Origin of the sequence: Mesorhizobium sp. M0292 (assembly GCF_040321695.1) — a bacterium.
GTDB lineage: Bacteria > Pseudomonadota > Alphaproteobacteria > Rhizobiales > Rhizobiaceae > Mesorhizobium.
In genome coordinates this window covers 1-57,671 of record NZ_JAMYSB010000026.1, presented here as the reverse complement: position 1 = coordinate 57,671, position 57,671 = coordinate 1, and the positions used below count along the sequence as shown (strand labels likewise).

At 62.8% G+C, this 57,671-nt stretch carries 49 protein-coding genes and 2 tRNA genes; 27 read left to right on the top strand and 24 right to left on the bottom strand.

Annotated elements, in window-relative coordinates; translation table 11 throughout:
• The first annotated feature begins 143 nt into the window (after positions 1-143).
• Positions 144-1,997, top strand: coding sequence for an AsmA family protein (locus tag NKI96_RS27695; protein ID WP_023711774.1), 1,854 nt, complete (start codon positions 144-146; stop codon positions 1,995-1,997).
• 43 nt (positions 1,998-2,040) lie between these two features.
• Here NKI96_RS27695 and NKI96_RS27690 read toward each other — a convergent pair whose 3' ends face one another.
• The 7 genes from NKI96_RS27690 to NKI96_RS27660 form a co-directional block, all read right to left on the bottom strand.
• Positions 2,041-2,859: an ABC transporter permease gene (locus NKI96_RS27690; RefSeq protein WP_352513149.1), complete on the bottom strand. Its 819-nt coding sequence runs from the start codon at positions 2,857-2,859 to the stop codon at positions 2,041-2,043.
• Positions 2,856-3,821, bottom strand: a complete 966-nt coding sequence (locus NKI96_RS27685; RefSeq protein WP_352807141.1) for an ABC transporter permease subunit — start codon at positions 3,819-3,821, stop codon at positions 2,856-2,858. Before NKI96_RS27685 ends, NKI96_RS27690 begins: the two co-directional genes overlap by 4 nt.
• 9 nt (positions 3,822-3,830) lie before the next feature.
• The gene (locus NKI96_RS27680; RefSeq protein ID WP_352807138.1) at positions 3,831-4,970 is read right to left on the bottom strand and encodes an ABC transporter ATP-binding protein; all 1,140 of its coding nucleotides are present in this window, start codon (positions 4,968-4,970) and stop codon (positions 3,831-3,833) included.
• An 82-nt stretch (positions 4,971-5,052) separates the two neighbouring features.
• On the bottom strand, positions 5,053-6,150 hold the full coding sequence (locus NKI96_RS27675; RefSeq protein WP_023681872.1) for a polyamine ABC transporter substrate-binding protein: 1,098 nt from the start codon (positions 6,148-6,150) through the stop codon (positions 5,053-5,055).
• 426 nt (positions 6,151-6,576) lie between these two features.
• Entirely contained in the window at positions 6,577-7,530 is a 954-nt protein-coding gene (locus NKI96_RS27670) for a DMT family transporter (protein ID WP_023704502.1), read from the bottom strand.
• A gap of 161 nt (positions 7,531-7,691) precedes the next feature.
• Positions 7,692-8,591 carry a DUF2167 domain-containing protein gene (locus tag NKI96_RS27665; RefSeq protein WP_352807135.1) on the bottom strand — a complete coding sequence of 300 codons (900 nt, stop codon included), beginning with the start codon at positions 8,589-8,591 and terminating at the stop codon, positions 7,692-7,694.
• A gap of 150 nt (positions 8,592-8,741) precedes the next feature.
• The gene (locus NKI96_RS27660; RefSeq protein ID WP_023681875.1) at positions 8,742-10,169 is read right to left on the bottom strand and encodes a helix-turn-helix domain-containing protein; all 1,428 of its coding nucleotides are present in this window, start codon (positions 10,167-10,169) and stop codon (positions 8,742-8,744) included.
• Positions 10,170-10,418: 249 nt separating this feature from the next.
• On the opposite strand from NKI96_RS27660, the gene aceA reads away from it, so the two are divergent.
• The 3 genes from aceA to NKI96_RS27645 all read left to right on the top strand — a co-directional run bounded on the left by aceA (position 10,419) and on the right by NKI96_RS27645 (position 12,741).
• A complete protein-coding gene (aceA, locus tag NKI96_RS27655) occupies positions 10,419-11,708 on the top strand; it encodes an isocitrate lyase (protein ID WP_023689327.1) in 1,290 nt (429 codons plus the stop codon).
• A gap of 52 nt (positions 11,709-11,760) precedes the next feature.
• Positions 11,761-12,003: an SMc00767 family acetate metabolism repressor gene (locus NKI96_RS27650; protein ID WP_023669318.1), complete on the top strand. Its 243-nt coding sequence runs from the start codon at positions 11,761-11,763 to the stop codon at positions 12,001-12,003.
• 276 nt (positions 12,004-12,279) lie between these two features.
• Positions 12,280-12,741: a response regulator gene (locus NKI96_RS27645; protein WP_023669317.1), complete on the top strand. Its 462-nt coding sequence runs from the start codon at positions 12,280-12,282 to the stop codon at positions 12,739-12,741.
• Positions 12,742-12,771: 30 nt separating this feature from the next.
• On the opposite strand, the gene NKI96_RS27640 is transcribed toward NKI96_RS27645, so the two are convergent.
• Positions 12,772-13,473, bottom strand: coding sequence for an HAD family hydrolase (locus tag NKI96_RS27640; RefSeq protein ID WP_031199286.1), 702 nt, complete (start codon positions 13,471-13,473; stop codon positions 12,772-12,774).
• 88 nt (positions 13,474-13,561) lie between these two features.
• On the opposite strand from NKI96_RS27640, the gene NKI96_RS27635 reads away from it, so the two are divergent.
• The 5 genes from NKI96_RS27635 (at position 13,562) to NKI96_RS27615 (ending at position 19,439) form a co-directional block, all read left to right on the top strand.
• Entirely contained in the window at positions 13,562-14,386 is an 825-nt protein-coding gene (locus tag NKI96_RS27635; RefSeq protein WP_023711778.1) for a class I SAM-dependent methyltransferase, read from the top strand.
• A 29-nt stretch (positions 14,387-14,415) separates the two neighbouring features.
• Positions 14,416-15,357: an ATP-grasp fold amidoligase family protein gene (locus tag NKI96_RS27630; protein ID WP_156937152.1), complete on the top strand. Its 942-nt coding sequence runs from the start codon at positions 14,416-14,418 to the stop codon at positions 15,355-15,357.
• 102 nt (positions 15,358-15,459) lie between these two features.
• A complete protein-coding gene (locus NKI96_RS27625) occupies positions 15,460-16,896 on the top strand; it encodes a glutamine synthetase family protein (protein WP_023669313.1) in 1,437 nt (478 codons plus the stop codon).
• Positions 16,897-17,030: 134 nt separating this feature from the next.
• Complete coding sequence (locus tag NKI96_RS27620) at positions 17,031-18,317, top strand: NAD(P)/FAD-dependent oxidoreductase (protein WP_023746247.1); 1,287 nt, start codon at positions 17,031-17,033, stop codon at positions 18,315-18,317.
• A gap of 276 nt (positions 18,318-18,593) precedes the next feature.
• The gene (locus NKI96_RS27615; protein WP_023732365.1) at positions 18,594-19,439 is read left to right on the top strand and encodes an SH3 domain-containing protein; all 846 of its coding nucleotides are present in this window, start codon (positions 18,594-18,596) and stop codon (positions 19,437-19,439) included.
• Between the two features lie 21 nt (positions 19,440-19,460).
• Here NKI96_RS27615 and NKI96_RS27610 read toward each other — a convergent pair whose 3' ends face one another.
• On the bottom strand, positions 19,461-20,756 hold the full coding sequence (locus tag NKI96_RS27610; RefSeq protein WP_352807173.1) for a Mur ligase family protein: 1,296 nt from the start codon (positions 20,754-20,756) through the stop codon (positions 19,461-19,463).
• Positions 20,757-20,935: 179 nt separating this feature from the next.
• A complete protein-coding gene (locus NKI96_RS27605; protein WP_027049416.1) occupies positions 20,936-21,682 on the bottom strand; it encodes an SDR family oxidoreductase in 747 nt (248 codons plus the stop codon).
• 320 nt (positions 21,683-22,002) lie between these two features.
• Between NKI96_RS27605 and zwf the strand changes: the two genes are divergently transcribed.
• The 3 genes from zwf to edd all read left to right on the top strand — a co-directional run bounded on the left by zwf (position 22,003) and on the right by edd (position 26,058).
• Positions 22,003-23,472: a glucose-6-phosphate dehydrogenase gene (zwf, locus tag NKI96_RS27600; protein ID WP_023669307.1), complete on the top strand. Its 1,470-nt coding sequence runs from the start codon at positions 22,003-22,005 to the stop codon at positions 23,470-23,472.
• Entirely contained in the window at positions 23,454-24,170 is a 717-nt protein-coding gene (gene pgl / locus NKI96_RS27595; protein ID WP_023697310.1) for a 6-phosphogluconolactonase, read from the top strand. Before zwf ends, pgl begins: the two co-directional genes overlap by 19 nt.
• A gap of 64 nt (positions 24,171-24,234) precedes the next feature.
• A complete protein-coding gene (gene edd, locus NKI96_RS27590) occupies positions 24,235-26,058 on the top strand; it encodes a phosphogluconate dehydratase (RefSeq protein ID WP_023711782.1) in 1,824 nt (607 codons plus the stop codon).
• Positions 26,059-26,133: 75 nt separating this feature from the next.
• Here edd and NKI96_RS27585 read toward each other — a convergent pair whose 3' ends face one another.
• The 4 genes from NKI96_RS27585 to NKI96_RS27570 form a co-directional block, all read right to left on the bottom strand.
• Entirely contained in the window at positions 26,134-27,792 is a 1,659-nt protein-coding gene (locus NKI96_RS27585; protein ID WP_352807129.1) for a vWA domain-containing protein, read from the bottom strand.
• Between the two features lie 149 nt (positions 27,793-27,941).
• Positions 27,942-28,934 carry a GlxA family transcriptional regulator gene (locus NKI96_RS27580; RefSeq protein WP_032905230.1) on the bottom strand — a complete coding sequence of 331 codons (993 nt, stop codon included), beginning with the start codon at positions 28,932-28,934 and terminating at the stop codon, positions 27,942-27,944.
• A 17-nt stretch (positions 28,935-28,951) separates the two neighbouring features.
• A complete protein-coding gene (folD, locus tag NKI96_RS27575; protein WP_023669302.1) occupies positions 28,952-29,851 on the bottom strand; it encodes a bifunctional methylenetetrahydrofolate dehydrogenase/methenyltetrahydrofolate cyclohydrolase FolD in 900 nt (299 codons plus the stop codon).
• Between the two features lie 355 nt (positions 29,852-30,206).
• Positions 30,207-32,495 (bottom strand): GumC family protein, encoded by a 2,289-nt coding sequence (locus tag NKI96_RS27570; protein ID WP_023692390.1) that lies wholly within the window; start codon positions 32,493-32,495, stop codon positions 30,207-30,209.
• Positions 32,496-32,693: 198 nt separating this feature from the next.
• Here NKI96_RS27570 and NKI96_RS27565 point away from each other — a divergent pair, with 198 nt between their 5' ends.
• Positions 32,694-33,989 (top strand): lipopolysaccharide biosynthesis protein, encoded by a 1,296-nt coding sequence (locus NKI96_RS27565; RefSeq protein WP_023669300.1) that lies wholly within the window; start codon positions 32,694-32,696, stop codon positions 33,987-33,989.
• Here NKI96_RS27565 and NKI96_RS27560 read toward each other — a convergent pair.
• The 3 genes from NKI96_RS27560 to NKI96_RS27550 are packed head-to-tail and all read right to left on the bottom strand — an operon-like array spanning position 33,986 to position 36,869.
• Positions 33,986-34,909 (bottom strand): DUF6492 family protein, encoded by a 924-nt coding sequence (locus tag NKI96_RS27560; protein WP_023669299.1) that lies wholly within the window; start codon positions 34,907-34,909, stop codon positions 33,986-33,988. The genes NKI96_RS27565 and NKI96_RS27560 overlap by 4 nt on opposite strands.
• Positions 34,906-35,700 carry a WecB/TagA/CpsF family glycosyltransferase gene (locus NKI96_RS27555; RefSeq protein WP_023715617.1) on the bottom strand — a complete coding sequence of 265 codons (795 nt, stop codon included), beginning with the start codon at positions 35,698-35,700 and terminating at the stop codon, positions 34,906-34,908. The genes NKI96_RS27560 and NKI96_RS27555 overlap by 4 nt, the downstream gene beginning before the upstream one ends.
• Positions 35,697-36,869 carry a glycosyltransferase gene (locus NKI96_RS27550; RefSeq protein WP_023825870.1) on the bottom strand — a complete coding sequence of 391 codons (1,173 nt, stop codon included), beginning with the start codon at positions 36,867-36,869 and terminating at the stop codon, positions 35,697-35,699. The genes NKI96_RS27555 and NKI96_RS27550 overlap by 4 nt, the downstream gene beginning before the upstream one ends.
• A gap of 173 nt (positions 36,870-37,042) precedes the next feature.
• On the opposite strand from NKI96_RS27550, the gene NKI96_RS27545 reads away from it, so the two are divergent.
• From NKI96_RS27545 to proC, 3 genes are all read left to right on the top strand, one after another.
• Positions 37,043-38,041, top strand: coding sequence for a glycosyltransferase family 2 protein (locus NKI96_RS27545; protein WP_023692395.1), 999 nt, complete (start codon positions 37,043-37,045; stop codon positions 38,039-38,041).
• Positions 38,010-39,329 carry an O-antigen ligase family protein gene (locus NKI96_RS27540; protein ID WP_352807125.1) on the top strand — a complete coding sequence of 440 codons (1,320 nt, stop codon included), beginning with the start codon at positions 38,010-38,012 and terminating at the stop codon, positions 39,327-39,329. Before NKI96_RS27545 ends, NKI96_RS27540 begins: the two co-directional genes overlap by 32 nt.
• A gap of 87 nt (positions 39,330-39,416) precedes the next feature.
• Complete coding sequence (proC, locus tag NKI96_RS27535; protein WP_023701824.1) at positions 39,417-40,232, top strand: pyrroline-5-carboxylate reductase; 816 nt, start codon at positions 39,417-39,419, stop codon at positions 40,230-40,232.
• A 22-nt stretch (positions 40,233-40,254) separates the two neighbouring features.
• Here proC and NKI96_RS27530 read toward each other — a convergent pair whose 3' ends face one another.
• From NKI96_RS27530 to NKI96_RS27500, 7 genes are all read right to left on the bottom strand, one after another.
• Positions 40,255-41,133, bottom strand: coding sequence for an MBL fold metallo-hydrolase (locus NKI96_RS27530; RefSeq protein WP_352807171.1), 879 nt, complete (start codon positions 41,131-41,133; stop codon positions 40,255-40,257).
• Between the two features lie 283 nt (positions 41,134-41,416).
• The gene (locus NKI96_RS27525) at positions 41,417-41,809 is read right to left on the bottom strand and encodes a type II toxin-antitoxin system VapC family toxin (RefSeq protein ID WP_352807123.1); all 393 of its coding nucleotides are present in this window, start codon (positions 41,807-41,809) and stop codon (positions 41,417-41,419) included.
• Entirely contained in the window at positions 41,809-42,051 is a 243-nt protein-coding gene (locus NKI96_RS27520; protein WP_023689347.1) for a type II toxin-antitoxin system VapB family antitoxin, read from the bottom strand. Before NKI96_RS27520 ends, NKI96_RS27525 begins: the two co-directional genes overlap by 1 nt.
• Before the next feature lie 71 nt (positions 42,052-42,122).
• On the bottom strand, positions 42,123-43,445 hold the full coding sequence (locus tag NKI96_RS27515; RefSeq protein WP_352807120.1) for an NAD(P)H-dependent oxidoreductase: 1,323 nt from the start codon (positions 43,443-43,445) through the stop codon (positions 42,123-42,125).
• A gap of 153 nt (positions 43,446-43,598) precedes the next feature.
• Positions 43,599-44,993, bottom strand: a complete 1,395-nt coding sequence (locus tag NKI96_RS27510) for a multicopper oxidase family protein (RefSeq protein WP_352807119.1) — start codon at positions 44,991-44,993, stop codon at positions 43,599-43,601.
• A 182-nt stretch (positions 44,994-45,175) separates the two neighbouring features.
• A complete protein-coding gene (locus NKI96_RS27505) occupies positions 45,176-49,012 on the bottom strand; it encodes a caspase family protein (RefSeq protein ID WP_352807116.1) in 3,837 nt (1,278 codons plus the stop codon).
• Positions 49,013-49,413: 401 nt separating this feature from the next.
• Positions 49,414-49,488 (bottom strand) — tRNA-Thr (locus tag NKI96_RS27500).
• A 150-nt stretch (positions 49,489-49,638) separates the two neighbouring features.
• Between NKI96_RS27500 and NKI96_RS27495 the strand changes: the two genes are divergently transcribed.
• From NKI96_RS27495 to NKI96_RS27445, 11 genes are all read left to right on the top strand, one after another.
• Positions 49,639-49,833: a hypothetical protein gene (locus NKI96_RS27495; RefSeq protein ID WP_023727781.1), complete on the top strand. Its 195-nt coding sequence runs from the start codon at positions 49,639-49,641 to the stop codon at positions 49,831-49,833.
• A 134-nt stretch (positions 49,834-49,967) separates the two neighbouring features.
• The gene (gene murA, locus NKI96_RS27490; protein ID WP_023753869.1) at positions 49,968-51,260 is read left to right on the top strand and encodes a UDP-N-acetylglucosamine 1-carboxyvinyltransferase; all 1,293 of its coding nucleotides are present in this window, start codon (positions 49,968-49,970) and stop codon (positions 51,258-51,260) included.
• 167 nt (positions 51,261-51,427) lie between these two features.
• Entirely contained in the window at positions 51,428-51,862 is a 435-nt protein-coding gene (locus NKI96_RS27485; RefSeq protein ID WP_023669285.1) for a DUF2948 family protein, read from the top strand.
• A 133-nt stretch (positions 51,863-51,995) separates the two neighbouring features.
• Entirely contained in the window at positions 51,996-53,288 is a 1,293-nt protein-coding gene (gene hisD / locus NKI96_RS27480) for a histidinol dehydrogenase (protein ID WP_023692405.1), read from the top strand.
• Between the two features lie 6 nt (positions 53,289-53,294).
• Positions 53,295-53,780 (top strand): UPF0262 family protein, encoded by a 486-nt coding sequence (locus tag NKI96_RS27475; RefSeq protein ID WP_023669283.1) that lies wholly within the window; start codon positions 53,295-53,297, stop codon positions 53,778-53,780.
• On the top strand, positions 53,768-54,232 hold the full coding sequence (locus tag NKI96_RS27470) for an arsenate-mycothiol transferase ArsC (RefSeq protein ID WP_081725519.1): 465 nt from the start codon (positions 53,768-53,770) through the stop codon (positions 54,230-54,232). Before NKI96_RS27475 ends, NKI96_RS27470 begins: the two co-directional genes overlap by 13 nt.
• 185 nt (positions 54,233-54,417) lie before the next feature.
• Positions 54,418-54,636 carry a translation initiation factor IF-1 gene (gene infA / locus NKI96_RS27465; RefSeq protein ID WP_006200926.1) on the top strand — a complete coding sequence of 73 codons (219 nt, stop codon included), beginning with the start codon at positions 54,418-54,420 and terminating at the stop codon, positions 54,634-54,636.
• A gap of 19 nt (positions 54,637-54,655) precedes the next feature.
• The gene (locus NKI96_RS27460; protein ID WP_023681911.1) at positions 54,656-55,282 is read left to right on the top strand and encodes a Maf-like protein; all 627 of its coding nucleotides are present in this window, start codon (positions 54,656-54,658) and stop codon (positions 55,280-55,282) included.
• Positions 55,279-55,470: a DNA gyrase inhibitor YacG gene (gene yacG, locus NKI96_RS27455; RefSeq protein ID WP_023669280.1), complete on the top strand. Its 192-nt coding sequence runs from the start codon at positions 55,279-55,281 to the stop codon at positions 55,468-55,470. Before NKI96_RS27460 ends, yacG begins: the two co-directional genes overlap by 4 nt.
• A gap of 214 nt (positions 55,471-55,684) precedes the next feature.
• Positions 55,685-55,760, top strand: a tRNA-Phe gene (locus tag NKI96_RS27450).
• Positions 55,761-55,972: 212 nt separating this feature from the next.
• Complete coding sequence (locus tag NKI96_RS27445; protein ID WP_352807113.1) at positions 55,973-57,283, top strand: tyrosine-type recombinase/integrase; 1,311 nt, start codon at positions 55,973-55,975, stop codon at positions 57,281-57,283.
• The last annotated feature ends 388 nt before the right edge of the window (positions 57,284-57,671 follow it).

Here is a 57,671-nt window from a genome sequence, read left to right as displayed (position 1 = left end):
ATCTGTTCGCAATTGCCATCGCCGGGCCATAAAGACTTGAAATGCCTCAGCCCTAAGTCGTAGTGACGACTGGAAGGCGTGGTGACAACTGGCGGTTACACCCGTCAGGCGATTTTTATCGGAATGAAAGCAACCGGGGCAATATGCCATCACCTTTGATCCGGCGCGGAATATGGGCGATCGGCGTTGCCGTGCTCGTCATCGCGCTGGTCGTCGCCGCTCTGCCGCTGTTTGCCTCGACCCGGATCGTGCGCGATCGCATCGCCTGGGAAATGAGCGCGTGGAGCGGTTTCAGGGTCACCATCGCCGGTTCGCCGCGCATCGAGGTGTGGCCGAAGTTCCGCGCCATATTGAGCGACGTCACGCTGTCCCAGTGGACCGAGACCGACGCGCCGCCGGTGATCGAGGCCGAACGGGTCGAGGTCGACCTTTCGGCCATGGCGGCGCTGCAGGGCGATGTGGTGTTTTCGACGGCGCGGCTGGTGAGGCCGACAATCCGGGTCCAGCGCGCCGCAAACGGCATATTCCTGCCCGCCATACCAACGGGCGGACGCATCACCCGCTCCATCGACACGGCGCGCGGCGTGGTCAACGCCGATCCGACGAAGCCGGATCTGAGCAAGCTGCCCGCCGATCCGTTCGGCAACGTGGAATTCAGGGACGGCCGCATGGTCGCCTCCGTCGGCGGCAAGGACGTCGAATTGCTGACCAGCCTGTCCGGCCAGGCGAGCTGGGCAGCGATGAACAGCAACGCGACCTTGTCGGCGACCGGAATCTGGCGCGGCGAGAGCGTCACCGTCGATGCCGCCTCGCCCAAGCCGCTGGTGCTGTTTGCCGGCGGCGCCGCACCGGTCACGTTTTCGTTCAAGGCAGCGCCGGCCAGCTTCTCGTTCGACGGCACGGCCAGCATGTCGCAAAACGCCTATTTCGATGGCCAGGCGAAATTCGCCGCGCCCTCGCTGCGGCGCGTGCTGGAATGGTCGCAGGCCGGCATTGCTCCTGGTACGGCGATCGGTTCGGTCTCGATTTCGAGCAAGATCACGGCGACCGCCGGCCGCGTCAAATTCGAAAACACCGCGGTGACGCTCGACAACAACCCGGGAATGGGGGCGCTGGATTTTTCGTTCGGCGACGCCTTGCCGGTGATATCAGGCACACTCGCCTTCGATACGCTCGACCTCAGGTCGCTGTTTTCGGCCTTCACGCCGCTGGCGCCGACCGGCGAGACCGGTCCCGGTGAAATCGACACCAGCTTCGCCGACCGGATCAATCTCGATCTGAGGCTGTCAGCGGCGCATGCCTCGGCCGGCGCAATCCAGCTTGCCGACGTCGCCGCCACGGCGCAGGTGAAGAACGGGCTTGCCGTCTTCGATATCTCCGATGCGTCGGCCTTTGGCGGCAACGTGCAGAGTAGCCTGCGTTTCGACCGCAAACCGGAGGGCTCGCAGGTCGAGATCCGGCTGCTCGCCTCCGACATTGACGGCGCCGCTTTCGGCACCGCGGCCGGAATGACGCGGCTGGTGCCGGCCAGCACCGGCACTGTCTCGGTCATTCTCAAAGGGCCGGGCAAATCCTGGGACTCGATCTTCGAGAACGCGGACGGCTCGGTCTCTGCGACGTTCGGGCCGGGCGCGCTGAGCGGGCTCAATTTGCCGGCATTTCTGAAGCACACGGAACAGGGCGGCTTCTTCGCGCTCGACGACGTCTCGGACGGGACACTGCCGATGGACGGCGCCGAGCTCAAGGCCACCATCTCGAAGGGTGTGGCAAGGCTGGACAAGGCCGAGGCCAATTCGGCGAAATACAAGGTCTGGCTGTCCGGCATCGCCTCTTACGGCGGACGCGGGCTGGCGCTTTCGGGGGGTGTCACCCAGGCCGACCCGGCAGCGGCACCGGTCAATGGCCAGCAGGGATCCAACCAGTCGTCATTCTTCGTCGGCGGCACCTGGAGCACGCCGTTCATCTCGCCGATCAGCCGCGGCGTCTCAGGCGAATAGGCGGACCCTTACCGGGACCGCCCTATCCCCTCGTTTGACGCAATCAACCGCGCTGCGCGGCCTGTTCGTCGAGCTGGCGTTGCACCTCACGCCGCTTGTTGGCGACCGAAGCGATGATGACGCCTACCGCCACGACGGCGATCAGGATGGTGCAGGCGGCGTTGATTTCCGGCGTCACGCCGAGACGCACCTGGCTGTAGATCTTCATCGGCAGCGTGGTGGCGCCAGGCCCGGAGGTGAAGGAGGCGATCACCAGATCGTCAAGCGACAAGGTGAAGGCCAGCATCCAGCCGGAGACGATGGCCGGCATGATCACCGGCAGCGTGATCTGAAAGAAGGTCTTTACCGGCGTTGCGCCGAGGTCCAAGGCAGCTTCTTCCAGCGAACGATCGAACGACACCAGGCGCGACTGCACGACGACGGCCACGAAGCACATGGTCAAGGTGATGTGAGCAAGCGTCACGGTCAGGAAGCCACGGTCGAGACCGACGGCAACGAACAGCAGCAGCAGCGACAGGCCGGTGATGACTTCCGGCATGACCAGCGGCGCAAACACCATGCCGGAAAACAGGATGCGGCCGCGGAAGCGGGTGTAGCGGGTCAAGGTCAGTGCCGCCAGCGTGCCGAGCACGGTTGCCACAGTGGCGGAGATGACAGCCACACGCGCGGTCACCCAGGTGGCGTCCATCAGCCCCTGATTGTGGAACAGCGAGGCATACCATTTGGTCGAGAAGCCGCCCCAGACGGTGACCAGCTTCGACTCGTTGAAGGAGAAGATGACGAGCAGCACGATGGGCAGATAGAGGAAGGCAAAGCCCAGCACGACCGAGGTGACGTTGAAGCGGCTCCAGCTGGTGTTCATTTGTCTTGCTCCTGGGCGCGCGCCTGGGCTCGCTGGAATAGCATGATCGGCACGATCAGCAGCAATAGCAGGATCACCGCCACCGCCGACGATACTGGCCAGTCGCGGTTGCTGTTGAATTCGTTCCAGAGCGTCTTGCCGATCATCAGCGTCTGCGATCCGCCGAGCAGGTCGGGAATGACGAACTCGCCGACCGCGGGAATGAACACCAACAGGCAGCCGGCAATGACACCGGGCAGCGACAGCGGGAAGGTGATTTTCCAGAAGGCTGATGTCGGCGGGCAGCCGAGATCCTTGGCCGCCTCGATCAGCGAATAATCCATTTTTTCCAGCGAGGAATAGAGCGGCAGCACCATGAATGGCAGGTAGGAATAGACGATGCCGATGAAGATCGCATAGTAGGTGTTGAGAATGATCAAGCGTTCGTCGATGATGCCGGTGGCGAGCAGCAGCTGGTTGAGCAGGCCTTCAGGTTTGAGGATGCCAATCCAGGCGTAGACGCGGATCAGGAACGACGTCCAGAACGGCAGGATCACCAGCATCATCAAGGTTGGGCGGATCGTTGCCGGCGCACGCGCCATGCCATAGGCGATCGGGTAGCCGACGAGCAGCGTAAGGACCGTCGATATCGCGGCGATGATGACGCTGGTCACATAGGCTTTGAAGTAAAGCGCGTCCTGCGCCAGCAAGGTATAATTGTCGTAGTTGAGTTCGCGGAAGCCGGCGAAGAAACCGGACATGCCGTCCCTGAAATCGAGCACGGGCGTGTAGGGAGGCATGGCGATCGCCGTCTGCGACAGCGAGATCTTGAAAACGATGATGAACGGGATGAGGAAGAAGAAAAGCAGCCAGAGATAGGGCACGATGATGACGACCCGGCTGACGAAGCCGGCGCCGAGCCGTGTCAGAAACGGTTTGGCCGCTGTCGATCGGCCGGTGCCGGTGATGGCGATGTTGGACATGCCCGCCCCCTACCGCGTCAGCACGACGCCGGCATCCGGCCGGAAGGAGACCCAGGCGCGGTCGTTCCAGGTCAGCGGGTCGTCGGTGACGCGTGCAGCGTTGAGCGCGCTTGCCCTGATGATCTGGCCGTCATCCAGCCTGATGTGGTAGACGGTCATGTCGCCGAGATAGGCGACGTCGTAGACCTCGCCCTCAAGCGCATTGACGGCGTCGGCCGGTTTCGTCGACGACACCTTGATCTTCTCCGGCCTGATGGCGAAGACGATGTCGGAACCGGCCTTTGTATCGGTGCTGTTTTCGACGACGATCTGGGCCCCTGTCGCGCCGGTGATGCGCGTGGTGTTTGCCGCACGCTCGGCGACCTTGCCCTCGAACATGTTCACATTGCCGACGAAGTGGGCAACGAAGCGCGAACTGGGGGCTTCATAGACTTCCGCCGGCGTCGCCACCTGCATCACCTCGCCCTTGTCGATGATGGCGATGCGGTCGGCCATGGTCATCGCCTCTTCCTGGTCGTGGGTAACGACGACGAAGGTAAGGCCGAGATTTTGCTGCAGGTCCATCAGCTCGAACTGCGTTTCCTCGCGCAGCTTCTTGTCAAGCGCGCCGAGCGGCTCATCGAGCAGCAAGACTTTTGGCCGCTTGGCAACCGAGCGGGCGAGCGCGACGCGCTGGCGCTGGCCGCCCGACAATTGGTGCGGCTTGCGCTTGGCGAACTGCTCTAGCTTCACCAGCTTCAGCATCTCGGCGACGCGCTTTTCGATATCCGGTCCCGGCATGCCTTCCTGCTTGAGGCCGAAGGCAATGTTCTTTTCCACGCTCATATGCGGGAACAGCGCATAGGACTGGAACATCATGTTGACCGGGCGGCGGTAGGGCGGGATGCCGCGCAGATCCTGGCCGTCGAGAAGGATACGGCCGGCGGTCGGCTCCTCGAAGCCGGCAAGCATCCGCAGCAACGTCGACTTTCCGCAACCGGACGCGCCGAGCAGGGCGAAGAACTCGCGCTCGAAAATGGTCAGCGATAGATTGTTGACGGCTGTGAAGTCACCGAACTTCTTGGTGACGTTCTCGAACTGAATGTATGGCTTGGCATTCGGATCAGTCCAAGGCGCAAAATCCCTGCGGATGCTGCCAAGCGATTTCATGTCCCACTCCGTCCTGTTTTTTTGCTTCTTGCCCCAGAGAAGAATGGTCCCGGCAGATGACTGCCGGGACCAGTCGCGTTGCTTACTGGCCGGTGACGATCTTGGTCCAGCTGCGCGTGATCAGGCGCTGGGTCTTGGGATCGTAGGGCTGGACCGTATAGAGTTTCTTCAGGGTCTCGGCGTCCGGATAGACAGCCGGGTCATCCAACAGTGCCTTGTCGACGAACTGCTGCGAAGCCTTGTTGCCGTTGGCGTACAGCACATAGTTGGACGACTTGGCGATCACTTCCGGCTTCATCATGTAGTTGAGAAATTCGAGTGCCTCGGCGGCATGCGGCGCATCGGCGGGAATCGCCATCTGGTCGAACCACATCTGGGCGCCTTCCTTGGGCACGGAATAGCCGATCTCGACGCCTTGCTTGGCCTCGACCGCGCGGTTGCGCGCCTGGAAGACGTCACCCGACCAGCCGACCGCCAGGCAAATATCGCCGTTGGCGAGCGCGTTGATGTATTCGGACGAATGGAATTTGCGGATATACGGCCGCACCTTCAGCAACGTCTCCTCGGCCTTGGCGATGTCGTCAGGTGAGGTGCTGTTCGGATCGAGGCCGAGATATTTGAGCGCCGCCGGGATGATGTCGGCCGGCGAGTCCAGCACATAGACGCCGCAGTCCTTCAGCTTGGCCAGGCTGTCGGGATTGAAGAACACATCCCAGCTGTCGATCTTGTCGGTGCCGAGTGCTGCCTTCACCTTCTTGATGTTGTAGCCGATGCCGACCGTGCCCCACATGTAGTTGATCGAATATTCGTTGCCCGGATCGTATTTGGCGGTGCGCTCCGAAACCGTGTCCCACATGTTGGAAATGTTGGGCAGCTTCGACTTGTCGAGCTTCTGGAACACGCCGGCCTGGATCTGGCGGGCCAGGAAGTTGCCGCTGGGCACGACGACGTCATAGCCGCTGCCGCCGGCAAGCAGCTTGGTTTCGAGGATTTCATTGGAATCGAAGGTGTCGTAGACGACCTTGATGCCGGTCTCCTTGGTGAAGTCGTCAATGATCGAACTGTCGATGTAATCCGACCAGTTGAAGACGTTGACGACGCGATCCTCGGCATGGCCGCCGACGGCGAAAAGCGTCAGAAATGCCGAGGTTGCCGAAAGCCAGAGCGCTTTGCGGATCATGCTGTTCTCCTTTGATGAGTGTTCCTTCGCCAAGTCGTCGCTGTTCGAGCGCGATTGGGCATTTGCTTCAGAGTATTGAGCTTTCCGGGCAGCCATAAGCGTGAACTGCCGGCGCCATCCGGGCGGTTCGACAAGCGGCAGATCATGGCTCTGTGTGCCCGCATGGCGGGCGCGCTGACGCAGTCAGAGGCTTTCGCCGCGGCGCGGGCAGGGATACGACGCTGTGGTCCGGTCTTGGTCCGACCGGCGGGGACACTTGGCAAGATAAGCCTGTCTTGTTGTTGCCGTGCCCCCAGCCTGCCCGTGCCGCAGCAAGGTTGTCAATGGCCCGCGCGGGGAAGCTCGGTCAATAGGGCGTGCGGCTTCGCTAATTGGGGAAAGACGGGCGTAATTAGGGAAGACGGGCTCAACCAAGGGAAAGGCGGGTCAATTAGGGGATGGCAGGCCGGTGGTCCCCGGCCGTGCAGGCCTCGCCTGGCGCTTGAATTCAAGCGCGATATGGACGAGCAGCGCGGCGACCACCACCGCGCCGCCGATGATGGTGCGCACCGAGGGCACCTCGCCATGAACGAGCCAGACCCAGATCGGTCCGAGGATCGGCTCGAACGTGCCGAGGAGTGCTGCGATCGCCGCCGGAACCAGCCTCGCGCCGGTGGCGAAGAAGGCAAGGCCCAGCCCGAGATTGATGACGCCGAAGGCAAACAGGAAAGCCATGTCGTGGGCCGACGTGGCAAACTGCGTGGCTTGCGATGCGGCGAAAGCCGCTGCCAGCATCGTGCCGAGGCACGTCGCCGGCGTCATGCGCACATGGGCGAAGCGCCGGGTGATGACAGTGGCGATCGAGAACATGACGGCGATCAGCAGCGACAGCCCGTCGCCGATGGGCGATACGGCGCCGTCGAGCGATTCCGACACCATGATGGCGACGCCGGCGATGACGGCGGCGATCGCCACCCAGGTCGCGATGGCGACGCGTTCGCGAAACAGCACCCAGGCAAGCAATGCCGCCAGCAGCGGCACACCGGCCTGCATCAACAGGATATTGGCAACGGTGGTGTAGGCGAGCGCGACAACGAAGCACGTCGACGCCGTGGCGAAACAGACGGCCACGGCAAGGCCGGGCAGGCCCATGTCGCGAAACAGCCGCAACATGCCGCGCCAGCCGTCGCGCCAGGCCATGAAGCAAATCAGGAACACAGCCGCCCACAGCGATCGCCAGAACACCACGGTCCAACTGTCAGCGGTGTCGATGAAGCGGGCGATGGTGCCGCCAAAGCTCCACATCAGCGCCGACAGGAACACCAGCAGCAAGCCGACCCGCTCTTCGCGAGGCGAGACGATCGGCGGTGCGGCGATTGGAGAAGATGCGGTATCGGTCATGGGGTGCCACTGTCGGCTATCTCGGGGCGGCATGATGCACAATGGACGACAGAAACGTGCCGTATTCGCCTAGCGCATAGGCTACCGCCGGACGTGATCCAGCCCGGCATTCCCTTTGGCGCACCGCCAACCGGCAGCCATACGGGCAAACACCGCCGTTTCTAGGACGTGCCCTTGTTGCCGCGGATAAAGCGCCAAAGACCGGCCAACGGTACCAGCAGCAGAATGCCGAACTTTTTCAGGGCGATGACCGCGACCGCAATCAGGCCGGCCTTTGCCGCGAGTTTTCCGGCGATGAGGCCGCCAATGCCAACCGCGGCGACCGTGTCGGTGCCTGGCAGAAAATCGGTGTATTTCTTGCCGGTGTTGAAGTCCGCCACGCCCAGCACTTCGTCCAGGCTCTGCTTGATCTCCGGCAATTGTTCAACCGTAGCGATGTAGCTCATCACGAAGACGCCTTCCCGGCCGAGGAAACGGACGTCGTAATTGAGCGTGTGGACGGTATCGTCTCCGAACTGCAGTTCCTTGGCCCAGTGCAGCCGCTTGTGGACGAAATCATAGACCGGCGGCGAGGCCCAGCCGATCAGCTTGATCGGGGGAAAGCCGCCCTTCACCCGCTGATCGTTGGCCGACAATGTGTCCGCCTGCATGCTGCTCAGCAATTCGGTGTAGTCGATGGATGCGGCGTCGGCGTCGTCGACATGGCCGATCTTTTCATAGCGCAATTCGATGCCCCAACCGTTGCCGGCGATGGGCTCGTACTTGGCCGGGAAGATCATGCCGATTGCTTCGGACGCGGTATCAGGCGGATTGCCCCAGGCCTCGGTCAGGACGGACGTCGCGTCCTTCTTGCCCAGAAAATAGAACTTGTCCTTGAGATCGAGATGGATGCCTTCGGGAAGGTCGACCGCGCCGGTCTTTGGATCGATTTTGTCCAGGAATGCCTTGCCGTCGTCACTATACTGTTGATAGTCCTTGAAGAATTCCGAGGATTTTTCTGCCAGAACAGGCCCCGCCAAAAGGGCAAGCGCCACGCCAAGCCACAAAGCTTTCCTGTTCATAAGCCATCCCCCCCTTGGCTGCCCTGCAGCTCACCTTCGATAGCGCAGCGCCGATGCTTAATCAATATTTGGTTCGGCGACGGTTCGGGCAGCGCTCTATTGCTTAGCGCAAACAGCTGCGGTCTTCCGCGACCTCCAGCCCGAGAAGCATCACTGGAAATCGAAGGCGCTCAGGCCCGTCGCCATCTCGTCCAGGCCCAGCGGACGGGTCACCGGCGGCTCGGCGCGGGCGAGGCAGCCGATGCGTTCGCACAGCCGGCAAGCGGGACCGACCGGCGTGGCGGCGCCCTGTCCGGCCTTTGCCGGCAGCCCGGCGCCATAGACGCTCTCGTCGCGAAAGCCGATATCGCAGCCCAACAGCAGCGCGGTGCGGCGCGGGCGCTCGGAGAACGAACCCTGCGGCCCCTCGAGCGTGCGTGCGATGCAGAGGAACTCGGCGCCGTCGGGCATTTCCACCGCCTCGACCAGGATCTGGCCAGGCGAAGCGAAAGCGGCATGGACCGGCAGTTTCGGGCAGCCGCCGCCAAAGCGGCTTTGCGGAAAGCCCTGGCCGCCGGCCTTGCGGAAGCGGTTGCCGGCATTGTCGACCTCGAGCATGAAGAACGGCACTCCGGACAAGCCAGGACGCTGCAGCATGGTCAGGCGGTTCGCCGCCTGTTCGAAGGAGACGCCGAAACGCGAGCGCAGCACATCGATGTCGTAACGAGCCCGCACGGCGGCGGCATGAAAGGCCTGATAGGGCATCATCAAGGCATGGGCGGCGTAGCGGCCGAACTCGAAGCGGGCGAGCCGGCGGGCTTCGTCCGTACCGAGCTTCAGCGCCTGAATTTCGCCGGCGATCGCGACCGTCATGCGGATCAGGCAGGCCTCCATGGCGACTTCGCGCAACTGGTCGAACGGCGACAGCCGCTCCGATAGAAAAAGACGCTGCGAATGACGGTCATAACGGCGGCGCCAGTTCGGCATGGTGGCGACCGGCAGAACCTTGACGACGATGCCATACTCGCGCTTCAGCCACGCCTTCAGCGCGCCGAACAGATCGTCGCCGGGGTCGAGCATCGAGGTGAAGGCCTCGGCCTCTTCCTCCAGTGCTGCAAAATGGTTCGGCCGGCGCTCGAAAATCTCGTGCACTTCGTCGATCGGCAGCCGCGCACCGGACAGCGCCGTGGCGCGGCCCTCGCGCGCCAGAAGCTCGTTGAGATCGGACAGCCGCTCGGCCTGCTCGCGGTAAGCGCGAAACAGTTTTATCATCGCAGCCGATGCGTTGGGGGCTGCCTCGGCCAGTTCGATCAGTTCCTGGTCGCCCGGCAGCTCACCGGCAAGCAGCGGGTCGCCGAACACTTCCTTCAAGGCCGAGATCGACCCTCTCGCCTCACCCTGCAATTCATGCGGGTCGACCTTGTAGACAGAGGCCAGCTTCAGGATCAGTTGCACCGTCAGCGGCCGTTGGTTGCGCTCGATCAGGTTGAGATAGGACGGCGAGATGCCGAGCCCCTCGGCCATCGCCGTCTGGGTCAGGCCTTTGGCGATGCGGATGCGGCGGATGCGCGGCCCGGCGAATATCTTCTGGTCGGCCATCGGCTTTCCGTGACAGGAATTTACACGACTTGCGAGCGATGAACGGCGCACCATCTTTTTACAATTATGACAGACTTACAGCGGCAAGCAGTCAAACACAACACAGGTTTTCTCTTATTTTCTACCGGAAATGGCGGTTTTCCTCGCTCTCGTCGCGGCGCAATGTAAATGATGTCACACACAGACGACGCACACCATCCCAGGGCGCGGCGTTTCAAGACACTGGCATCGATTGATCTGGAGTGACCAATGACTGATTTTTACAATCTTGTCCCATCCGCGCCCGAAGGCCGCTTCGACGGCATCGAACGAGCCTATTCGCCGGACGATGTGAAGCGGCTGCGCGGGTCGGTCCAGATACGCCAGAGTCTTGCCGAAATGGGCGCCAACCGGCTGTGGAAGCTCATCCACGAGGAAGACTTCGTCAATGCACTCGGCGCCATGTCGGGCAACCAGGCGATGCAGCAGGTGCGTGCCGGGCTGAAGGCAATCTATCTCTCGGGCTGGCAGGTCGCCGCCGACGCCAACACCGCGTCGGCCATGTATCCGGACCAGTCGCTCTATCCCGCCAATGCGGCGCCCGAACTGGTCAAGCGCATCAACCGCACGCTGCAGCGCGCCGATCAGATCGAGACCTCGGAAGGCAACGGCCTGTCGGTCGACACATGGTTCGCGCCGATCGTCGCCGATGCCGAGGCCGGCTTCGGCGGACCGCTCAACGCCTTCGAGATCATGAAGGCGTTCATCGAGGCGGGCGCTGCCGGCGTCCACTATGAGGACCAGCTGGCCTCTGAGAAGAAGTGCGGCCATCTCGGCGGCAAAGTGCTGATCCCGACCGCCGCGCATATCCGCAACCTCAACGCGGCGCGTCTGGCGGCCGACGTGATGGGCACGCCGACGCTAGTCGTGGCACGCACCGATGCGGAAGCGGCAAAGCTTCTGACCTCCGACATTGACGAGCGCGACCAGCCTTTCGTCGACTACGATGCCGGCCGCACGGTTGAAGGCTTCTACCAGGTCAGGAACGGCATCGAACCGTGCATCGCGCGCGCCGTTGCCTATGCGCCGCATGCCGACCTGATCTGGTGCGAAACATCCAAGCCCGATCTGGCGCAGGCCAAGAAATTCGCCGAAGGCGTGCGCAGGCATCATCCGGGCAAGCTGCTCGCCTATAATTGCTCGCCGTCGTTCAACTGGAAGAAGAACCTCGACGACGCGACGATCGCCAAGTTCCAGCGCGAGCTCGGCGCCATGGGCTACAAGTTCCAGTTCATCACATTGGCCGGGTTCCACCAGCTCAATTTCGGCATGTTCGAGCTGGCCCGCGGCTACAAGGCGCGGCAGATGGCGGCCTATTCCGAGTTGCAGGAAGCCGAGTTCGCGGCCGAAGTCCACGGCTACACCGCGACCAAGCACCAGCGCGAGGTCGGCACCGGCTATTTCGACGCCGTGTCGATGGCAATCAGCGGCGGCCAGTCGTCGACCACCGCCATGCATGAATCGACCGAGCACGTCCAGTTCAAGCCGGCAGCGGAATGAACCGATCGACATAACCAACAGAGGAAACGCCCGAAGGGCAAGGGAGAAGAAAATGGCATCGATAAGCCGCGTCAAGGAACGTGCAGAAGAGCAGTCCACCACGATGAGTGTCGACCAACAGGCGACAATCCGCATGCTGGCCAACGACCTGCACCGGCTCAATCAATCGGTGATGAAGGCAGTGGAGGCCGGCGTCTCGGTGGAACTGGTGCGCTCGGCCCGGCATCATGGCGGCGACGGCAATTGGGGCGACCTGCTGATCCCGGTGATCGTCACGCAGAAGAGTCACGGCTGATCTTCCCTAACGGAAGCTTTGTGCTTGTGGAACCTATGGACCCCGCCGCTCACTGGCCGATTTCAACGTCACCCGCGGGTTTTCAGCGCGGGTGACTTTTGCTTTTGAGCGTAAACTTAACTACAGTTCGAAAACAGACCTTGTCTCCGGGGTTTAATATTTCCGGCTATATTTCGCAGGTCCGTCATTTCAGCTTGACATGGCGGGCGATCTCACGCCAATTGGCTCTCGGATTTCAACCCTGCATTGAAGCAGCGCCGAGTGCCCGCCCCGCCCATGTGCCCTGTGAACCGCGAGACCGACACCGCCAAACATCTGAATTCGTCAAGCAGGGACGCGAACTCCGAGATATCAACGGATTTCTCCCACGTGCTGGTCGTTGGAAAATCGCCGATCAACCGGGTGGTGGTGTCGAAGATCGTCGAGAAGTCCGGACTGAAGCCGATCTCCGAGTCGCCCGAAATGGCGGCCAAGACATTGCGAACCCTCATTCCGGGCGCCGTCGTTCTCGATGGCGGCCCCGACAACGAGGACTGCCGCGCGCTGATGGCGGCCATCGACGCCTTGCGGCGGACATCTGGGCGGTCGCTCCCCAAGGTGATCCTGCTTTCAACCAAGACCGGCACGCCCGACAGCCTGGGCCTGTCGAGCGTGGTCGATGTGGTGGTAACCAAGCCGATCACCACCGAAAGGCTGCAGCCGGTGGTCGACCGGCTGATCAGTCTCGGGCGCGGCTGATCGCAATCCGCCCGAACGCGTGCGGGGCGGTCAGCCTTCCTTGCCGATGCTCTCGATCAAAGCCGGCAGTTCGCCAAGATCGACAATCTGGCGGAAGCGCGGTGCTGCCACCGGCGGTTCGACATGTTCGAGCACCCAGGTCAGTTCGTGCGGGACGTACACACCCCAGCTGCCGGCCTCGATGGCCGGCACCACGTCCGACTTGAGCGAATTGCCGACCATCATGCTGTCCTGCGGGCTGCCGTGGCGGCCAAAGATCCTGGCATAGGTGGCGGCGCTCTTGTCGCTGACGATCTCGACGGCATCGAACAGGTCGCCAAGGCCGGACGCCGCCAGCTTGCGCTCCTGGTCGAACAGATCGCCCTTGGTGATCAGCACCAGATGGTAGGTGCCGGCGAGCTTTTCGACTGTCTCGCGCGCATGCGGCAGCGCCTCGACAGGATGGCCGAGCATGTCGCGGCCGGCGGCAAGGATTTCGGCGATCGTCGAGGCCGGCACGCGGCCCTCGGTCACTTCGATGGCCGTCTCGATCATCGACAAGGTAAAGCCCTTGATGCCGAAGCCGTAGACGGCAAGGTTGCGCTTCTCGGCCTCGAGCAGCCGTGCCGAGATGTGCTCGGCCTCGCCATGATCGGCGAGCAGGGCTGCAAAGTGCTTCTCGGTCAGGCGGAAGAACTGTTCGTTCTGCCACAGCGTGTCGTCGGCGTCGAAGCCGATGGTGGTCAGGGGCATGGTCGACTGTCCCGTTTCAAGTGAAGGCAGTGATGTAGACGTTGTCGCCGCGCACTGCTAGCTACGGCAAGGGGAATGGTGGGCAACAATGCCGGAATTGGGCGCCTGGAAGCGTGAACTGGAGCAAATTCTGAGCTCCTTGCCAGGTCGCGCTCCGACCGAACTCATAAATGCCATCCGAGATCTTGGCATCGCCATGGGACACGATACCGGCGAGGCGTTGCTTGAAACCTACCCGGAGATCCTTTCGCACCGACCGGCGCTGACCGCCGCATTCGGCAAGATGGTGCAGGCGCAAGATGCCGCCGAGATCAGGCAGATGCTGGATCAGGACCTGAGCGGTCCGGCATCGTTCAGACAGATCGCAGCGGGGAAAACAAGCATCGGCGTGCTGTCATCAAAGGATGCCTATAACCGCCTCGACGAAGTCTTCGATCATGTCGATTTCAATAATTGCCGCCGCGCTGTCATGGTCGGCTGCGGCGGGCGACCGTTCACCATGTTCCGTATTCACGACCAGACAACTGTCCCTGAGATCATCGGCCTCGACATCGTTCCCGAAGCCGTCGAAACGGCAAACAGGCTCGCCGCCAAGCTCAGCTATGCGCGCATGCGGGCCGAGCTGTGCGACGGATGCGATTATGATTACAGCGACGCTCAGGTTGTCTATGTCGCGAGCATGGTTTCGCCTAAGGCAGCTGTCGTGTCTCGTATCGCCGATACCGCGGCCGAGACTGTGCAGATCGTTTTGTGGGAGCCTGTTTCGCTAGGCAGGCTTTGGGCTGAAAATGCGGAACGCACACTTGACCCTCGGCTAGAGGTCATCGGCCGCACGAGCATCTCGCGAAACATGACCAGAGACGTGTTCGTCGCCCGACGAGACGGTTCATCTTCGACCCGGCAGCTGGGCTGATCGTGTCGGCTCTTGGAAAGAGCGATCGAGTGATCCTCGCCCTGGCGCGGGCATGGTGCCTGGTGCGCCATCCCATGATTTGCAAACGCACATTCGACCATAGCGGCATGCTGCCGGATCCGGCGAGACCGGCTTCCTATGCAGACAAGTTCCTGTGGCGAAAGCTTTTCGATCACAATCCGTTTTTCACGACAGCTTGCGACAAGCTCGCCTCGAAAACCTACGCTTTGTCCACCTGCCCCGAACTAAAGACTGCCGAGGTCCTATGGTCCGGGGAAGACGCAACAAAGATTCCGGCGGAGGTTCTTGCCGGCAATGTCATGGTGAAGGCCAATCATGGCTGCCGCTGGAACATGATGGTGCGCAACGGTGAGGTGGACAGAGCCAGGCTGCGCCGGCGTACAGCTCGCTGGATGCGCCGTCGCTACGGCAGGAAATTCGGCGAATGGGGCTACAAGTACGCCAGCAGGCGCATCCTTGTGGAAGAGATGCTCCTTCAGGACAGTCAGCCTGTCGCTTTGGAGTACAAATTCCACGTGTCCAACGGGACGACGGCCTATGTCTATGCCGCACGTCGGGATGAGCACGGCAACGAACAGAAATGTCATTTCGACCGGGACGGAACCTATGCGCCGCCACCGCCAGGCAGCGGCCCCCAGTGGGTCCGGATCGACCTGCCGGCATCCTTCCCGCGCATGCTTGCCATCGCCGAGCGGCTGACCGTGCCGTTCGATCACATGCGTTGCGATTTCTACGAAATCAACGGCGCGATCTTCTTTTCCGAATTCTCGGTCTATCCGCTATCCGGCAAAGGCATCATCAACACAAGGCTCAGGGATCTGTGCGCAGACAGCTGGGACCTCAGCCAATCCTGGTTCCTGACCGCGCCGCAAAGCGGATGGCGCAGGCTCTATGCCGGTGCCTTGCGCAGATGGCTGGATGCAAATGCGCTGCCCGGCAAGGCCGTCTGACAGAGGCCGTCCAGCCTCGTTGCCGCACCTATCGGGCCGGCTCCCCTTCCCTTCCATCACCGGCAACAGCTATACTGTGATAATTGCAACCCAAACTGGTGAATGATGCCGCCTGCGAAAAAGGAAGTCCGTCCGTCGACCCGCGGAGGACGCGTCCGAACGCCTGCCTTCGTGAAAAATCAACGCGGCGTGAAGAACTGGAAGGAAGTCAGCGCTTGGCTGGAATGGCGCGGCATCGAAGACATAGAATGCATCACGCCTGATCAGGCTGGCGTCGCGCGCGGCAAGATGATGCCGTCGAAGAAATTCACTTCCAACACCTCGCTGGCGCTGCCATCGGCAGTGTTCATGACGACGATTTCGGGCGGCTATCCCGAGGATGGCAACGGTTTCCACTATCCGGAGGATGATGGCGACCTGAAGCTTATGCCGGATCTGTCGACGTTGACCGTCGTGCCGTGGGAAGAAGACCCGACGGCCGCCGTCATCTGCGACCTCGTCCATCAGGATGGCCGTTCGGTCGAGTTCACGCCGCGCAACGTCCTGAAGCGCGTGGTAGCAGCCTATGACAAGCGCGGGCTGAAGCCGGTGGTGGCGCCCGAGATCGAATTCTATCTGGTGCGCAAGAACCCCGACCCGGATTATCCGTTGACCCCACCCGTCGGGCGTTCCGGACGGGCAATCGGCGGCGGCGCCGGCTATTCGATCGCCGGCGTCAACGAGTTCGACGAACTGATCGACGACATCTACCATTTCTCCGAAAGCCAGGGCCTGGAGATCGACACGCTGATCCACGAGGAAGGCGCCGGCCAGCTCGAGATCAATCTGCGTCACGGCGATCCGGTCGAGCTCGCCGACCAGGTGTTCATGTTCAAACGCACCATCCGCGAGGCAGCGCTCAAGCATGAGATCTATGCCACCTTCATGGCCAAGCCGATCCAGGGCCAGCCAGGTTCTGCCATGCACATCCACCAGTCGATCATCGACAAGAAGACCGGGCTGAATATCTTTTCGGCGAAGGACGGCTCGGAAACCGACGACTTCTTCCATTTCATCGGCGGCATGCAGAAGCATGTGCCGAACGCGCTGGTGATGTTTGCCCCTTACGTCAATTCCTACCGCCGGCTGACGCAGTCGGCCTCGGCGCCGGTCAACAACAAATGGGGCTATGACAACCGCACCACGGCGTTCCGCGTGCCGCGCTCGGATCCGGCGGCGCGGCGTGTCGAAAACCGCATCCCGTCTTCCGACGCCAACCCCTATCTGGCGCTGGCGGCCTCACTTGCCTGCGGGCTGATCGGCATCACCAACAAGATCAAGGCCGAGCCTCCGGTGCTGACCACCGCAAACGCCGATGAGATCGACCTGCCGCGCGGCCTGCTCGAAGCCGTCGACCTGTTTGAGGGCGACGAGGAGCTGTGCGCCCTTTTGGGCAAGTCCTTTGCCGCAACCTATGCAGCGATCAAGCGGGCGGAGTTCGAGACCTTCATGGAAGTGATCAGCCCGTGGGAGCGGGAGTATCTGTTGCTCAACGTGTGAGCGGCGACTTCGTCGTGTGAATGGTGAATAGTGAATGCTGAGTAGTTTCATATTGGATGGATGAGCGCAGACGACGTGCGTCTCGCAGCCATTCACCATTCACCATTCACCATTCACCATTGGCTGGTGTCCCCATGCCTTACCAATCACCTATCTCCCCCGGTCGCTCCTGGTACGAAGACACAGCCGGACCACGCCCTGAGTACCCTGCCCTGGACGGCGACCGCAGCTGCGACGTCGTCGTCGTCGGCGGTGGCTTCACCGGGCTGTCGGCGGCCGCTCATTTGGCGAAGGCGGGAGCCGACGTCGTTCTGATCGAGGCGCATCGCTTCGGCGACGGCGCTTCAGGGCGCAATGGCGGCCAGCTCGGCACGGGCCAGCGCGCCTGGGCCGAAGAGATGGAGGCGGAATACGGCTTCTCCCGCGCCAAGGCGCTGTTCGACCTTGCCGAGGAGGCGAAAGCACACCTGCTCGAATTCGCGGCCGTCAACCAGATCGACATCGACTATATGCCCGGCCAGTTGTCCGTGGCGCACAAGCCGCGTTATCTCGACGACTACAAGGCGCATGCCGAGATCATGGCCGGCCGCTTCAATTATCCGCACATCGCCTTCATGGATGCCAGGGAAACGGCCGAACGGCTGGGCTCCACACGCTACTTCGGCGGCACCCGCGACACCGGCACCGGACACATCCACCCGATGAAGCTGGTGATCGGCACGGCAAAGGTCGCGGCAGCGGCCGGCGCGCACCTGTTCGAGCAGACACTATCGACCGGTGTCACCTCCAGCGGCGGCAAGGTCAGGGTGACGACTCCGAGAGGCACCATCACCGCGCAGAAATGCCTGATCGGTGTAAATGCCTATGGCGGCACGCTCGAGCCGGTGAGTGCCGCGCACATCATGCCCATCGGTTCCTTCATCGGCGCGACGGTGCCGCTGGGCGTCGATTCGAAAGTGCTGCCGGGCGGCGAGGCGGTCGACGATTCGCGTTTCGTCGTGCGTTATTTCCGCAAATCCAGGGATGGAAGGCTGCTGTTCGGCGGGCGCGAGGTCTATGGCGTCAACGATCCGAAGGACATCCATGTCCATATCCGCCGGCAGATAGCCGAGCTTTATCCGGAACTGAGCGATGTCGAGATCACCCATGGCTGGGGCGGCTATGTCGGCATCACCATGCCCAGGAAACCGTTCGTGCGCGAGGTGATGCCCAATGTGATCTCGGCCGGAGGCTATTCCGGCCACGGCGTGATGCTGTCGAACTTCTTCGGCAAGCTCTATGCCCAGACCGTCGCCGGCAACCGCGACAGACTGAAGCTGATCGAGGACCTGAACATCCCGGCTTTTCCCGGCGGCCGGCGATTTAGAACGCCATTATTGTTCTTGGCACTGAACTGGTTTGCCCTGAGGGACCGAATATAGGGAAAGTATCTCATATCAGCCGTGGCTGAGTACTGAGCTGATTCTATTGAGCTGTTGGTTGCCGCAGCGAGACGTTGCAGAATCCTTAACAAGAGCGCACAATTCCCCTGAGGGCGCACTGATGCCACAATCAAGGGCAAAGGATGCCGGTTCTGGGCGATTGAACGGGGATTTCTGCGGGCCTGCCCGCTTTGTTGTTGGGACCGATGCCGATCGAATGCCGGGCTGCCGGCGCCGATCGAAAGAACACCGGCTCATCTTTTGGAGGTGGCAAGAGTGAACGAGCCCTTCAGTTTCGGCGCGCCGGAACGTCGGCGCTTCGCCATGCAATTCGGTTATGACATGCGGCCCTCCTTCTGGCAGGGGGTGCGCACGAATTCGCATCTGGTGATCGCCGCGGTCGGCACCGCAGCGCTGCTTGGTGTGGCGGGCATAGCGCTTTGGCTGGCATTGCCGGCCAACGACCGGCAAGCGATCGCCAGCACACAGCAGAACGTTCCGACTTTTCCGGTCAAGACGACCAAGATTGCCCCGGTCGCGGCGACGGCTACCGCGGTAGCGGCGCCACAAGCCGCGCGCAAGGGCGATGCGGTTTCATCGACGGTCGCTGCCGGTGGGGCTGCCATGCCGCCGCTGTCGGCGAACGATCCGCGCTGGACTGCGGCGCAATCCAACAGCGACCCTGCCGCGACGCCATCCGATCAGGCGCCTGCCGAGCAGGCTGCCGCCAAACCGTCTGATGCCGCGGCATTCGAAGAACCGGCGGCGCAGAGCGACGCCACGACGCAGCTGTCAAAGGTCGCTGCTCCCGCCAATGACGACGACGCCGAGACCGCCGCCATACCGACGCCAAAACCGCAACTTCCAGACGAGCAATCTTCCGCCGCAACGAACGATACCCAGGCCAAGGCCAAGCCACAGAAGGTGGCTGCTGCCGCCGGCACCGGACGCATCCTCAGGGCGGTGACAATGCGCAGCGGTCCGCAGAAAAACGCCGCCGCCATGGGGACCGTGCCCGCCAAGTCGTCGGTGCAGGTGGTGAGTTGCAAGAAATGGTGCCAGATCGTCTACAACGGCAAGCGCGGCTGGATCTACAAGAGCTACATCAAGACCGGGGCTTGAGACGCAAGCCGCCAGATCTGGTCAGCCGCCGAGCAACCACCTGAAACGGTGTCTCCTGCGAGCAAGTTTGCGCTTCGCCAGGAAATCCCGGTGTTCCTCGAACGGCACCTCATAGAGGCCGCACATTTGGCAGCTTTCCGACTTGCGGCATATCGGGACCCAGCATTTGACGTCGTGTGTCCAGGCGAGCGCGATCCTTTCCAGATGAAGGTTGGACGAACTTTTCAGCAGAATCAGTTCTCCTGGGACTGCCGTCCGTTTGATATGATCCGAAACTTCCTTGGCAGTGCGAAGCTCAATGAAACGGCCGCTGTCGCGGTCGGCCTGGCTGGCGCGCGAGCGATGCGCATTGTCGCCGGTATAAATGACCTCATCGGCGATTTCGCGCGCGATGTTGTAGGCGGCCCCGTATTTCCTCGACGAGCCGGCGTAGTCGGATATCTGCCCCAGCACAATGCGCTTGCGAGCACCCTTGGCCTTTGCAATCATCTCCAGGGCAATGTTGAGCGAATGCCAGGGCGCTTTGGCCGTATCGACCAGGAATTTCGGACCCGCGGATACCTCTTGCACCGTAGAGCGGTTGGGCAGTGGTGCAAACGATGCCGTTCTCGCTACGACTTGCTCTGGCGGGACGCCAAGTTCCAAGGCGGCGGCAACAGCCGCTGCAGTCGGCAGCCAGAATTGCTCGCCGGGAAAAGGCGCTTGAATATTCAGGCTGCCACCGCGCCAATGAAGGGTGAACCGCAGCAATTCCGGATACGCGGCATGCACGTCACTCACGCGGTAGTCTGCCTCGCCGGACTGGCCGAAGGTCGCAATCCGGCATTTCGCGCCAGACGCCATGCCGATCACCAGTGGGTCATCGCAATTGAGAACCGCAAGTCCATCAGGTTGGAGTGCCCCGACCAGCGCCCGCTTCTCTCCCGCCACAGCTTCCAGAGTCTTGAACTTGCCGAAATGCTCCAGACGGATCATCGTAACCACCGCCACACTCGGCTTCAGCATCTGCGCCATGGTGCTGATCGTGCCGAAGTCGGAAGCGCCGGCTTCGAAAACGACGTAATCGACTTTGCCGGCCTTCCTCAGGCGCTTGTAAAGCGTTCGAACCAACACCTTCATAGTGTTGGCCAGAACCTGTGTGTGGACCGAACCCTGGCCAGCCAGGATGTGTCCAAGCAGGCTTCCCGCCGTCGTCTTGCCGGAGCTTCCGGTAACACCGATGAAAATTGCCTTGCTTCTCGCCCGCGCACGCTTGGCCAGGTAAAGCCGCAGCCGCCATCCCAGATCGTAGCGACTTTTCTGCTGCCTGATCTTCATCACCCGCCAACACTATCCACGATCCGTTATGCCTTTCGGGGGATCGAGAAGTCAAACTGGGGTCCGGCGTGACGACGTCAACTGTTCGTTCCTCGGCCGGCCGGCGCACCGATGCGAACTCTTGCCGACATTGCTCTGTCTGCCATGCATTGCGAACAGCGAGGTACTTCCCGAATTGCTCAAATGCAGCGGCCGCCGTCGACCTCCAGCGCCACACCGGTGATGAAGGCGGCTTCGTCCGACGCAAGCCAAAGCGCAGCGTTGGCGATATCGAGCGGCGTCGACAGACGGCCGAGCGGTATCGAGGCACGGAATTTCTCGCGGATCTCCGGCGTGTCAGTGCCCATGAATTTCTCCAGCATGCCGGTCTCGCCGGCGACCGGGCAAAGGCAGTTCACGCGGATGTTCTTGGGCGCGAGTTCGACCGCCATCGACTTGGTCGCGGTGATCGCCCAGCCCTTCGAGGCATTGTACCAGGTGAGCCCCGGCCGCGGCCGCAGACCGGCGGTCGAAGCCGTGGTCAGGATGACGCCGCCGCCCTGCCGCTCCATGATCGGCACCACGGCAAGTGCGGCGTGATAGATCGCCTTCATGTTGACTGAAGTGATCAGGTCGAAGGTCGCCTCGTCGACGTCGAGCATGTCGCCATTGCGATGGGTGTAGCCGGCATTGTTGACCATGATATCGATGCGGCCGAAGGCGCTTTTTGCGGCATAGACCATCTCGTCGAATTCGGAACGCTGCGAAACGTCGGTCTGGGTCCAGATCGCGGCCTGGCCGATCTCTGCTGCAACGCGCTCCGCGCCCTTGGCGTTGAGGTCGGCGACGACGACCTTGGCGCCCTCTTCGGCAAAGCGCCTGGCCATGCCTTCGCCGAAACCTGACGCAGCACCCGTGATGACGGCAACCTTGTTTTCCAGACGCATGCTTTTTCCGCTCATTGAAGACCCACCTCGCAAGCGCATTTCCTTTTTGTTTGATGCGTGTCTGTCTCCCAGAACCGCTTCGCACTTCTGGGCGACACGCATTAGCTTTCGTCACATTCCCGCTTTATGTTGCAGGCGCGAAAGCCCCGGGACCATCGCTTGACGAAAAGCCTCCGGGTGGCAGCCAGTGTCAAGGCACATTTGGAGCGAATCAATATGCAGTGATTTGGCCTCGATGTGACACCATGGCACTGGATAGTTTAAATCGATTAGATTATATCCTGCCGCGTCACAGCGAGCGGCGTCAAAGCGGACAGACCATGACCAGCCAGATCATTCCCGTCGAGCCTTTCGACTTCATCATTTTCGGTGGCACCGGCGACCTGTCGGAACGCAAGCTGCTGCCCTCGCTCTACCACCGCCAGCGCGACCACCAGTTTTCCGAGCCGACCCGCATCATCGGCACCTCGCGCTCCAAGATGAGCGACGAGGAATTCCAGGCCTTCGCCAAGCAGGCGATTTCCCAGCATGTTAAGCCGGCCGACATCGACGCCGAGGAACTCAAGACATTTCTTGCCCGGCTGTCCTACGTATCGGCCGACGCGACGACGGGTGCCGGCTTCGACAAGCTGAAAAAGGCGATCGGCGAAAGCGACCGCATTCGCGCTTTCTATCTGGCGGTTGCGCCGGCGCTGTTCGGCGACATCTCGCACCAGCTGAAAGCCCACAATCTCATCACGCCGAATTCGCGCATCGTGCTGGAGAAGCCGATCGGCCGCGACCTCGATTCGGCGCGCAAGCTCAACGACGTGGTTGGAGACGACTTCCACGAAAGCCAGATCTTCCGCATCGACCACTATCTCGGAAAGGAGACGGTGCAGAATCTGATGGCGCTGCGCTTTGCCAACGCACTCTATGAGCCGCTTTGGAATTCTGCCCATATCGACCATGTGCAGATCACGGTGGCCGAGACCGTCGGTCTTGAAGACCGCGTCACCTACTACGACAAGGCCGGCGCGCTGCGCGACATGGTGCAGAACCACATGCTGCAGCTGCTCTGCCTGGTTGCCATGGAGGCGCCATCGTCGATGGATGCCGATGCCGTGCGCGACGAGAAGCTGAAGGTGCTGCGGGCGCTGAAGCGCATCAACGGCAATGAGGCACCCAAGCACACCGTGCGCGGGCAGTACCGCGCCGGCGCCTCTGCAGGCGGCGCGGTGAAAGGCTATGTCGAAGAACTTGGCAAAGACAGCTCCACCGAGACTTTCGTCGCCATCAAGGCTGAGATCGGCAATTGGCGCTGGGCCGGCGTGCCATTCTATCTCAGGACCGGCAAAAGGCTGGCGACCCGCGTTTCGGAAATCGTCATCGAGTTCAAGCCGATCCCGCATTCGATCTTCGGCGACAGCGCCGGGCCGATCTCAGCCAACCAACTGGTGATCCGGCTGCAGCCCGACGAAGGCGTCAAGCAGTTCATCATGATCAAGGATCCAGGCCCGGGCGGCATGCGGCTGCGCCAGATTCCGCTCGACATGAGCTTTGCAACATCTTTCGACGGCCGCGCGCCGGACGCCTATGAACGGCTAATCATGGATGTTATCCGCGGCAACCAGACGCTGTTCATGCGCCGCGACGAGGTCGAGGCGGCATGGAAGTGGATCGACCCGATCCAGAACGCCTGGGAAAGCGCCAGGCAGGAGGCGCAAGGCTATACGGCCGGCACATGGGGTCCCTCGGCCTCGATTGCGCTGATCGAACGCGACGGGCGGACATGGCACGAAAGCAATTGAGCGAGCCCGTCTACAACTGGAACGGCTTTGCCGGGCGCCAGGATCTGGCGGCAACCCTTGCCGGCAATGTCGCGGCGCGCCTGACCAAGGCCATCGACGAGCGCGGCACGGCCCTGCTTGCCGTTTCCGGCGGCACCACGCCGGCAAAGTTCTTTGCAGCACTTTCGGCCATTCCGATCGCCTGGAACAAGGTGACGGTGACGCTGGTCGACGAACGGTTCGTGCCGGCCTCCTCGCCGCGCTCGAATGCGGGGCTGGTCGCGGCCAACCTGCTGCAGAACAAGGCGGCTGCCGCGCACTTCGTGCCGCTCTACCATGAGGCGGCAAGGATCGAGACCGCCGCGGCGGCCGACGATGCGGCGCTGAAGGCTCTGCCCTGGCCCCTCGATGTCGTCGTGCTCGGCATGGGCGGCGACGGCCACACCGCCTCGTTCTTTCCCGACGCCGAGAATCTACCCGCCTTGCTCGATCCAGCTTCGCGCAGGATCGTGCTGCCGGTGCATGCACCAAGCGGCGGCGAGCCGCGGCTGACTCTATCGATGGCGCGCATCGTCGCCGCCGGCTTCATCGCGCTGCATATCGAAGGCGAGGACAAGCGCACCGCTTTCGAGGATGCGATGGGACCGGGTGCGAAAAAGCCCATCCGCAAAGTCCTCGAAGCGGCACCCACCCCGGTAGAGGTGTTCTGGGCACCCTGATTTCACGCAAAGCAGTCCCGGCAGACGGTGGAGGACGTTCTTCCGGGGCTCGAAAGGACCGACCATGACAGCCAGACGCGACATCGAAGTCATCACGGAACGCATCCGCCAACGCTCGAAAGCCGGCCGCGAGCGCTATCTCGGCCGCATCGCCGAGGCCTCCAGCCGCACCGCCAACCGGGGCGTCCTGTCTTGCGGCAACCTCGCGCATGGCTTTGCCGTCTGCAGCCCGTCTGAAAAGCTGGCGCTCGGCGCCGACAAGGTGCCGAACCTCGGCATCATCACCTCCTACAATGACATGCTGTCGGCGCATCAGCCCTTCGAAACCTTCCCGGCGCTGATCAAGGAAGCCGCGAAGGAAGTTGGCGGCATCGCGCAAGTGGCCGGCGGCGTGCCCGCCATGTGCGACGGCGTGACCCAGGGACAGCCCGGCATGGAGCTGTCGCTGTTTTCGCGCGACGTCATCGCCATGTCCGCGGCGATCGGCCTGTCGCACAACATGTTCGACGCCGCCGTCTATCTCGGCGTCTGCGACAAGATCGTGCCGGGGCTGGTGATCGCGGCTCTCACCTTCGGCCATCTGCCGGCGGTGTTCGTGCCGGCCGGGCCGATGACGACGGGCCTGCCCAACGACGAGAAGGCCAAGGTTCGCCAGCTCTATGCCGAGGGCAAGGCCGGACGCGCAGAACTGCTCGAAGCGGAGTCCAAATCCTATCACGGGCCGGGCACCTGCACGTTCTATGGCACCGCCAATTCCAACCAGATGCTGATGGAGATCATGGGCCTGCATACGCCCGGCGCGTCCTTCGTCAATCCAGGCACGCCGCTGCGCGACGCGCTGACGCGCGAGGCGACCAGGCGAGCCCTGGCGATCACCGCGCTCGGCAACGCCTACACGCCGGTCGGCCGCATGATCGACGAGCGCTCTTTCGTCAATGGCGTCGTCGGCCTGCACACCACCGGCGGCTCTACCAACCACACCATCCATCTCATCGCCATGGCCGCGGCGGCCGGCATCACGCTTACCTGGCAGGACATTTCCGACCTGTCGGAAGCGGTGCCGCTTCTCGCGCGCGTCTATCCGAACGGGCTTGCCGACGTGAACCATTTCCATGCCGCCGGCGGGCTCGGCTTCCTGATCCGCGAATTGCTCGACGAAGGCATCCTGCATGAGGATGTGCAGACGGTATGGGGCGAAGGCCTGAGGCCCTATGCGGTCGAGGCCCGGCTCGGCGAAGATGGCGGCGTCGTGCGTGAAGCCTCGCCGCTGCAGAGCGGCGACGAGAAGGTGCTGGCGCCGTTCAAGAAGGCCTTCCAGCCGACCGGCGGCCTGAAAGTGCTCGCCGGCAATCTCGGCCACGCCGTCATCAAGACGTCCGCCGTGAAGCCGGAACGCCGCGTCATCGAGGCGCCGGCCAAGGTGTTCGACAGCCAGCAGGGACTGAACGAAGCCTTCAAGGCCGGCACGCTGACCGGCGACTTCATCGCCGTCATCCGCTTCCAGGGCCCGAAGGCAAACGGCATGCCGGAACTGCACAAGCTGACCACCGTGCTCGGCGTCCTGCAGGATCGTGGCCAGCGCGTCGCGCTGGTCACGGACGGGCGCATGTCTGGCGCTTCCGGCAAGGTGCCGGCGGCGATCCATGTAACGCCGGAAGCGGTCGAGGAAGGGCCGATCGCCAGGATCCATGACGGCGACATCATCCGGCTCGACGCCGATGCCGGCACGCTGGAAGTGCTGGTGCCGGGGCCCGAGCTCGCGCTGCGCCGCACGGCCGACATCGATCTCATCGGCAACGAGTTCGGTTTCGGCCGCGAGCTGTTCGCCGGTTTCCGCCAGCTGGTCGGCCGCGCCGACCATGGCGCCAGTGCTTTCGGAGCAGCCTGACCAGATTGCCTATTTTGTAAAAAGGGCGGCTCGAGCTCGGTTTGAGGCCGCCCTTTGGTGAGGGATGGATGGCGATTACGGCTGAACCGTAATCTCGCTCCGTTCGCCGGCCTTGACCGTCACCGGCATTTCCTTGTCATGGCCTTGATCGGACATGTGGCGGAGGACGACATAGTCGCCGGCCGGGATAGTCTGCTGCCAGGTGTCGCCATAGTTCAGGCCGAGCGCCTTGCGGTTGCCCTGGATATCCTTCTTCGACGACAGCACCTCGATCGAATAGGCGCCCGGCGCCGACATCACCAGCACGCCGGCATCGAGCGTCACCTTGACGTCCTTGACGTCGCCAACCTTGACGCTGAAAGGCTGCTCGACGGTTGCGAGCTCAAGCGAGGTGACCGCGACATAGTCGTCCGGCGGCAGCCAGAACTTGCTGTCGGGCCCATAGGAGTGGGCGACATCGTCACGCGAGCCGTCGATCTTTTTCTTGGCCTTGACGATCTGGACGCTGATGCCCGAGGAGTCGGCCTTGTCGCCGCCTGCAGTGTAGTAGGCGTTGACGGCGGCATGGCCGACGCCGACGACTATGTCTTTTTCCACAGTCTGCCCGGCGGCGAGCTGGATGTTCTCGGTCACCGAGCCGCTGCCGATCGCAACCGTCACCTTCTGCTCACCAGCCGGCACGATGATCCTGGTGTCGCCATAGTGGGTGGTGCTGCCGCCCGGGAAGGCGAAATCGACATGGGCTTCGTCACTGATCTCGGCGCCCTGGCTTGGCTTCGGATGGATGAGCATGGTGCCGGCGTTCAAGGTGAAGAGCGGCTTGTAGACCTGGCCCACCTCGATCTTGACCTTCTGTTCCGCCCGAGCTTCGTCGGCGCGCGCGACGACGACATAGTCGCCCGGCTCGAGATTGGCCTCGTAGTTGTTGTACTGGGTGGTGACGGCCTCGCCGTGCGTGCCATCGGCCTTGGCCTTGTAGACCTCCCAGGCATTGCCGTCGGTGATCGGATCGCCGCCTTCGGCCATGACCACGCTCGGGATGAAATTGAATTCGGGCTTTGCCGGTTCAGGGGCAGGCGCCGGAGCGGGTTCGGGTGCCGGCGCCGGAGCCGGCGCGGCGACGGTTTCGACCAGTGCTTCCTGCAGCGCCTTCTCGTCCGAGGCCTGGATATATTTGCCGCCGGTGTTGTCGGCAAGGCAGGCGATCTGCTTGCCCTCGTCAGCGGTCAGGCCGAAGCCGACGACGTCGACGGTGAAATCGACGCCTGAGGCCTCCAGTTCCTTGCCCAGCGCGCACGGGTCACCTTCGCAGGTTTCAAGCCCATCGGTGATGAGAACCACGGTCGCCTTGTCCTCAGTGTATTTCAGAGCTTCGGCCGCCTGCTTGACGGCTGCGGTCAGCGGCGTCTTGCCGAGGAATTTCAGGCTGTCGGCAGCGGCCGAAATGGCGCTAGCCGAGCCGGCTTGCGGCGGCACGATCAGTTCGATGTCGTCGCAGCTGCCCTTTTCGCGGTGGCCATAGGCCATGAAGCCGATCTCGTCGTCGCCCGGGACCGACTGCAGCACGGTCCTCAGCGATTCGCGCGCGATCTCGAGCTTCGGCTTGCCGTCGATCTGGGCCCACATCGAGCCCGAAGCGTCAAGAATGATGGTGACCTTGTTGGCGGCAAAGCCGAGCGAAGTCATCGACAAAAGGAGCAGCGCCGCAGCGATGCTCCGCAAAAGTCCCGCCATGGAAATCTCCTTGAGACCGCCCTCTGATCCGCGCCGGAAGCTATTTGACGGCGCGTCCGGGCACAAGCCCCGGAGCGGGTCACGAACGGTTGCCGTGTAACAGGATCGGCGCCGGCCGAGGCCTGTTCCGAGGCCGGCTCAGCACCGCGTCAGTACGTGGTGCGCCGCTCTTCGGAAGGCGGACGGCCGAACTGCAGCCGGTAGCTCTGGGCAAAATAGGAATGCGAGGTGAAGCCGGTGGCGATGGCCACGTCGAGGATCGGCATGTTGGTCTGGCGCAGCAGTTCGCGCGCCCGCTCAAGCCTGAGCCGCATGTAGTAACGACCGGGCGTGACGCTCAAATGGCGCAGGAACAAGCGCTCGACCTGGCGCACCGACAGGCCCGCCGATTTGGCAAGCTGCACGGCTGATAGCGGCTCGTCGAGATGGTCGGCCATCAGTTCGACGATGCGCCTTAGCTTCTCCGACTTGCCGGTCAGGTCGCGCTCCGGCCCGACGCGCTGGCGGTCGCCGGCGGAGCGGATGCGCTCATGCTGGAACTGGTTGGCAACGCCGTTGGCGAGGTTCGAGCCGAAGTCGCCACGCACGATCTCCAGCATCAGGTCGATCGAGGTCGTGCCACCGGCGCAGGTGTAGCGCTTGCGGTCGATCTCGAAGACGTTGCCGGTGCAGTTGATGTCGGGAAAGCGCTCGACGAAGCCGGCCCGGTTTTCCCAATGAATGGTGCAGCGATAGCCTTCGAGCTGGCCGGCTTCGGCCAGGAGGTAAGAGCCGACCGACAGCGCGCCGAGCGCATTGCCGCGCCGGCCCCAGCTGCGCAGCGCCGCCAGCACCTTGCTCTTGCCGGGGAACTCGACCGACAGGCCCACCGACACGAACAGGATATCGACCGGCGGCAAATCGGCGACGGCATAGTCGATCTTGAGCGGCAGGCCATTGGAGGCCATGACGGGATCGCCGTCGGCCGAGACCGTGGTCCAACCATAGAAATCGCGGCCGAGCAGGCGGTTGGCCGAGCGGAAGGTATCGATCGCCGCTGCCAACGAAAACATCGAAAACTTGTCGACCAGCAGGAACGCGAATTGCCGGCCCCCTTGAACGGGATCATCCGGCCGTTCAGAGGGTATAGTAAGGTTCGGCAAAGAAGCTGCTTTCTGGGTCAGAAGGAAGGCCGCTTCAAGCCGGCCGCAAGGTAGGCTGAGGCTAACGTATTGGCCATCAGCATGGCAATGGTCATCGGTCCGACACCGCCGGGCACGGGGGTGATGGCGCCGGCGGCCTTGGCGGCTTCGGCATAGGCTACATCGCCGACGAGGCGGGTTTTGCCTTCGCCCTTCTCGGGTGCGGCAATGCGATTAATCCCGACATCGATCACGGTGGCGCCGGGCTTGACCCAGTCGCCCTTGATCATTTCGGGCCGGCCGACGGCGGCAACCAGAATGTCGGCTGTGCGGGCCAGCGCCGGCAGATCCTTGGTGCGGCTGTGGGCGATGGTGACGGTGCAGTTGGCGGCAAGCAACAGATTTGCCATCGGCTTGCCGACGATGTTGGAGCGGCCGACGACGACCGCGTTGAGGCCGGAAAGATCCTTGCCGCGCACGCGTTCGATCAAAAGCATGGAGCCGGCCGGCGTGCAGGGCACGAAGGCTGTTTCGAGTTCGCCGGTGCCGAGCTTGCCGACATTGATGAAATGAAAGCCGTCGACATCCTTTTGCGGTGCGATGGCCTGGATGATCTTGCCGGCATCGATATGGGCGGGAAGCGGCAGCTGCACCAGAATGCCGTTGATGGCCGGATCGGCGTTGAGTTCGCCGATGATCTTCAGCAGTGCCGCTTCGGACGTGTCGGCCGGCAGTGTGTGCTGCAGCGAATGAAAGCCGCATTCCTTGGCGGTGCGCGACTTCGACGCGACATAGACCTGGCTTGCCGGATCCTCGCCGACGATGACCACCGCCAAGCCGGGCTGGGCCTTTCCCTTGGCGACCAGGTCCTCGGTCAAGGCCTTGACCTTCTGAACCACGTCTGCGGCGACGATCTTTCCGTCAATCACTTCGGCCATGAACCATCCTCGACATCATTCCAGCCAAGGCGCGGCGCGCGCCTTGAACGTTGCTTCGTGCATGTCGTTGTTCCAAACGTTCCGCCCATTCGGGTAAAGCCCGACGGCAGCGTTTTTTGGGCGCCATGCTGCGCGGCATTGTCACGAAATTTGGCCTAAGCAATCCCGTCAAAGCGCCGTCACATGCCGTAAACTCGAAACCGGCAGCTTTTATTCTGTGCTGACGGGCTCAGAGCGACTCATCCTTTCACGGAAAGGCTGAACCGCTCTATTTCTTGTTTTGACGCAATTCCCAAGGGAAAGCGCGCTACGCGCTTTTCCCGGGAAAACCGTTTCACACTTTTCCTGGAATTGCTCAGAAATAGCGGCGGTGCGAACGGCTTTCGGTGAGTTCGCGCACCGCTTCGCGAAATTCGCGCAGGCTGGCGCGGATATCGTCGATTTGCGCCTGCTGGTCTTCCGGCGCCGCCCCAGCGGGCTGCGGAGAAGACCACGGCCCGGACGCCGCGGGCATCGGCTGAGCCTGCGAATAGGCATAGTCAGCCGGCTGACGAGGCTGCGCGTAGCCAGGCTGCTGCGCAGGGGAATTGGCGTGCGGAACCTCGTTCCGGAAGTCCGGCTGGCGATAGCCCACAGGCTCCTGCACCGGCCTTGTATATTCGGCGGCTGGTTGGGCGCGGTAGGTCTCGACGGGTTCGCCTGACGTCCCGCTACCCGGCGCGGCTTTGCGCATCGCCGAGAACAGTCCGTCGAACAGACCTGGGCTCCGGGCGGGAGCGGCCGCGGTCGGCAACACCGGAGGTGCTGCCGGTGGCGGCGCCACAGGCAGCGGCGCGCGATAGACCTTGTCCTCGACCGGAGGGGGGCGCTCGTCCATTCTGCCGCGCGAACGCGAATTGGCAGCGCCGCGCAGGCTGGCAAAGGCGCCGCGCATGGCGCCGACACCGATGCCCGAAGCAAGCCCGAGCAGCAGGCCGGCCATCGCTATTACAGCCCGCGACGGTCCGTTGGGTTCGAGCGGCGGTTGCGCGGGGGTCATCAGATTGATGTTGGTGGTGTTGATGTTTTGCTGTTCGCCGGTCTCCTTGGCGCGCAGAAGGTACTGTTCGTAGACGGAGCGTTTGGCCGTGGCGTCACGCTCCAGTTCGCGCAGGCTGACCAGATCGCTGTTGACGTCGCCGCTCTGGACCTTTGCCTGAGCCAGGCGGGAAGCGAGATCCTGCTCAAGCTGAACCGAGCGCTTCAAATCGACCTGCAGCGACGAGGCGATGCGGCGCAGTTCGCCTGCGATGCGCTCGCGCGAGCCGTCGAGCTGGGCGTTGAGCGCCTGGTATTCGGGATGACGCGGTCCCAGACGCACGGCGGCGCGGTCGGCCTCCTGCTTCAAAACTGCATATTGCGCGCGCAGTTCGCTCATCGTGTTGGAATTGATTTCTTCCGGCAAGGTGCCGTTGATGACCGAATTGACGTCCAGCGAACGCGCCGACGCGGCCCGGGCATTGAGTTCCAGCGTACGGGCCCGGGTGACTGAGAGCTGCTCGTTGAGCTTCAGCATCTGGTCGTCGCTGATCAGATGGCCCTGCGCGTCGACGAGATCATGCGTGGCCCTGAAATCCTCGACCTTGCGCTCCGCTGTCTCGACATTCTTGCGCAGGTCATCGAGCTTGGCCGTCAGCTGGTCCGTCGCGCGCCCGGCCATCCCGAACTGGTATTGGGCCGCCTCCTGCTGGAAAACGTCCCTGGTCGTATTGGCTATCTTCGCCGATTTGTCGGCGCTTTGAGTGGTGGCGCTGATGGAAACGACAAAGCTCTTGCCGCTGCGCTCAACCGACAGGCTCTTGGCCAGATTGCCGACCGCCAGCGCCTGGCGGCGCACTTCACCGCCGCCGCCAGGGCCATCCTGGCGCGACAGTATCGAGCGAATGAGCGACAGGACGCCAAGGCCGCCAGAGCCCTGTCCGTTGAATTCCGGATCGTCGACGAGATTGAGATCGGCCACGACCTTGTCGAGGACCTTGCCGGATGTCACCATCTTGATGCGGGTTTCGACAACAGCCAGCGCCGCATCGGGCTGCCCGACCGGTTGGGTGAGATCGTTGTCGGAAAGCTTCAGGTCGCCTGGCTCGATGACCATCTGTGTGGTGGCTTCGTATTTCTTCGGTGTCGAAACGGCGACGGCGACGCCGAGCACCGTGCCCAATATCGTAGTCGAGACGATCAGCAACTTGGAACGACTAATGCCGCGGACGACCTGGAGCGGATCGATCAGCGGCTTCCATTCCTGCCCGTCATCGTCGTCGCGGTCCGGTCGCTGCTCGTGGAAAGAGCGGAGCTCATAGGCGGCGTGCTGCTGACGCCGGCCGGAAACAGGCTCCTCACGCGCGCTGGCGGCCGAAACGGGTTCGCCGTCGGCCTGGAACTGCGGCGGCTCGGGCGGTGACGTTGGCGCCGGATTCGACCGCGCCTCGCGTTGCGAGCGGGCTATGCGGTGACGCGTGGCGGCGTCCTCGCGCCATGACGGATCCACCCGGTCACCGATCGAGACCGCCGACGCATCCGCCGCCTCATCGCCGCGCACGGCTTTGCCGAGCGCCAGGAGGGAGCGCTCGCGCCTCCAGTCTTCACGGTTTTCCCTGTCGACCATTGTCTCGAAACTTTACCTTCGACGGCGCAGGAGCGGCGGTCGGCCAATCGTTAAGTCACGCTAAACAGGCATGGGAAACAAAAGGTTAATTTCCGAAGTCTGCAAGTGAAAGTTTCTCGCTTCGCCACGCATTGCCGGGATCTGTAAAATGGCGTCAGAACCGCACGTTAAGCTTTGCGGCTTACGGCTTTCCTCGATATGACGCAGGCCAGCGACATACCGCAAAGGCGGACACTCGCCCGCATCGGCACCTTCCTCGCCGAAAGACGGGGGCTGGTTCGCGACTATCTTTCAGCCATCAGCGGCGCCGGCGGGCGGCTGGTGTTCTCGCTTGCCTATTTCATCGCACTTGCCAACACGCTGTCGATTGCCGAGTTCGGCATGTTCGCCACCGCCTCGGCGGCCGGCGTCATGCTGTCGCGCATCCTCGCTTTCGGCTTCATCTCGGCGCTTTACCGCACAGCCACCATCCGCCCCAATCTGATCGGCACCTTCACCGCCGGCTTCCTTTTGCTTGGCGCCGTGTCCTTACCACTGCTGGCGGCGGCCTCCTGGGGCGTCTACCTGATCTTCTTCGCCAGCACCGTTCCGCTGGCCGTCTTTGCCGCAATCGTCTTTGCAGAGGCGCTTTTGTGGCGGCCGGTCGAGGTGGTGCTGATCGTCAACAACGGGCTCGGCAAATTCGGCCGCGCCGCCGTGCTGTCGATCGTGGCCACGGCGTTCCGCGCGCTGGGCGCCGTGCTGTTCATGCTATCGGGCCAGCACAGCGTCTGGATCTGGTCGTTGTTCTACATCGGCGCCAACGCCGCCTCGCTGCTGCTGGCCTTCGGCTTCTATTATCCACGCCAGCGGCTGAGGCTGCGCACCGAGCTCTATCTCAGGCGGCTTGCCGATTCGATCTATGTTGCAGGAGCCGAAGTGCTGTTCTACCTCCAGTCGGAATTCGACAAGCTGCTCGTGCTGGCGATCGGCGGGCCGCATCTGGCCGGCATCTATGCCATCATCATGCGGCTGGTCGACCTGACGGCAATCCCGATCCGCACCTTCTCGATGATGCTGGTGCAGAGGATGATGCGGGCGCCGGAGCTGTTGTCGCGACTGCGGGTCAAGAGCGGTATCGAAGCCGGCGTGTTCCTGGTGTCGACATTGGCACTGGCCGCACTCGGCATCGTGCTGCATTTCTTCCCCAATGCACTTGGCCGGAATGTCGCCGAGGCGGCGCCCTTGGTGGCGTTGGCAATCGGCGTGCCGGGACTGCGCAACCTGGTCGAATACCAGGCCGAGCTGCTGTTCGCGCGCGGCCAGACCGCGCTCAGGGCGCTCAACCTCGGCCTGCTGGCGGGGCTGAAGGCGGTGCTGTTGACCTATGTGCTGACCACGATTGCCGACACGCCCAGGCTTGTCGTATCGCTCAATGTCGTCTTCCTGCTGCTCTATCTCGCCTCGGCGCTGCTAACCTATTCGGCGCTGCGCAAGCCCGCCAAGGCAATCTAAGCCAATCCGATCAGGCGGCGGATGCGGCCGATATCGGTGCCGATGAAGGATTGCATGCCGATCGCCACCTGCCCCGGTGCCATAGCGGCGACGAAGCTGCGGAATTCGTCATCCGACAGCGCCTCCCCGGTCCAGTGCACGCGGCAGAATTCCTCCGAGCCGTGGAAATGGCCGGCGCCCCCCAGCACATCGTCGACATAGCGGCCATAGATCATGCATTCGGAGAACCGGCGCACTGAAGCGATGACCTCGACCCAGCCGCGCGCGTGCACCTTCTCGATCTCGGCGCACATCGCCGTCACGGTCTGACGGCGCCAGGCGATCAGCGTCGAAATATAGTCGTGGTTCGAAACCTCGGATGCATCGATACCAATCGCCGAGGCCGCATTGCGCGACCAGATGCGATGCTCGTCGTGACCGTCGCTCGACAGCACGCCGTCGCGCCGGAACAGCCGCACCTTGCCGTCGCGCCAGAAGGCGCTCAGATCGAATGGCTTGAGGAAGGCGACGTCGGAATCGCAGAAGACCAGCACGTCTTCTCCAGCATGCGCAGCGATGGCGATGCGGCGCAGCTGCTGCACATGCCAGCCGCGCAGCGGCTGGGTCTTGAGACTGAGCCAGATGCGACGGCGAAAGAGGCTCATCGGATCGTCGAACACACGCAGCCAGCGCGGCAGCAGGTCGCGCTCGTCGACAACGCTGCGGCGGTCGTTTTCCAACTGGCGAAACAGCGCCACGTCGCGGTGCTCGACCAGAATGTAATGATGCGCCAAGCCGGAGACATGGCGGTCGAGGGTCTCGCACAACAGGCGGCAGCGTTCGAAATCCGGCGCATAGCTGGCGGTCACCACCGCCGCCGTCGGCGTTTGCGGCAGGGCACCGGTCTCGGCTGCAGGGCTCGGCACGACGCGGCTGTTCACCGCAACTCTCCGGCGGGCTCGGGCCGACGCGAGAATTTCTGCCTGACGACACGCAGCAGGAACACCGGATTGCCGACGACGTAGCGGCGCCACAGCCGGCCGGGCTCGATGCACAGACGGAACAACCATTCGAGCCTCAGCTGGCGCATCCACAGAGGCGCCCGCGGCACCGTGCCGGAGAGAAAATCGAGCAGCGCGCCGACGGCGATCGGCAGCGTGCAGTGGCGGGCATCGATATGACGGGCGATCCACAATTCCTGGCGCGGCACGCCCATGGCCACAAGCAGCACGTCGGGCCGCAATGCCTCGATGCGATCGACGATCGCCTGCTCTTCGGCGGGGGAGAAATAGCCGTCATGGATGACGACGAATTCGTGCTGCACCGCCAGAGCGGCTAGCCTGACCGACGCCGCCTCGGCGTTGGCGCGGGTGGCGCCAAGCAACCCGACGGTCAGCGGCCTCGCCGATGCCTGCAGAAAGGCCGGAATGAGATCAGTGCCGTTGAGATTGTCCGGGAACGGCGCGCCGTAGAGCAGCTTTGCCGCCAGATCGACGCCAACGCCGTCAGGCAGGATGAGGAAATCGTCGAGCGCCTCGGCAAAGACCGGATCGGTAGAGGCGATGTTGGCGTTGTGAGCGTTGAGAAAACTGACCTTGGTGAAGCGCCGCTCGGCAATCAGACGAGTGAGCAGCGCGATCGCGTCATCCCAGCCGATGGCAAGGACCGAAATGCCAAGGATCGTCTTCAGCGTATCGAGCCCGAAGGCGGCGCGGGCGGTGTGCATGTTCATGCAAACACCTCCTCCCCCACCGGCCCGAGCTTTTCCAGGCCGAGCCTGATGGCGGCATCCAGTGCCTTGATCTGCCGGCGATGGAAGGCGCTGCCATCGACATCCCTGACATCGGCCGCCGCTGCCTCCAGCGCGCCGGCGAAGGCGGCCGGATCGTCGGTGACGAAACAATTTGCCGGGCGATGATCGATGCCGCGCAGCGAACGGCTGGTGGCGACCGACGGCAGGCCGAGCTCGAAGGTTTCGATGGTCTTGAGCTGAACGCCGCTGCCCGCGGTGCTGATCAGTGGAATGACGGCGGCGCCGCGCACGAAATTCTGGGCGTCGGACACGCGGCCGACAAATTCGACACCGGGATGGGCAGAGGTGATATCCGACGGCATGTTGCCGGCGACCCTGATGCGAAAGCTCCGGCGAAGATGCGGCACGACTTTTTCCAGGAACCAGTCGAGGCCGATGCGGTTCGGCTGCCAGGTCCAAGTGCCGATCAGCGCCGCGTCGCAATCGATGCGGCGCGGCTTGACCGGCTTTGGGGCCGTGGCAGTGGTCACCAGCGGCAGCACCGCCGAGCGGTCGTCGCTGGCAACGCCGAGTGCGGCGCGGTCTTCCTCGGCCAGCGTGAAGACGAAGCGAGCCCGGCGGCAGAGCCGCTCCTCCATGGTCTTGAGCAGCCTGGCCTCGCGGGCAAACAGCAGGCGCTGGAAGCGACTGTTTGCTGCTGCCGCATTCTCTTTGGCCGAACCATGTTCGACATTGTGGGCGACGAAAATCGAGGGACGGTCGGCGAACAGTTTTTCAAAGGCGCCGGCGAACTGCACCGAATTCAGGACATAGCCGTCGAAGGGACCGGCGCGCTCGATCGCGGCACGGACTTCGCTGTCGGAAACCGCGCGCAGCTTCACGGAAGCGAAGGTGAGCCCTGACAGCACCGCCTTGCCAAGCCAGGCGAGCTTCTGCCGCGCCGAGGCGCTTTCCGTGCGCACGTCGACGGCGCCGAGCACGATGGTGTTTTCGGGGTCGCTGGGCGCCTTGCCCGGCCAGATGAAGCCGATGACGGTGACGCGCACGCCGGCGCGCCGCAAGGCGGCGATGATCGCAGCGTTGGCGATCTCATAGCCCGAAGCGAGAGCGCCGTCGGGCACGATCGATGTGGCGAACAGCAGATGCATCTCACCTATCCAGGCGTCAGCCACTAGCAAAGCTGGGTGAACCCTTGATTAAATCATGCGACGCAACGGCTGAAAGGCGCGGACCAGCAGGCGCCGCTGCGAAAGGTGATTAAGGAAACGTTATCGTCGCGGTGTTATCAAAAAGTCAGATTCAAAACATGCGGCTGGAGCGGATGATCCCTTTGCCATCGGACGGTTCGGTATCGATTGCGGGACGCTCTCCGGGGCTCGCCGCAGAGACGATGGAAGCCGTCGTCACGCTGCCGACCTTCAAGCGGCCGCAACTGCTGCTCGAAACGCTGGCGTCGCTCAAGGCACAGCAAACCAGCCGGCGCTTCGCCGTCATCGTCATCGAAAACGAGGCCGAGGCGCGTGAGGGCGCCCAGGCGGCCGTGCCGCTGTTCGAACGCGACGATATGAAGGGCATGGTCATCATCGCGCATGAGCGGGGCAATTGCAGTGCCTACAATGCTGGCTGGCAGACGGCGATCCTGCATTTTCCGGATTTCCGCCACCTGCTGGTCATCGACGATGACGAGATCGCCGACGCGGACTGGCTGGAGCGCATGTGCAGGACGGCGGAGACGCTTGGCGCCGACATTGTCGGTGGCCCGCAAGTGCCGGTGTTTACCGATCCTGCTCACGCCAAATGGGCCGAGCACCCGGTGTTTGCGCCGCCCTATCGCCAGACCGGGCGCGTGGCCGCACTCTATTCCTCGGGCAACCTTCTGGTCGGGCGCAATGTGCTCACCATCATGGGGCCACCCTTCCTCGACCTGCGGTTCAACTTCATGGGCGGCGGCGATTCCGACTTCCTCAGCCGCTCGGCGCAGAAAGGTTTCGTGCTTGGCTGGTGCGCCGAGGCAAAGGTGCGCGAAGGCGTTCCGGCCCGGCGCGTCGAGGCTGACTGGATCCGCGCCCGATCCTTACGCAACGGTGTAATCTCGACGCTGGTCGAAAAGAAGAAGCGCGCCGGCACGCCATTCGCCGGCGCCAAGGTGTTTGCAAAAAGCCTGGCGCTGCTGATAGCCTCGCCCGTGCGCGGCGCAATCAAATTGGCGCGGACAGGATCGCTGTCGACGGCGCTTTACCCCGTCTATGTCTCGCTCGGCCGCGTGCTTGCCGAATTCGGATACGCCAATGAGCAATACAGGCAGCCTGAGAAGAACTGACGAGCTGCTGCTGGGCGGCATCGTCACCCGCGACGGCGTGGCGACGGCGATTGCCGCGCTGTTGTTTGCCGTCGTCATCGTGTCGTTCCGGCCGTTTCAGCCGGCAGGCGCGGAACTGACCGGCGACGGCGGCGACATCGTCAACCAGCTCGGCTTCAGTTCGCTCGGCGCCATTTCGACCTTCTCACTGCTGACGTTCGCCGACCCCAAGATGGTGCGCTCGCTGCTCAGCCCGTCCTGGATCCTGATGCTCGGCTTTTTCATGCTTTCGGTCATCAACGCGACCGACCCGTCCTCGGCCATGCGCGCGGCCTTCTTCACGCTGCTTGGCGTTCTGACGATAGCGACGGTCCTGGTGCTGCCGCGCGACGCCGACAGTTTTTCGAAAGTCATCATATTCTGCGCGATCGTCGTTATCGGCCTGTCCTATATCGGCCTCATCGTCTTTCCGCATGAGGCCCTGCATACGGCCGATTCGCAGGAGCCCGAACATGCCGGCCTGTGGCGTGGTGTGTTCGCCCACAAGAACATTGCCGGACCAATCATGGCCTGCTTCAGCTTCGCCGGCCTCTATCTCTTCCGGCGCGGCCAGAAATTCTGGGGCGTGGCGATCTTCGGCGCGGCGATGATCTTCATGCTGCACACCGGATCCAAGACGACGGCCGGCCTGGTGCCGTTCTCGATCCTGATCGTCGTGCTGCCGGGCCTGATCGGCATGCGGTTCGGCACGCCGATCCTGTTTGCACTGGCGATCATTGCGACGGCCATCGGTACCTTAGGCATCGTCTTCATCCCGCCGGTGAAAGAGCTGGCGGCCACCTATTTCCCCGACCTCACCTATACCGGGCGCACGACGCTGTGGGAGTTCTCCGGCGAGATGCTGGCGAAGAAGCCCTGGACCGGCTACGGCTATGAAAGCTTCTGGGGCACGCCGCTGCTGCTGAGCCAGGACCAGCCTTTCGACCGGGCCTGGGACATCCGGACCATCGTGCATGGCCATGACGGCTATCTCGACATTGCGGTGCTGATGGGCATCCCGGCGCTGTGCGTTGCCGTCTGCACTTTCGTGATCGCGCCGCTGCGCGACTACATGCGCATCCCGCCGCGCAAGGAGAACATCTATCTCGGTGATTTCTTCATGATGGTGGTGCTGTTCACGGCGCTGAACGCGTTCCTGGAAAGCTTCTTCTTCCATCGCGGCGACCCGGTGTGGCTGTTCTTCGTGCTCGGCGTGCTTGGCTTGCGGCAAGTGTCGCTGCGGCCGATCGCGGTACGCCGGCGACCTTGACCGGCTGGCCTGATCCAGCACCCCTTGAGGGGCTTTCCCGTCTGCCCGCTAGCGTCTAAGGAGAACCCTTGTCTCGGAGGGCTCTCAATGACGATCAGGCTTGTTCTCGCCGGTTGCGGCAATATGGGTTACGCCATGCTTGCGGGCTGGCTGAAATCCGGCAAGCTTGCCCCGCAAGCCGTGTTCGTGGTCGAGCCCAATGCCGAATTGCGCAAGCGCGCCGAGCACCTCGGTTGCAGTGTCGCCGCGGGCGCGAACGGGATCCCCGCCGACGCAGAGCCCGACCTCGTCGTCATCGCCGTCAAGCCGCAGGTGATCCGCGACGTCACCGCCGCCTACAAGCGCTTCGGCGACGGCAGGACCACCTTCGTCAGCATCGCCGCGGGCACGCCGGTCGCCACCTTCGAGCACATCCTCGGCCATCTCGCGCCTGTTATCCGCTGCATGCCCAACACGCCGGCCGCGATCGGCAAGGGCATGATGGTGGTCTATTCCAACCCGCTGGTGACCGACGACATCAGGCGTTTCGTTGCCGAGCTGCTGTCGGCGAGCGGTGTGGTGACGACGATCGACGACGAAGGCCTGATGGACGCGGTGACGGCGGTTTCGGGGTCCGGTCCGGCCTACATCTTCCATTTCATCGAGGCGCTTACGGTTGCAGCCGAGAAGGCCGGGCTGCCGACCGAGACCGCCAGGCTGCTTGCCATGCAGACCGTCTATGGCGCTGCTGCACTCGCTGCCGAAAGCGGCGAGGAGCCCGGCGTCCTGCGCCAGCAGGTGACCAGCCCCAACGGAACCACGGCAGCCGCCCTTGCCGTGCTGATGGGCGAAGACCGGCTGACGAAGCTGCTGACCGAGGCGGTGGAAGCCGCGCGGCTGCGGTCGGTGGAATTGGGGAAGTAGCCCAGACGCTCGCGGGGCCGTATCAGCCCCACTTCATCTCACCCTTGGCGACCTTTGCGCCCAGTTCCAGGGACGAGACGTCCAGAAGATCGGGATAGCGCCGCTTCATCGCTGCAATCAGCTCGACGCTGGATTTCGATTTCCCGGCTTCCTCGTTGAAGGCTTCGAGGTAGGCGCGGGTGAATTCCACGGCCGCCAGACCGTCCGGTGCACCGGCTACCTGATGGGACGGCACCACGATGTTGGGTTTGCGGGACGCGATTTCGTTGAGCGCAGCAATCCATTTTTTACGGTCGTCTACGGTTGGCTCGTCGGCAACCCAGACATGCACGCCCGACGAGATCAGCACGCCGCCGAACACCGCTTCAAGGCTGGGCACCCAGAGATACCGCCGGTCTTTCAGATCGGCGACGGTGACGATCTCGATCTTGTTTCCTTCGAGTTCAAGTGAGGTGATATCGGATGCCTCGGGAATGACGACATCCGCCAGGACCTTCGGTCCATTGTCCTTGAGCTGCGGGCCCCAGACATCCAGCTTGGCTTGCACATTGGCTTTGATGGCCGCCACCGTCGCAGCGGCCGCGATGATCTTGGCGCCGGGGAAAGCATCCGCGACGGGACGCAAGCCAAAATAATAGTCAGGGTCGCTGCAACTGACATAGATCGTCGTCAGGGTCTTGCCCGTCGCCTTGATCGCATCCGCGACCGCACGGCCATCGGACAGGGTAAATCCGCCGTCGAGGAGGATGGCTTCTTTTTCCCCGGTCAGCAGCACCGGCGTGCGGCGGAAACCATTCTCGTCAGCCTGAAAATAGGTCCATTCCAGCTTGGCGGCGGCCCTGGCTGCAAAAGCCAGAGGCTGAAGCATGGCAACCATGCCCGTTGCCAGAAGGGTTTTCATCGTCTCGCGTCTTGTCCAAAGGGTTTGCAAGATTTCAATCCTCAATGGGGGTTCAGCTGATCGAGATTGGCATCTCGGCATCGTTTGAAAAACCCGGATCAAAAAGACAGACTGTATGAATCGATCATACAATGGCAGCCGATGGTCTGCGTCGTCAGCACGAGCGCAATGATCATGCGCGAGCAGGTCAACAGCCCCATGGCGCGAGCGCGGCAGCATTTGGCCTGCTGGGCGGGACCGGCTGACGAAGCTGCTGGCCGAATCGTAGAACTGGGGAGTAGGATCAGGCCAGATCGGTGTGGGAAAAGTCTTTCTCTTTGTAGAGTAAGGGCATCCCACAGCTTTTTGCCGAGGCATATGACAGGCAGTCAGCGAGATTGAGCTGAGCCGGGTGGCCGCGACCTTTGCCATAGGTCGAAAAAGCCTGGATCGCGAGCTTGGCATCACCGATTTCGATCGGAACCACCTCGATCTCGGCCTCACGCAGGAAGTCCTCTATCGCCTTTTCGGCGAAGAGCGGCTCCACCACCAACTTCGATGAAAGCCGCATCGCCGCTTCGAGCACGACCAGCGGGGATGTGATCCGTACCGAGGCCTGCCCGATCCGGCGGCTCCAATCGGCGGCGTCTTCCTCTCCGGCGAGGACAGCGATCACCACCGAGGTGTCGATGAACATCAGGAATGTCCCCACATCTCGTCGATCTCATCCTTAGTCAAATCCCTGCCGCCGCTTCCCGCCTTGGCCTTCAGATCGTTCGATATGGCGGCCAGCCGCTCAGCCAACGGAACTCGTTCACGTTCGCGCTGAAGCTCGGATTCGAGCGCTTCGATCACCGCTTCGGTCAAGGAAATCTTTCGCTTTTCGGCAAGCTGCCGGGCGAGGTCACGGGCGCGCGGGTCTCTGATCTGGAGATTCATTCTGGAAGCCTCCGTTCGCTGTCACTACAATATAGTGATCTTGTCATGACAAAGCCAGAGAGCTGGCCTGTTCATGCCATCTCAGCCCCGTAGAGCATATCATCCTGCAGCTTCCGCAAAGCGAACAGCCTCGTCGTGCGGTCGGGTGTGGCGTTGTCGGTGGTGATGAGCTCGCCCTTCCTGACCGGCTTCAGCACCTTGCCGCCTTCGAGCAGGCCGACCGCGACGGCGCTGACGGCGCGGGCCTCTTCGACGGTCATTGTCCAGGAGCGGTAGCAGGTCTCACCGATGGCATCGAAGGTCTCGCCCATGGCGAGATCGCGCTTGGCGACCGCGCAGACCTCGGCCACCGGCTTCGGCAGCGGCACCATGTCGGGGCGGCCGTAGAGCATGATACGCGCTGCCGTCAGCGGCACTTCCAGCGAGGTCAGATGGTAGGGCCGGAAGAAGCTGTAATAGGGGCCGTGGCCGATATGCAGATCGTCCATGCGCTCGACGATGCGTGGATGCGTCGCCTCGACGATGACGAAGACGCCCGGCGCCACACCCTTGCCGATCGTGTAGTCGACAACACCCTTCTTCGACAGGATGCCGCCATCGGCGCGCGGTATCAGCACCTTGGCCAGCTGGTCGCGGTCGGCCTTAGGCCCGTGCATGCCCGGCACATCGGGCACCAGCCCGGTGGCGTTGGCGATGGCGCACATCTCGACCATGGTTTTCGAGCCGTCGACGAACTCGACCAGCATGCGCGGGTTCATGTTGCGGCGAAGGGCTTCCTCGCGATAGTCATCCGGAACGGCATCGTGGTTGAGCGGGTTGTTCTTGCCCTTGCCAGCCGAGACGATGGTGTAGCCGAGCGCGGAGGCAAACTCGATCAGCTCCATGCAGCTCGACGGCTCGTCGCCGGCCCCGACCGAATAGACGACGCCGAGCCGGTCTGCCTGCTGCTTGAGGTAGCAGCCGATCGTGACGTCGGCCTCGACATTCATCATCACCAGGTGCTTGCCGTGCTCCATCGCCTTCAAGTCGAAATCGGCGGCGACACCAGGCTTGCCGGTGGCGTCGATGACGACGTCGATCAGCGGATTGGTGACCAGCATCTCGTTCGAGGTAATGGCGATTTTGCCCGCCTCGATCGCCGCGGCGACTTTCGAGCCCGTGTCCGCCTCGACCGCCATCGCCTCATCGCCATAGGCGATGCGGATGGCGTCACGGGCGGTGTGCGGACGCCGCGTCGAGATGGCGCAGATCTCGATACCGGGCATCAGCATGCCTTGCGTGACCAGGTCGGTGCCCATTTCGCCGGAGCCGATGACGCCGATGCGCACCGGGCGTCCCTCGGCGGCGCGCCTGGCGAGATCGCGGGCCAGTCCGGTCAGGGCGACATTGGTCATGCAAGCGTGTCCACGGCTTCTTGATTTGCAGGCGGGAATAGCAGGGAACGGCCCCGCTTTGCCAACGAAACCGGCGAACACCGGCAATTTCTCCGACAACATGCCCGGCAGGTGAGGCCAATCCCGGTAGAGGCTGATTGACCCGCCTCGGCGTCAAACCACCCTGATATAGCTCGTCATGCCGGTTTTCTGATGTTCGATGATGTGGCAGTGCAGCAGCCAGTCGCCGGGATTGTCGGCGACGAAACCGAGCTGAACCTTCTCGTTGGGCTGCATGAGATAGGTGTCGGAGATGACCGGCTGAACCTGGCGTGTCGACGACGACAGCACCTTGAAGCTCATGCCGTGCAGATGCATCGGATGCGATTGCGGCGTCAAATTCTCCATGTCGATGACATAGTTTTTGCCGAGCTTCAGCTCGGCCAAAGGCGCGGTCGGGTCCAGCGTGTCGCCCGGCCACGGTACCTTGTTGATGGCCCAGAAGGAGTAGCCTAGCGTGCCGCATATGCTGTCGCTCGGCACGTTTTCCGCCGTGGCGCTGAGCGAGAGCGCGATGTGTTTTGCGCTGGCGAGATCCACCTCCGGCACCGGGTTGGCTTCCAGCGGTGCGAGGTCGCGCAGGTCGCGCTTGAGCGAGCTTCCGGTGGCGCGCAAGGTGGCGAGGACCTTGGGTTTGGTGCCCCTGATGTCGCCCAGGCTGACGATCGCGCCCTCCTGGTCAGGCATGCGGATGGCGAGCTCCATGCGCTGCCCCGGTCCGAGCAGCAAAGCATCGGGCGCAAAACGCTGCGGCACCGGATTGCCGTCCAGCGCGATGACCGCGGCCTGCCCACCCTCGACGCGAAAGGCGTAGATGCGGGTGACATCGGTGATGGCGACCCGCAGCCGCACCAACCCGCCGGCCGGCGCGTCGAATTGCGGCTGGTCGAGCCAGTTGGCGGTGCGCACCGTGCCATAGGTTCCGGTTTTTGCGGCATCGCGCGGCCGGAATTGCTGGATGAACTGCGCGTCGTCGCCGAGGCGCCAGTCGCGCAGGTTGACGACGGCTTCGGCGTCGAATTTTGGATCGTTGGGGTTCTCGACCACGATCACGCCGGTGAGGCCATGGCCCATCTGCTCCAGCGTGTTGCAATGCGGGTGATACCAGAACGTGCCGGCGTCGGGCGGCGCGAAGGCGTAGTCGAAATGATCGCCGGTATAGACGTAAGGCTGAACCAGGAAGGGAACACCGTCCATCTTGTTTGGAACGCGAATGCCGTGCCAATGGATGGTCGTCGGGTCGTCGATGGCGTTGACGAGACGCGCGGCAAAGGGCTCGCCTTTTTTCATCCGCAGTACAGGCGGCATGCCTGATTCACCATACGTCAGGACATCCCGGGTCTCGCCCGCATCCATGAACCTGGCCTGGATCTTTGCCGTCTTGAGCACCACCGGCTCCGGTGCGGCCGCGGCCCAGCCACCAAGCCTGGCCATCGCTGCAAGGCCAACGCCGCCGACGCCGGCAACCGCAGCCGTTTTCAAAACCCTGCGGCGGGTGAGTGAGGTCATCTGGCGCTCCAACGGAATATGATTACCTGCCGCCCTGAATGACGGGCGGCGACCGGCGCACAAGCCGATACTGCCACATCGCATCTCTGTCACGCCATGGCGAGCCGATGACGTTTGCTTGCGCAACAGCGTGAACGCTGGCGTGCCCACCATTCGCCCGCATCCGGGAGCGCGGGCTCGGATTAATGCAACTCGGCCAGCAACGCCTGTGCCTCGGAGAGGTTCTTTTCGGAACCGGCGGCGAGATCGTCCATCTTCTTGTCACGGAAGATGACGAGCGCGTCCTGGCATGCGGCGATCGCTTCCTGTGCCATCGCCTTGTCCTTGCGGGCGGCGCCCAGATCGACCAGCACGTCGCACAGGCTGTCCTGCGTGAAGGCGACAGCCGGCACCGAATTGATCTTCTTTTGCACCACGATCGCCTCGCGCAGGACCAACACCGCCTCCTCGAAATGCGCGACATTGTTTTCGGCGCGGCCGGCCATGGTCAAGGCATAGCCCATCTCGTTGCGCGCATTGGCCCAACGTTCGGGATCGCGCTCGCGACCGAGCTGCTCGGCAAGCGCCCGGTTGACGACAATCGCCTCCTCGTACAATTCAGCCGAAGGCTCGCGGGCCGCGATCATGCTCAGCGTCTGCGCGAGACTGGTCTGGTTGGTGATCCAGAGATCGGGATCGCGGGCGATCGTTCGCACCGTGGCGAGGTCGCGGTAGATCTGAGCGGCTCGTTTCAGCTTGCCGACATCGTTCGCCCAGTAACCAAGACTCGACAGCCCGCCGGCGAGATTGTTCTGATTGTTCTCCCAGACAGCCAGCGCATTCTCGCGCGTTACCACGCTGAGCGCTGCGTCATAGGCGGCAATCGCGCGGGTGAGCAACTCGACGTCCTTGCCGTCCGCGGCCATCAGCAAGGCATTGCCGATATCGCCCTTGGTGCGCGCCCATTGCATGCGGTCGGGAAAACCGTCGTAGATCCGCGCTGCCCTCTCGAAGCTCTCCACGGCCTTGGCGTAGAACGTGGCGTCGCCACCAATCCGGCCCTGGCTGTAGAGGGCAAAGCCGAGGTCGTAATTGATATTGGCCCACTCCTCCGGGTCGGCGTCCTTGGAGTAGGCGGGGAGCGCGGCTTCCAGCATGTCGGCTGCTTGCGCCAGCAAGTCCAGGTTGGATGTATTGTCGCCCAGGATCGACAGGGTCTGGCCGAGCACGCGGCGCGTCTGGCCGATCTCCGTGACATCACCGCCTTTCGTCTGCCCGTCGAGCGCCGCCCGCAGCGCGTCGACCGATTGCTGCAGCAGTAGATCGTCAGAGGCCAGCTTGCCTGACATCATCAATGCGCAGCCGAGGCGGAATTCCGTCTTGGCCCAATTGGCTGGGTCCTTGTCGCGGGTGCGAACCCTGAGCACCTGACCGTAGACATCGATCGCCTGCCGCAGGGTCGAGATGTCCCCCGCGCGTTCGCCCCAGTTCGATAGCGTGCCTGCAAGGCTGTAGCCGATCGAAGCGAACTCGCCCGGCGCGGCGGTTGCGGTATAGACCTCCCATGCCTGACGATACGCGGTCACCGCCTGAATGTAGTAATCGGTTCCCGTATCGAGATCGCCGAGCGTGTCGTTGACCGATCCCAGATTCTGCTGCAGCGAAGCCCAGTCAAGCGGCAGTTTCTCACGCGGATATTCGGACAGAGCGGCCTGGTACGCGGTGGCTGCCTGCAGCAGCAGTTCCTTGTTCTTCTGCTTGGCGCCGAGGCGCTGCAAGGCGTTGCCGAGCGTCAGCTGGCCGTTGGCCCAGCTCGCCGCGGCGTGCTCGCGCGTCCAAACCGTAAGCGATGCCAGGGCGGCGTCGCGCGCCTGCTCAAGCGTGGCGACATCGCCGTTAATGGTTCCGATCGATTCCAGCGCCGTGCTCAGATTATTCTGGATTGTCGCCCATTGCGCCGGCGCGCGTTCCCTGGTCATTTCGCCGGTCGCCGCCTGATAGGCAGCAACCGCCTGCTGCATGGTCGCGATATCCTTTTCGCGCTCACCGAGGCGGTAGAGCGCTGCCCCCAGATTGACCTGGCTCAGCGCCCAGTCGAGCGGTACGCGCTCTCTGTTGTATTCCGTCAATGCCGCACGATGCGCCTCGATCGCCGCGCGGAAACTGTCCGATGTGGTCTGGCGTTCGCCGATCTCGGACAGCACGATGCCGAGATTGTTCTGCGTCGCCGCCCATTCCAGCGGCAGTTTTTTCGACGACTGTACCTCGAGCGCCGAGCGGAACGCCGCGACTGCCCGCTCAAGCAGTGCCGTCCCGTTCTCGCGCTGGCCGAGCCGCCAGTAGACCGTGCCCAGATTGCCATAGGTCGATGCCCAGTCGTCAGGGTAGGCGTCATGCGTATAGACGGTCAGCGCCTGCTCATAGGCGGCAGCTGCCTTGTCGAGGTTGTCGCGGCCGGCTTCCCGTTCGCCCAAAGTAGCAAGCGTGGCGCCCATATTGTTCTGGGTGGCCGCCCAAAGCAGCGGCAACTTTTCGCGGGTGACATAGGTCAATGCCTGTTCATAGGCTGTCAGGGCCTGGGCGAGATACGCATTGTCGCCGGAGAAGTCCCCTTGTTCCGACAGAGCGTTGGCCTCTGCCGCCTTGTAGTAGAACGCATCTTCGTCGCTCCATTTGGCAGCTTGCTCGAAGGCCTTGGCGTAATCCTGCGCAGCCTCCTTGAAGTTGAAGGAGATTTCATAAGTCCTGGCACTGCTGGCGAAGACCTTTGCGAATTCCAGCCGCTTTGCCTTCAGCTCGGCCTCGGCCTGGTCGATCGTAGACGAAAGTTCGCCGATGCGGGCCTTGGCCTGCTCGTTGAATTTCTGCGCCGCTTCGAGCGCGCCTTCCTGAACCGCCTGTTCGGCGAGTTTCGATAGCCTGGCAATTTCGGGGTCCGGGTTTTTCAAAGTCTCGCGTTCAGCCAACACGTGTTTCAGCCGTTCGGTCTGGCCACGCAGCAGCTTGTCGAGCTCAGCCGGATCCTTGGGTATGTCGACCCCGAGCGCCTTCAGCATGGCGTAGAGCCCATCCATCGGCACCTTGCCGTCACGCGATATGGTTTCGATCTGGCGGCGCTCCGGCTCGGGCAGCGTCGAGATGGTCAGCAGGAGCTGGCGCCGCTCCCTGAGGATTTCGCCCTCATCACCTTTCGGCGCCTCGGCGGGGGTACCGAAATAGAGCAGCCGGCGCAGGCTCTCATTGACCCAGGGCCGCTGCTGGCCATTGGTCTTGAGATAGACCTCCTCGCCGATCATGCGCAAAACGGTGCCGAATTCCTCGCCGCCCATCGTGTCGATGTGGCGCAGGATCGCTGCCGCATAGGGGCTGTTGCCATCGGCCGGACCGTCCAGCGCAACCTTGCCGGGCTCGGCGGCAAAGGCGATGACCTGGCCGAGGCTGCCGTCGACCGAGCCCTTGGCGTCGGCGCCGCCCTTCAGGGAAACCACGCCGCGCGTTTCCCCGAGACCGTCGGCGCCGATCGGCTTGCCTTCGTCGCCCGGCGCCAGCTTCAGGAGCGTGCCCGGCGGGAACGGATCGTTGCGGCAGGCGTCCAGCAGAACGATGGTGACCGGCACCTTGGCCTTCAGTTCGGCGACGATGGACGACAGCGGCACCAGCTTTTCGCCGGCATTGTCGAGCGCCGAGATATCGGCATCGACAGGGACCAGATAATTCTCGCCGCCGGCTTCGATGCCGTGGCCGGAATAGTAGATGATGGCGACATCGGCGCCCTCGGCATCGTCGACGAAGCCTTCGAGATCGCGCCGCAATTTGCGCGCGTCGCGGTTGGTGGCGACATTGGTCTCGAAGCCGAGCCTGTCGAACATCTCCTCGATGGCGCGGGCGTCGTTTTCCGGATTGGGCAGTTTGCCGACATGCTGGTAGTCGGACTGACCGATGATGAGCGCGACGCCTTTCAGCGCCTTCGGCTCTTCAGCCAAAGCGGGGCCAAACGCGCATAGGCACAGCGCCAGTGCCGCAGCAATTGCCGCGCACATGCGCTCTGTCGCACCTGCCGTTCGCCCAAAGAGCATTCTCTACCCCAAAACCCAACGCTATCTTCCGCAGGCGAGATGGCATCATGATGGCCGGCCGATGGCAAGTCCTTGGGCGAGCTGTGTTCTTGTCGTGGATATGCGTACGAGGCGGCTGGCTTTCAGCGTGCGAGCGGTAGTGTTCAGCATGCCGGATACGGCCAGTCCGGCCTGTTCATGAGTTGACAGGTCCGGACTTGTTAAGCAGTCGTCCGGCCCCGTAGAGCCTCTTTCTCTCAATGTTTCCGGGCGAGGGGGCCACGGTTGGATGCGCGGGATTGGCACTTTTACGTCAGCCGGCTTTTTTGGTCCGCAACGAGACCCCGACTTCGCGACTGCATCTTCTTAAAATCAAAGGAATGAACTGGTGCTGCGAGAGAGGATTGAACTCTCGACCTCTCCCTTACCAAGGGAGTGCTCTACCACTGAGCTACCGCAGCCGCTGATGGCGGGGCTTCTGCCATATAGAACCGGCAAGCGCAAGGCGTCTGTGAAAGGCTTTGCCAGACAAGTTTCGCTGACATGGCGGCGCCACAATGCTAGCTATCCCTTGAACAGCAGGCCCTGCCAGTTGCGGGCGGGACGGAACGATGGACGACAAGATAAATCCACCGAAAAAGGCTGATCCGGCAAAAAAGGACGGGACTAACCGCAAGGACCGTCTGGCCGAGCAGTTGCGCGCCAATCTCATGAAGCGCAAGACGCAAGCGCGTTCGCGGCGCACCGGTGACGCTGACCAGCGTCCGGAAGGCCTGGCGGCTGCTGAAAAAATGCACAAGGACTGACCGATATCGGCCACACTGGCCGGCCAACTTGGCCAACGGGCTCAGGAATCTTGAACCAAGCCGGCCAATGGTCTAGACGGGCCGATACGCAAACTGACGAAAACCGGCCTATCGGGCCGAGGGGACATTCTCTCATGGATCGCATCAGAATTGTCGGCGGCAACAAGCTCGCCGGAAGCATTCCGATTTCGGGCGCGAAAAACGCCGCTTTGCCGCTGATGATCGCCTCGCTGCTCACCGACGACACGCTGACGCTGGAAAACGTGCCGCATCTGGCCGATGTAGAGCAGCTGATCCGCATTCTCGGCAATCACGGCGTCGACTATTCGGTCAACGGCCGCCGCGAGAAGCAGAATGAGGGCTATTCGCGCACCATCAACTTCTCGGCCCGAAACATCGTCGACACCACCGCGCCCTACGAGCTGGTGTCGAAGATGCGGGCGTCGTTCTGGGTGATCGGCCCGCTGCTGGCCCGCATGGGCGAGGCCAAAGTGTCGCTGCCGGGCGGTTGCGCCATCGGCACGCGCCCGGTCGACCTGTTCCTCGAGGGCTTGCAGGCGCTGGGCGCCGACATTGATGTCGACACTGGTTATGTGCTGGCCAAGACCAGGAACGGCCGCCTCGTCGGCAATCGCTATGTGTTCCCGAAAGTCTCCGTCGGCGCCACCCATGTGCTGATGATGGCGGCGGCGCTCGCCAAGGGCGAGACGGTGCTGGAAAACGCCGCCTGCGAGCCCGAAATCGTCAACCTCGCCGAATGCCTCAACGCCATGGGCGCAAAAATTTCCGGCGCCGGCACTCCAACCATCACCGTCGACGGCGTCGACTCGCTGTCGGGCGCGCGCGTGCGCGTCATCCCCGACCGCATCGAGACGGGCACCTATGCCATGGCTGTGGCCATGACCGGCGGCGATGTCGTGCTCGAAGGCGCCCGCCCCGAGCTGCTGCAGACCGCGTTGGACGTGATTGCCCAGACCGGTACCGAGATCACGCCGACCAATTCCGGCATTCGCGTCCGGCGCAACGGCGCCGGCATTTCGCCGGTCGACGTAACGACGGCGCCGTTCCCGGCCTTCCCGACCGATCTGCAGGCGCAGTTCATGGGCCTGATGACCATGGCCAAGGGCAAGTCGCGCATCACCGAGACCATCTTTGAAAACCGCTTCATGCATGTGCAGGAACTGGCCCGGCTCGGCGCCCACATCACGCTGTCCGGCCAAACTGCGATCGTCGACGGCGTCTCCAAGCTGAAGGGCGCGCCCGTGATGGCGACCGATCTGCGCGCCTCGGTGTCGCTGGTCATCGCCGGTCTGGCGGCCGAAGGCGAAACGACGGTCAACCGCGTCTACCACCTCGACCGCGGTTTTGAGCGGCTGGAAGAAAAGCTCTCCAATTGCGGCGCGGTGATCGAGCGGATTTCGGCTTGACCGCACGGCAGTTGCTTCAGACAGACAGGCGTCTGGTGCTGCCTTCATTCACCGCCAACACTTCAAACCCGAGGCGCTAGCCTCGGGTTGAATTTGTGTCGCGGTTGCACGGACCGGAAAGACCGCCTAACAGAAGGCTGAAACCAACTTTCAGGTGTGCATTCGGCATGGCAGCCCTCAAACTCATTGCGCTCGACGATCAGGATCTGAGCATCGTCTCGGCTCACGTCCAGGACGCCGTGATGAAAGTCTCGGATCTCGAATACCTGCCTTCGGCCAAGCGTTTCATATTGACCATGAACCGCTTCGTCTGGGAGGCGAAATCCGGATTGTTCAGCCCGCACAATGAGCGGCGCCAGGCGGTGTTGCATTTCGACCGCGTGCTCGGCGCCAAGACCAGCGGCATTGCCCGCGATCGGCCGGCCGAGGTGCTGTCGCTGCTGGCAATCAGCTTTATCGAAATCAGCAAGCCGGCCGGCATCGTCGAATTGGTCTTTTCCGGCGGCGGCGCGATCATGCTCGACGTCGAATGCATCGAGGCACGGCTTGCCGACATAGGCGGCGCCTGGGAAGCCACCTCGCGTCCGGTGCACAGGGTCTAGAGCATGATCCCAAAAAGTGGGTGCCGGTTTTTGTTGGACAAAACGGGAATCGTTTGTCCAGAGATCATGCTCCAACAAAGGGCTAGATCATGATGAGATTTCAAGCAATCTCACCATGATCTAGACGCAGCCGATGGCCATTACGCTTATCCAATCCGATGCCGGTTTCGCGCAGCGTTTCGCCGCCTTCCTGACCACCAAGCGGGAGGTATCGGAGGACGTCGACACTGCCGTGCGCGCCATCATTGCGCGGGTTCGTGCCGAGGGCGACGCTGCCCTGGTCGACTACACGCTGAAATTCGACAAGGCCGACCTCAATAGCCTCGGCATTGCCGTGTCGAAGGACGACATCGCGCAGGCCTACAAAGACGCCGATCCGCAGACGGTCGAGGCGCTGAAATTTGCCCGTGACCGCATCCGATCCCATCACGAGCGACAAATGCCCAAGGACGATCGCTATACCGATGCCGCCGGGGTCGAGTTGGGTTCGCGCTGGACGGCGATCGAGGCGGTCGGGCTCTATGTGCCGGGCGGCACGGCAAGCTATCCAAGCTCGGTGCTGATGAACGCCGTGCCGGCCAGGGTGGCGGGCGTCGAGCGCATCGTCATCGTCGTGCCGGCGCCGGGCGGCATCATCAATCCGCTGGTGCTGGTGGCCGCCGATATATCAGGCGCTTCAGAGATTTACCGCGTCGGCGGCGCGCAGGCGATTGCCGCCCTTGCCTATGGCACCGAGACGATCCGGCCGGTCGCCAAGATCGTCGGGCCCGGCAATGCCTATGTCGCCGCCGCCAAGCGCCAGGTCTTCGGCACGGTCGGCATCGACATGATCGCCGGACCGTCTGAAGTGCTGGTGGTGGCCGACGGCAGCAACGATCCCGACTGGATCGCCGCCGATCTTCTGGCGCAGGCCGAGCACGACGTGTCGGCGCAATCGATCCTGATCACCAACGATCCTGCGTTCGGAAAAGCAGTCGAACAGGCGGTCGAGCGCCAATTGCTGAGCCTGCCGCGCGCCGAGACGGCGGCTGCCAGCTGGCGCGATTTCGGCGCGGTGATCCTGGTGGAGACCATCGAGGCCGCGCTGCCGCTGGTCGACCGCATCGCCGCCGAACATGTGGAACTCGCCATCGACGATGCCGAGGGCTTCCTGGCCAGGATGCGCAATGCGGGCGCTGTGTTTCTGGGACGCCATACGCCCGAAGTCATCGGCGACTATGTCGGCGGCTCCAACCACGTGCTGCCGACGGCGCGTTCGGCGCGCTTCTCTTCGGGCCTGTCGGTGCTCGATTTCGTCAAGCGCACCTCGATCCTGAAGCTCGGGCCGGAGCAGCTGAGAGCACTTGCGCCGGCGGCGATTGCGCTGGCCAAGGCGGAAGGCCTCGACGCGCATGGCCGCTCCGTCGCCATCCGGCTGAACATGTAGGCGGCGATGGCGGACGGCGATCAAACCCGCGCAAGGCTGATCGATGTCGAGCTCGACGAGTCGATCGGCCGTTCGACGCCCGATGTCGAACATGAGCGCGCGGTGGCGATCTTCGACCTGATCGAAGAAAACAGCTTTCAGCCGGTCAATGATGACGGCGCCGGGCCTTATCGGCTGAAGCTCTCGCTGGCCGAATCCCGGCTGGTGTTTGCGGTCGCCCGCGAGGATGGTGCTGATGTCGTCACCCATATCCTGTCGCTGACGCCGCTCAGGCGCATCGTCAAGGACTACTACCTGATCTGCGAAAGCTATTACGACGCCATCCGCTCTTCGACACCGAGCCATATCGAGGCGATCGACATGGGCCGGCGCGGCCTGCACAATGAAGGCTCGCAGACGTTGATGGACCGGCTGGCCGGCAAGATCGACATCGACTTCGACACGGCGCGGCGGCTGTTCACGCTGGTCTGCGTGCTGCACTGGCGGGGTTAGACCTGACTGGGGCGCCCCGCTCGATCCTGTTCTTGTGCGGCATGAACGCCGTGCGCTCACCGATGGCCGAGCAGCTGGCGCGGCGCATGCTGCCGCCGGCCACTTTCGTCGCCTCTGCCGGCGTGCACAGGGGCGAGCGCGATCCGTTCGTCGACGCGGTGCTGGCCGAAGAGGGCCTGACGCTGGGCGAGCGCCAGCCGCGCTCGATGGACGATCTCGAGGACGATTATTTCGACCTGATCGTCACCCTGGCGCCGGAAGCCCACCACGCCGCGCTCGAACTCACCCGCTCGCTTGCCGTCGACGTCGAATACTGGCCGATGCCGGATCCGACCGATGTCGGCGGCAGGCGCGAGCAGATCATGGCCAGCTATCGCGACGTGAGAGAACGGCTGAAAGCGCGCATCAGCCGACGTTTTCTGCTTCCGGAGGTAAAAAACGCGGCGGATTGATGCATGTCGCTCAAAAGCGGTCCCGGTTTTGAGACAACGACATGCATAAAACGAAACCTTGGAGCGCGTCGCATATGACGCGATCTAAGCGTGTTCACAAGCGCACGATTATCATATAGGTTCCGCCGAAATTCCGGCCTGGGCGCTCCAGGGCGCCGGAACTGCAATCCAAGCAAAGGTATCGAATGCCGAAGGAAGAAGTCCTCGAGTTTCCGGGTGTCGTGACGGAATTGTTGCCCAACGCGATGTTCCGGGTGAAGCTCGAAAACGAACACGAGATCATCGCCCATACGGCTGGCCGCATGCGCAAGAACCGCATCCGTGTGCTGACCGGCGACAAGGTCCTGGTCGAGATGACGCCCTATGACCTGACCAAGGGCCGCATCACCTACCGTTTCAAGTAACAGTCCGGCGCGAACCGCGATGAGCATCCTGCAGAAGCTCGTGCTTGCCTCTGGTTCGCCGCGCCGGATCGAACTGTTGCAACAGGCCGGCATCGAGCCGGACCGCGTGCTGCCAGCCGATGTCGACGAAACGCCGCTGCGCGCCGAACATCCGCGCTCGCTGGCCAAGCGGCTGTCGAAGGAAAAGGCCGAGAAGGCGCTGGCCTCGCTGAAAAGCGAGGAAGACTATGCGCCAAGTTTCGTGCTGGCCGCCGATACGGTGGTCGCGGTCGGACGCCGCATCCTGCCCAAGGCCGAGACGCTGGACGACGCCGCCAATTGCCTTGGACTGCTTTCGGGCCGTTCGCACCGGGTCTATTCCGGCATCTGCCTGATTACGCCGGGCGGCAAGCTGCGCCAAAGGCTGGTTGAATCCAGGGTACGCTTCAAGCGGCTTCCACGCGAGGAGATCGACGCCTATGTCGCCTCCGGCGAATGGCGCGGCAAGGCCGGCGGCTATGCCGTCCAGGGTCTCGCCGGTTCGTTCGTCGTCAAGCTGGTCGGCTCCTACACCAACATTGTCGGCCTGCCGCTCTACGAGACGGTGGCGCTGCTTTCGGGCGAAGGCTTCAAGGTCCACACCAGCTGGCATACCGCGCGGCCATGAGCCTGGACGATAAGGTCACACCACTGCGCCCGAAGCGCCCCTGCCCCGAATGCGGCAAGCCGTCGGCGCGCGAGACCTATCCGTTCTGCTCTAAGCGCTGCAAGGACATCGACCTCAACCGCTGGCTGAAGGGCGCCTATGTCATCACCGCGCGGGATGACGAGGACGAGAGCGACGAGCCGAAGTAGGGTTTGGGCGGTGCCGGCCGCGCAATTCCACTTCGCCGACCTTACGCAATTGCTGCTTTGCCGGCGTCGGTATTGTCTGCGACAATTGCCCCGGAAAATCAGCGCTTAGGCGCTGGACAGGCCGGATTCCCGTGCTATAACCCACGCGCTTTCAAGGGGTGCCCCACGGCGCTTTCCTGAAATCCGGTCAGGCGATGTCTCGTTTGCCGGCGAGGCCCAGATAGCTCAGTTGGTAGAGCAGCGGACTGAAAATCCGCGTGTCGGTGGTTCGAATCCGCCTCTGGGCACCATCCCCCCTTCTCCCGGCACTCCCTTTCACCGAACCTTCTACGCTGCAGCTTCTGCAATCGCTTGGAATTGTTGGTCTTTTGCGGTCGCATTGCGCGGTTAAGCGGGACACGGAGGGCTTCAGGAGCATTTGGTCCAACGAGGCGGGGGGATGGTATTTCCGTTGGTATTCGACATCCTGATGGTATCGAAACAGCCAAGGGAGACCTGACGAATGCCCCTCTCCGACGTGAAATGTCGAAATGCCCGCCCTGCTTCCAAGCTTGTGAAATTATCTGATGGGGGCGGGCTGCAGCTATGGGTACAGCCCACGGGCTCTCGCCTCTGGCGGCTCGCCTACCGCTTTGACGGCAAGCAGAAACTGCTCGCGCTGGGCAGCTATCCCCTTATCTCTCTCGCCGAGGCACGGGAGGCGCGCGATGACGCTAAAAGGCTTCTGCTAGCTGGCGTCGACCCTGGAAAGGAACGCAGCTTGCGGAAGGCCGATTCGGCAAAGGACACCTTTCGCTCAATCGCGGACGAATATGTTGACAAACTAAAGAAGGAGGGACGTGCTGACCGGACGATCAGCAAGGTCAAATGGCTGCTCGACTTTGCGTATCCGATAATTGGCGACAAGTGCATTCGGGAGATCGACCCGGCCACCATCCTTACCGCCCTCCGCCGCGTGGAGGTTCGCGGTCGATACGAGTCGGCCAGGCGACTGCGCTCCACGATCGGCAGCGTGTTTCGATACGCAATCGCGACTGCACGCGCCGAGACAGATCCGACCTTCGCCCTCAGAGGCGCACTCATCAGTCCGACGGTAACGTCTCGCGCCGCGATTACCGATCCGAAGGCCTTGGGCGGTTTGCTGAGGGCGATCGATGCATTTGACGGACAGCCTACAACCCGGGCCGGTCTGATGCTGATGGCGCTGCTGTTTCCCCGCCCCGGGGAGCTTCGCGTCGCTGAATGGGAAGAGTTCGATTTTGAAAGCTCGGTGTGGACCATCCCTGAAGCACGCATGAAAATGCGACGGCCGCACCGCATACCCCTATCAAAGCAGGCGATCAGCGTCCTGACTTCACTCAGGGAAATTTCTGGTGGTGGATCGCTGCTGTTTCCTAGTGTTCGATCGGCTTCACGTCCGATTTCCGACAATACGCTAAACGCCGCACTGCGTCGTATGGGTTACGGCAAGGAAGAAGCTACCGCGCACGGCTTTCGAGCAACGGCATCAACTTTGCTGAACGAATGCGGCGAGTGGCATCCGGACGCGATAGAGCGGCAGCTGGCCCACATTGAGAACAACGACGTTCGGCGCGCCTATGCCCGGGCAGAGCACTGGGAGGAGCGCATCAACATGATGCAGTGGTGGGCCGATTATCTGGATGAACTTAAGAGCAAAAACCCGCGGGTGAACTCAACCGAGGGACGCCGCAAGCCTGCTGTCCATACGATAACGCGACCATCCACTTTGAACCCAACAGCGGCCGTTCATCAAAGGCCGATACAAATCTCCAACCGCCGGAAATCATACTGACCGTCGAAAAACGCCGAAACTCCTCGCCAAGTCATAGGCCCGGAGGGGGCAACTTTCTTTCCAGGACACTATTAAGGTTACCGGATGATGACGGTTGGTTTGGGGCCGAAAGCGGAAGGTCCGTTTTCGGGATTCCTGGGTCAAATTAACCCCTCAGGCCTCGAGCTTTTCGCCGTCAAAACGGCTGTGGAGGGATTGGCAGGCTATACCGCTGACGAAGCGCACATGTGTGAAGACCCGAGGATAAGTAACGCGCTTGGTCACGCGGGCGCTGCCGACCGGTTGGTCGAAACTGGCGCTCGTACTCGCTATTCACGAAATTGCCGATCACCCTGACGAGGTCCACTAAGCAATGGTGAACGTCATTTCTGAAGTCGCAAGCAACTCG

Coding starts and splice junctions, on each gene's coding strand:
- NKI96_RS27695 (WP_023711774.1), top strand. CDS start 144: ATGCCATCACCTTTGATCCGGCGCGGAATATGGGCGATCGGCGTTGCC.
- NKI96_RS27690 (WP_352513149.1), bottom strand. CDS start 2,859: ATGAACACCAGCTGGAGCCGCTTCAACGTCACCTCGGTCGTGCTGGGC.
- NKI96_RS27685 (WP_352807141.1), bottom strand. CDS start 3,821: ATGTCCAACATCGCCATCACCGGCACCGGCCGATCGACAGCGGCCAAA.
- NKI96_RS27680 (WP_352807138.1), bottom strand. CDS start 4,970: ATGAAATCGCTTGGCAGCATCCGCAGGGATTTTGCGCCTTGGACTGAT.
- NKI96_RS27675 (WP_023681872.1), bottom strand. CDS start 6,150: ATGATCCGCAAAGCGCTCTGGCTTTCGGCAACCTCGGCATTTCTGACG.
- NKI96_RS27670 (WP_023704502.1), bottom strand. CDS start 7,530: ATGACCGATACCGCATCTTCTCCAATCGCCGCACCGCCGATCGTCTCG.
- NKI96_RS27665 (WP_352807135.1), bottom strand. CDS start 8,591: ATGAACAGGAAAGCTTTGTGGCTTGGCGTGGCGCTTGCCCTTTTGGCG.
- NKI96_RS27660 (WP_023681875.1), bottom strand. CDS start 10,169: ATGGCCGACCAGAAGATATTCGCCGGGCCGCGCATCCGCCGCATCCGC.
- aceA (WP_023689327.1), top strand. CDS start 10,419: ATGACTGATTTTTACAATCTTGTCCCATCCGCGCCCGAAGGCCGCTTC.
- NKI96_RS27650 (WP_023669318.1), top strand. CDS start 11,761: ATGGCATCGATAAGCCGCGTCAAGGAACGTGCAGAAGAGCAGTCCACC.
- NKI96_RS27645 (WP_023669317.1), top strand. CDS start 12,280: ATGTGCCCTGTGAACCGCGAGACCGACACCGCCAAACATCTGAATTCG.
- NKI96_RS27640 (WP_031199286.1), bottom strand. CDS start 13,473: ATGCCCCTGACCACCATCGGCTTCGACGCCGACGACACGCTGTGGCAG.
- NKI96_RS27635 (WP_023711778.1), top strand. CDS start 13,562: ATGCCGGAATTGGGCGCCTGGAAGCGTGAACTGGAGCAAATTCTGAGC.
- NKI96_RS27625 (WP_023669313.1), top strand. CDS start 15,460: ATGATGCCGCCTGCGAAAAAGGAAGTCCGTCCGTCGACCCGCGGAGGA.
- NKI96_RS27620 (WP_023746247.1), top strand. CDS start 17,031: ATGCCTTACCAATCACCTATCTCCCCCGGTCGCTCCTGGTACGAAGAC.
- NKI96_RS27610 (WP_352807173.1), bottom strand. CDS start 20,756: ATGAAGATCAGGCAGCAGAAAAGTCGCTACGATCTGGGATGGCGGCTG.
- NKI96_RS27605 (WP_027049416.1), bottom strand. CDS start 21,682: ATGCGTCTGGAAAACAAGGTTGCCGTCATCACGGGTGCTGCGTCAGGT.
- zwf (WP_023669307.1), top strand. CDS start 22,003: ATGACCAGCCAGATCATTCCCGTCGAGCCTTTCGACTTCATCATTTTC.
- pgl (WP_023697310.1), top strand. CDS start 23,454: ATGGCACGAAAGCAATTGAGCGAGCCCGTCTACAACTGGAACGGCTTT.
- edd (WP_023711782.1), top strand. CDS start 24,235: ATGACAGCCAGACGCGACATCGAAGTCATCACGGAACGCATCCGCCAA.
- NKI96_RS27585 (WP_352807129.1), bottom strand. CDS start 27,792: ATGGCGGGACTTTTGCGGAGCATCGCTGCGGCGCTGCTCCTTTTGTCG.
- folD (WP_023669302.1), bottom strand. CDS start 29,851: ATGGCCGAAGTGATTGACGGAAAGATCGTCGCCGCAGACGTGGTTCAG.
- NKI96_RS27570 (WP_023692390.1), bottom strand. CDS start 32,495: ATGGTCGACAGGGAAAACCGTGAAGACTGGAGGCGCGAGCGCTCCCTC.
- NKI96_RS27565 (WP_023669300.1), top strand. CDS start 32,694: ATGACGCAGGCCAGCGACATACCGCAAAGGCGGACACTCGCCCGCATC.
- NKI96_RS27555 (WP_023715617.1), bottom strand. CDS start 35,700: ATGAACATGCACACCGCCCGCGCCGCCTTCGGGCTCGATACGCTGAAG.
- NKI96_RS27550 (WP_023825870.1), bottom strand. CDS start 36,869: ATGCATCTGCTGTTCGCCACATCGATCGTGCCCGACGGCGCTCTCGCT.
- NKI96_RS27545 (WP_023692395.1), top strand. CDS start 37,043: ATGATCCCTTTGCCATCGGACGGTTCGGTATCGATTGCGGGACGCTCT.
- NKI96_RS27540 (WP_352807125.1), top strand. CDS start 38,010: ATGAGCAATACAGGCAGCCTGAGAAGAACTGACGAGCTGCTGCTGGGC.
- proC (WP_023701824.1), top strand. CDS start 39,417: ATGACGATCAGGCTTGTTCTCGCCGGTTGCGGCAATATGGGTTACGCC.
- NKI96_RS27530 (WP_352807171.1), bottom strand. CDS start 41,133: ATGAAAACCCTTCTGGCAACGGGCATGGTTGCCATGCTTCAGCCTCTG.
- NKI96_RS27525 (WP_352807123.1), bottom strand. CDS start 41,809: ATGTTCATCGACACCTCGGTGGTGATCGCTGTCCTCGCCGGAGAGGAA.
- NKI96_RS27520 (WP_023689347.1), bottom strand. CDS start 42,051: ATGAATCTCCAGATCAGAGACCCGCGCGCCCGTGACCTCGCCCGGCAG.
- NKI96_RS27515 (WP_352807120.1), bottom strand. CDS start 43,445: ATGACCAATGTCGCCCTGACCGGACTGGCCCGCGATCTCGCCAGGCGC.
- NKI96_RS27510 (WP_352807119.1), bottom strand. CDS start 44,993: ATGACCTCACTCACCCGCCGCAGGGTTTTGAAAACGGCTGCGGTTGCC.
- NKI96_RS27505 (WP_352807116.1), bottom strand. CDS start 49,012: ATGTGCGCGGCAATTGCTGCGGCACTGGCGCTGTGCCTATGCGCGTTT.
- NKI96_RS27495 (WP_023727781.1), top strand. CDS start 49,639: ATGGACGACAAGATAAATCCACCGAAAAAGGCTGATCCGGCAAAAAAG.
- murA (WP_023753869.1), top strand. CDS start 49,968: ATGGATCGCATCAGAATTGTCGGCGGCAACAAGCTCGCCGGAAGCATT.
- NKI96_RS27485 (WP_023669285.1), top strand. CDS start 51,428: ATGGCAGCCCTCAAACTCATTGCGCTCGACGATCAGGATCTGAGCATC.
- hisD (WP_023692405.1), top strand. CDS start 51,996: ATGGCCATTACGCTTATCCAATCCGATGCCGGTTTCGCGCAGCGTTTC.
- NKI96_RS27475 (WP_023669283.1), top strand. CDS start 53,295: ATGGCGGACGGCGATCAAACCCGCGCAAGGCTGATCGATGTCGAGCTC.
- infA (WP_006200926.1), top strand. CDS start 54,418: ATGCCGAAGGAAGAAGTCCTCGAGTTTCCGGGTGTCGTGACGGAATTG.
- NKI96_RS27460 (WP_023681911.1), top strand. CDS start 54,656: ATGAGCATCCTGCAGAAGCTCGTGCTTGCCTCTGGTTCGCCGCGCCGG.
- yacG (WP_023669280.1), top strand. CDS start 55,279: ATGAGCCTGGACGATAAGGTCACACCACTGCGCCCGAAGCGCCCCTGC.
- NKI96_RS27445 (WP_352807113.1), top strand. CDS start 55,973: ATGCCCCTCTCCGACGTGAAATGTCGAAATGCCCGCCCTGCTTCCAAG.